Here is a 57,671-nt window from a genome sequence, read left to right on the forward strand (position 1 = left end):
AATTGAAGTCTTCAACAGCGCTAAATACTTGGGAAGCATAACCTTTCTTTTCGCTGATCTTGTTGCCAATTAACGCAACCAAACACAGGTTATGTTCCACCTCAACTTTACATAGCTGCTCTAACTCTTGCTTAGCTTCGCATGGCAGCTCAGGCGCACCACCGGCAGTATCTGTTTGATCCAATGTTAACGAGACACTGATTTCTGAGGTCGTGATTAAATCAACGGATATTTTGTGCTTGGCAAGGATCTCGAATACCTTGGCCAAAAAGCCATAGGCGTGGAACATATTTGCGCTACGTAAAGTGACCATAGTCTGATTGCGCCTTAAGGCCAAGGCTCTAAATAAAGGTTTACTTTGCACTTGGTGGCGAATCCATGTCCCACCTTTCTCGGGCTGCTTAGAAGAACCGACAAAAACAGGAATATCATGGCGTAATGCGGGCACCAAGGTTGAGGGGTGAAGAATTTTCGCGCCGAAGTTCGCCATTTCTGATGCTTCGCTAAAGCTGATTTCTGAGATAGGGGTGGCTTTAGGGGCAATCCTTGGATCTGTGGTATAGATACCTGGAACATCAGTCCAAATTTCCAGCCCGCTCGCTTGTACGGCTTCGGCAATGAGTGAAGCGCTGTAATCACTACCCCCACGGCCAAATGTGGTGGTGTTACCCTCTGCATCGCTGCCAATAAAGCCTTGTGTAACAACAATATGCTTTTTGCATAGCGGTACTAATTTCTCTTGAGCTAATGCGGATATTTCGTCGAGCTGTGCTTCTGCTTTGCCAAAATTATCATCCGTTCTCATGATGTCACGAATATCGAAGCGTACCGCATCATTGCCCCTTTCTTTAACAACTTGAGTGAGTAGATAGGTTGACATAAGCTCACCCGTTGCCACTAGGTGATCGGTGAGCTTTTTGCTCGATTGATACGACGCGGCTTCTGCGGCACTGGCCACACTGGCTAGCAGGGCTTGAATCTGCTTTTCGGTGTCTACAGGGTCCGCTAACTGATCGAGGACGGAATGATGGATATCGGCTAATTGGGCAAGCAGCTGTTCACGGCGTTCAGCGTTTTGCACACCACCGGCTAACTCAACCAGTAAATTGGTCACGCCTGAACAAGCGCTGCTGACAATCAGTTTGGTATTCGGGCTATTTTCAACGATAGCCGCGCAGCGGCTCATGGCTTCAAAGTTTGCGACGCTGGTTCCGCCAAATTTAGCGACGTTAAATCTGCTCACGGTAATTCTCCAAAAAATATCAATTAAACCATTGGTAATGTTTAATGTTGAAGAGATCAGCTGAGCTAAAAAGAAAGGCGTTTTACTTATTAATCGATGCCTTCAGAAGCTCTTCACTGGGTTGGACCAGTGACAGTTAATGGGATTCAGCCCGATTAACCGACAATTTCAACCCATACGCTGAAATCGCCTCGGCACTGCTCCCCATGAGTATCTTGTCTTGGATTTATGGTTCCACAAAATACCTGCCTGGGCAGTGCTCCTCTCCTGCATTAAGCTCGGATATTGAACGTGTTTCGCGTAGACTTGTCAATCAATATTTGTTAACCAAACATGCCTTTTCGGTTGTTTGTGTTTAAAAAGTACACTAGTGTAATTACTCTCACAATTGAATATAGGACGGCTATATGACGATTCAAAGCTTCATCCCACCACGACGAATTCTAATGGGGCCTGGACCATCGGATATTTCTCCTGAAGTATTACAAGCATTAAGCAGACCTACGGTAGGCCATCTTGATCCCTTGTTCATCTCGATGATGGACGAGCTAAAACATCTGCTTAAGTACGCATTCCAAACGGAAAACGAGTTTACCATTGCTGTTTCTGCGCCTGGTAGTGCCGGTATGGAAGCTTGTTTTGTCAATCTTGTGGAGCCAGGAGATAAAGTCATAGTGTGCCGAAATGGCGTGTTCAGTGAGAGAATGCGTGAAAACGTGCTTCGAACTGGCGGTGAAGCTGTGATGGTGGATGATGAATGGGGAGCGCCTGTATCGATTGATAAGGTCGAACAAGCGTTAAAAGAGAACCCCGATTGTAAAATCTTGGCTTTTGTTCATGCTGAAACCTCGACAGGGGCGTTATCCGATGCGAAAGCATTAGGAAAATTGGCACAGCAATATGATGTACTCACCATTGTTGATACTGTCACATCATTAGCAGGGGTTGAGCTAAGGGTAGATGATTGGCATCTGGATGCGGTCTATTCTGGCAGCCAGAAGTGCTTATCTTGCGTACCTGGTCTGTCCCCGCTGACATTCTCAGCTAAAGCCATAGAAAAAATTCGCTCTCGCCAAGCGCCAATACAAAGTTGGTTTTTAGATCAAAGTCTGGTGCTTGGTTATTGGAGTGGTGAAGGTAAGCGTAGTTACCATCATACTGCACCCGTTAATAGCTTATATGCTCTGCATGAAGCGTTAGTTCATTTACAAAATGAAGGGATTGAAAACGCTTGGGCACGGCATAGAGCTATGCATGAAAAGCTTAAATTCGGTTTGGAGAAGCTGGGTTTTGAGTTTGTCGTTGAAGAATCGAGTCGATTACCTCAGCTTAATGCGGTGTACTTCCCAGCGGGTATTGATGAAGCAAAAATCAGATCGCATTTGCTGCAAACCTACAATCTAGAAGTAGGTGCAGGGCTAGGTGCCTTAACAGGAAAAGCCTGGAGAATTGGCTTGATGGGCTATGGCGCAAGACAAGAAAATGTCTCGTTATGTTTGAAAGCGCTGGAAGAAACGCTGACTAACTAACTTCGATAGATTCACTTTGCTTGGCCCTCATTTTTTACCTGAGGGCCATGTTGCTTGACAGGAATCACACCCGCTGAGGGCGGTAGATATTTCACCTTAGTAAAATCTTGCTTAGGGAAAAGATACTCAGCTTCTGTTTGAATTTCCTTTGCCTTTCTGTCTTCGCCCAGTCCTTGGTAGGCAATGATCAAATTGATATAAAATGCGGCGCGAGGCTTTCTCTTGATGACCTTTAATGACCAGTCGATGTATGGCTGAATGAATTTGGCATCTTTACTGACTAGGCCAATTTTTAGATAGGTACTGTAAATATCCCAATCCAACCTGTCTTTCCATACTACGGGGTTAGTGACCTCACTGAGTATTTCTGGGTTCGGTGGCACGGTGTGCTCAAATTTGGTCAATACGTAGTTACTGTGCAGCGCACTGGCCATATAAAAGGCGGTCACTATCGGTAGCATTAAACTGGCAATTCGCAGTAGTGCTTTACTGATTTCGCTAAAAGGTAGAGTTTGGTAAATCGCAGTGCGCTGATCGACCCAAAAAAGCAGAATAACAAATATAATCCAATGGATGGAGGAATGATAAAAGGGATACTCTAATTGAGTGTGCAAAACGATAGGTACAAACAGCGCGAAGACGGCTAATCGAGTGCCTTTCTTACCATGATAAATACGTATTAATATCATGCTGGCGGCCAGCAATATGCCTAAGATAGGAACGAGTCCACCTTCGACTGCCCAGTAGAGCAATTCGTTATGAGGGTGACTGAGTGATGGAGTTCCGGGTGGGTAGTTGGGGTTGAGCTGGTGCTGGCGAGCAGTATACAGCAGATATGATGGTTCAAACTTACCATACCCATAGCCCGTAAAGGGTTTCTCGACAAACATGTCGATGGTTTGGGCGTAAATATCAAATCTCGGGCTATCTAATTTTGCTTTTTCCAGGACATTTTTTTCTCCAACCCCACCACTGAAACTTATCGCCAGTAACATGCCCAACAAAATCCCAACGATAATCGAGCTACCCCAGCCTGCGAAGCGTTTCACTGACGAATGGTAGTAAAGGTATGGCAGCAATATAAATATGGAGATTGCTGCACCAAGCCAGCCAGTACGCGAAGCGAGCACAATTAAAAGTGGTACAGTGAGCGCTGGCGTGACATACAGCAGGGTCACGGTACTGATTTTAGTCTGATATTTAAACGGTTGTCTTGCTAGCAAGTAGCCTGATAGTGCAAGTCCTGTGGCGAGAAAACTCGCCATGACGTTGGGCTGTTGGAATATGCCATAGGGGCGATTAACGACAGTGTCGTAGCCAAAATAGTTACCAGGTTGAAGAAACAAATATTGAAAGTAGCCGAACAAGGATTCGATCGCTACGGCGATAACAATGAACCACAATATCCTTTGTTTTTGCTTGTTACTAAAATGAAACTGCTGCAGAAGCACAAAGAACAACATCCCAGCCCATAACCCAGTCAGCCTAGTAATCGACTCATCAATGTTCGAATCAGGATAAAGCTCGGGAATCGTCAGTAAAATACAGCTGATAATTAATCCAATGGTGAGGCGCGAATAACGCAGCTGATGATTGGTCGCTAGCTGATAAAGGCCAATGGCGAATGTAACACTCAGTCCTATCCAGGTCGCAGGGTTAAAAGACAGAGCCAGACCTGAGCCGCCAGGGTTTTGGGTAAAGAAGTGCATGGCAATAATAAACACGAAACCTATCGAAAATAGGAAGCTTCGATTGAGAGGAACCACAGGTGCTTCTATTTCCAGTTTGGTACCTGTGGTGTGCAATATTGCCATAGAGTCGCGTCCCTGAGCCGTTCATTTAGGGCCAATTGGCCCTAATGAAATATCCACTGATAAGTGATTGGTTTTTATCAAGTATACTTAATCTGACTGCGATGGGCACAGATTTAATGTGTGTAGCGCCTCACTCTAACATAGGTTTTAAGAACCGAGCGGTATGTGAGCCTTTGACATTCATAACTGCTTCGGGAGTGCCTTGGGCAATGATTTCTCCTCCTCCTTGTCCGCCTTCAGGGCCTAAATCGACAATCCAGTCGGCCGTTTTTATGACATCCAAGTTATGCTCAATGACCACCACAGTATTGCCATGATCGCGTAAGCGATGTAACACAGTGAGCAGCTGTTGGATGTCGTGAAAGTGTAGGCCTGTTGTTGGTTCATCAAGGATATACAGGGTTTTGCCTGTATCTCGCTTAGATAATTCACGCGCGAGCTTAACCCTTTGTGCTTCACCGCCAGATAAGGTTGTTGCTGCCTGACCAAGTCGAATATAGGAGAGGCCAACATCCATTAATGTTTGCAGTTTTCGCGCAATAACAGGCACGGGATCAAAGAACTTGCGTGCATCTTCCACCGTCATCTGCAAAACTTCATCAATGGATTTTCCTTTGTATTTGACTTCAAGGGTTTCACGATTGTATCGCTTGCCCTTACAAGAGTCGCAAGCGACATAGACATCGGGTAGGAAATGCATTTCTACCTTAATGACACCATCACCCTGGCAGGCTTCGCAGCGGCCGCCACGCACGTTAAAGCTGAACCGGCCGGGCTTATAGCCTCGAGAGCGAGACTCCTGCGTGCCAGCAAATAGCTCACGTATGGGGGTGAAAATACCCGTGTAGGTGGCTGGGTTAGAGCGAGGTGTTCGACCAATTGGGCTTTGATCAATGTCGATCACTTTGTCGAAGTGTTCAAGGCCTTTAATCTGCTGGTAAGGAGAAGGGGTTTCTGTGGTTGCACCATTGAGCTGAGTGTGAGCTATTTTATAAAAGGTGTCGTTAATTAAGGTGGATTTGCCAGAGCCAGATACCCCAGTAACACAAGTAAATAGGCCAACGGGCAGTGTTAAACTGACGTTTTTCAAATTATTGCCACTGGCACCAACAAGCTCGACAACCTTTTTCTTATCGATTGGCGTTCGTTGCTTAGGGATTGATATTTCTTTCTCGCCACCTAAGTAGTGACCAGTGAGAGAGTCGGGGGTTGCAATAATATCGTCTACCTTGCCTTGGGCGATGACTTCGCCGCCGTGGACCCCGGCACCAGGGCCAATATCGATGACATGATCGGCCGCTCTTATGGCGTCTTCATCATGTTCCACAACCAGAACGGTATTACCGAGATCGCGCAGATGAATCAGAGTTTGTAGCAGGCGCTCATTATCGCGCTGATGTAAGCCGATAGAAGGCTCATCAAGTACGTACATTACGCCGACAAGCCCAGCGCCAATTTGGCTGGCCAGTCGAATCCGCTGTGCTTCGCCACCCGATAAGGTTTCTGCGCTGCGTGATAGATTTAAATAATTAAGGCCAACATTGACTAAAAAGTGCAGGCGATCATTGATTTCCTTCATGACCTTTTCTGCAATTTGGGCGCGCTGACCTTGTAGAGTTAAGTCCTTGAAAAAGGCTAGCGCTTCAGCAATGCTTAGTTCGACTATATCAGGTAGGGTCGTGTCTTGAATGAAGACATTTCTTGCCTCCAGTCTAAGTCTAGAGCCGTTACAGCTTGAACAGGTTTTGGTTGAGATGTATTTCACTAAATCTTCTCTAACGGAGTTTGATTCAGTGTCTCGGTAGCGCCTTTCTAGGGTATTAAGTATGCCTTCAAAGGGGTGTTTTTTCAGTCTCACATCACCACGGTCATTGACGTATTTAAATTCAACATCGGTACGACCTGAGCCAGTTAATAACACCTGCTGGATTTTTTTTGGCAGCTTTTTAAAGGGTGCATTGATATCAAAGCCATAATGCTCGGCAAGCGACTTGAGCATCTGGAAATAATAGTAATTTTTCTTGTCCCAGCCTCGAATAGCGCCATCAGCCAAACTTAAACTTTCATCTTGTATGACTCGTTCCGGGTCAAAATATTGCTGAACACCTAGGCCATCACATGTAGAACATGCCCCTGCTGGGTTGTTGAAAGAAAATAGTCTTGGCTCGAGCTCTTGCATGCTATAGCCGCAATGTGAGCAAGCAAAGTTGGCAGAAAATACAATTTCTTCGCCGTCGCCATCCATTGGGCTGACAACCGCGATGCCCCCAGAAAGCTCTAATGCGGTTTCGAAAGACTCAGCTAATCTTTGTTGCAAGTCAGAACGAATTTTAAATCGGTCAACCACTACTTCGATGGTGTGCTTTTTATGTAGCTCTAGAGTAGGAGGATCAGATAAATCGCAAATCTCACCATCAATTCTTGCGCGAATGAATCCCTGCGCTGAAAGGTTTTCAAGGGTTTTTACGTGTTCGCCTTTGCGCTCTTTTACGATTGGCGCTAGCAGCATCATCTTGGCTCCCTCAGGGCAAGATAGAACACTATCGACCATTTGAGTAATGGTTTGGGCGGCAAGAGGGGTATGGTGATCTGGGCACCTAGGCTCACCGACACGAGCATAAAGCAAACGCAGGTAATCGTATATCTCTGTAATAGTGCCCACTGTCGATCTTGGGTTATGTGAGGTAGATTTCTGCTCAATGGAAATGGCTGGAGAGAGCCCTTCAATATGATCGACATCGGGCTTTTCCATTAAAGATAGAAACTGTCTTGCATAGGCAGATAGCGACTCGACATAGCGTCTTTGGCCCTCGGCATACAAGGTGTCAAAGGCAAGGGAGGATTTTCCTGAACCAGAAAGTCCTGTAATAACAATAAGTTTGTCTCTTGGGATGGTGAGACTGATGTTTTTGAGGTTGTGAGTTCGAGCCCCTCTAACTTCAATTTTGTCCATGTTGACTGCTCTATGTAATACCGAGTTAATCAAGTATTACATAGAGTGAACAGTGTGCCAATTAAATTTGCTGTATAAATAAACAGTATTTTGTTGCCGGGTGTAATGGCGAACGTTAGCTCTCTTTCTGAGTTGATTGCTTGCCGAGCTCTGATGCCACTTTGTCTTTAAGGTACAAATTTTCGTAGCAAAAGTTAGTGGCCTCGATATAGCCTTCCACGCTACCGCAATCAAACCTCTGCCCTTTAAATTTATAAGCAAGAACACATCCCGCTTTGGCTTGTTTAAGCAGAGCGTCGGTGATTTGAATTTCACCACCTTTTCCTGGCTCAGTTTGTTCAATTAGCTCGAAGATATCGGGGGTTAGGATGTATCGGCCAATAATAGCCAAGTTGCTTGGGGCTGTGCCTGGCTCTGGTTTTTCTACCATATCGTCAACGCGGTATAAGCCATCTTTGATCATTTCTCCTTCAACGATGCCATATTTATGCGTTTCGTTGTCTGGAACTTCTTGGACGGCTACAATTGAGCAGCGAAATTGTTTGTATAGTGCCACCATTTGTGCCAATACGCCTTGCTGTTTATTGACGCATAAATCGTCAGCGAGTACTACAGCAAATGGTTCATCACCGACCAGCTCACGGCCAGTCAAGATAGCATGACCTAAGCCTTTCATTTCGCGTTGGCGGATATAGGTAAAGTTAGCGGTTTCGATAATTTTACGTATGTCGACTAACAACTCTTCTTTATTGGTGCCAAGAATTTGGTGTTCCAATTCATAGTTCATATCGAAATGATCCATGATGGAGTGTTTGCCTCGTCCAGTGACGATACACATGCCATCAATACCAGCTTGGATTGCCTCTTCGACGCCGTACTCAATCAAGGGTTTGTTGACAACAGGCATCATCTCTTTAGGCATAGATTTGGTTGCAGGCAAAAACCGAGTTCCGTAGCCAGCTGCAGGGAAAAGGCACTTCTTAATCATTATCAGTCTACTAATTGGGTTGCAAATTTTCAGCGTACCATAACATGTTTGCTTCCTTGCGTCATAATTCCATGTTGTGCTTATTTCTATTGCTAGAAGCCTATTGACTGACTAAGTTTCGGTTCGCCCAAGCAATCGCTTGAACTCGGTTCTTTACCGCCAGTTTTTTAAAAATCTGATACAAGTGAGATTTGACGGTAAATTCACTGATATAGTGAGCTTCGGCGATTTTTGAGTTCGATGCACCGGTTTGTAGGCTTTTAAGAATTTGGACCTCTCGGCTGGTAAGTTCAACACTAATACTGGTGGGAAAATGGCTGACTATATGTCGATAGTAGTGCAGCAATTGGCACATAACATAGTGAGGTAAGCAGTTTTTACCATTGACGATTTGCTTGAAATCCTCAGCAATATCTTTGGTGTTATCGTCTCGATAGTAGAGCCCTTTTAGATTGCCCATTGTGATGATTTCCTCAGTTTCTAAGCGTTTATCAACGTTGAAAATGATGGTTTCAAATCGATTGGAAGCGATTGGTAAGCGAATTATTTTTGTCATTATCTCTTGGCAATGTCGATAATCGATCAATAAAATTTTGTGTGGGTGTAGGGGAGAAGCGACAAGCAAGTCTTCAACTTCTATTTTTGGTATGGTTCTACGATAAGCTTTTTCTAGTTTATCTAAATATGAGCATTGTGAGGTGTTGTCTAAACATAGTGCGTAGATAGTTCTTGAATAATCAATTTTTTTCATAGCAATCCCAGCCAATACAATCATAAACAAAGTTAATAGTCTGGTGGATTTATTCCATTGGGGCGAGTTGGAAAACAAGAAAATGCGTCTAGTTTCTTAGGCTTAAGAAAACGTCAAATCAATCAATGGTGCAGATTAACGATCTGCTTCTAAGATTTGTTATTGAGGTCTGCACAATGGCCTATTTTTGCGATATCTAAGACGAAACGATCAAGATTTGTCGTTGTCGCAAAGCATGCTATCCTATTATGTTGTTTAACAGCCTTTAGAAATTTAGACGGAGCAAAACATGGCAAGCCGTGGAGTAAATAAAGTAATCTTGGTGGGTAACCTAGGCAATGACCCAGAAATTCGATACATGCCAAATGGTGGCGCTGTGGCAAACATCACTATCGCAACGTCTGAATCATGGCGTGACAAAGCAACAGGTGAACAGCGTGAGAAGACAGAGTGGCACCGTGTTGCATTGTTTGGCAAGCTTGCTGAAGTCGCAGGTGAATACCTACGTAAAGGCTCTCAAGTATACATCGAAGGACAGCTACAAACACGTAAGTGGCAGGACCAAAATGGTCAAGATCGCTATACAACGGAAGTGGTCGTGCAAGGATTTAATGGCGTGATGCAAATGTTGGGTGGCCGAGCACAAGGTGGCGCACCAGCAGGCCAACCTATGGGGCAAGCACAAGGTGGTTGGGGTCAGCCACAACAACCAGCACCCGCTATGCAAGCGCAGCAACCTTCTGCGCCGACGCAACAAGCACCTAAGCCAACTCAGCCTCAATACAATGAGCCACCAATGGACTTTGATGACGACATCCCATTCTAATGATTCCATTTATAAGAGCCGCAGGATTGCGGCTTTTTAGTTCTTAGAAAGGAAAGTGAGTCGGCTATAGACAAACACACCATTAACAAAGACAATATTGACTTGTTTGTGAAATAGCAAAGCAAAACTATTACCTCAATGACATTTCAGGAAACGGAATTCTATAGTTTATGAGGCGTACTCCTACCTTAAAACTCAGTGCTCGCTTGGTTGCGTTCGTGACCATCATAGTTGTCAGCGCCATGTTTATTATATTCATCGGCGGCTCTTTGTCGTTTAAACGTATCGGCCAGGAGTATCAGAACCACTACCTTTACGGTATTGTTGAGGTGGTAGATAAAGAACTACAACAGCCTAACTCGGTCAAGTCCTTTCGCACTTGGATGCCTAAACTGCTCCATGCTGCTGATGTTGTAGACATGAGTTTGTCTAACAATCAAGGTGTGGTGTACCAATTCGTCAACAAGTCTTCTCATACCAACCCAGCTTTTTTATACGAAAAATCTTATCAACTGACGCTCAATCCTAGCTATAAAATGTCGTTTAAGGCGATACCACCTTACTTAGGTTATGGCTATTCAATTGGGGCATTGTCTTCAATTACTATCGCCGTCGCTTTAGTACTGTTCTGCCTGGTTCGTGGGGTTCGGTGGTTAAAATCTCAGCTTTATGGTTGTGAGTTGTTAGAGGAGCGAGGACGAATGATTCTCGCCGGACGAGTGGAAGAATACGCCAAAGGGGATTTTCGTGAATGGCCGTTTACCGCCAGTGAAGCACTAGATACTCTGATTGAAGAGTTGCAAGATGCGCGGCAAGAGCGAAGCCGCTTTGATACCTTCATACGCAGTCAAACCTTTCTCGATCAACTGACTGGCACTGCCAATAGAGTCCTGTTTGACAGCAAATTGGAATCTGCGCTTTCTGAAGGAGGGGCTCATGGCGGCGTGATGCTTGTTAGAGTGGAAGATATTGAGCAAGTAAGAGAGGAAAACAGTAAACGCACCGCCGATGAATTTATTGTCGAAATAGGAGAAAGGATTTCAAATATTGTCCAGCGGTATCCTGATATTATTTTGTCACGCTATTACTCCTCTGATTTTGCTATATTTGCCCCGCAACTCACCTCTAAAGACATCTCTTACATAGTACAAAGCTGCTTAAAACAATTACAAAGTATTTCTCCGCCCAGTCCATTAGATAAGGACAATTGGATACACATTGGTATGACCATGTATCAAGAGGGGGAACATCAAGCTGCCATCATGGACGAAGTGGAGTCGGCGTTAAGAAATGCCCAAGTTCAGCAAATTAACACATGGAATAGGTACGACAAACCTGCTCGATTTGATCACGAGCGAGGTAATGTTCGTTGGCGCAGTTTGTTTGATCAATCTATCGCTCCCAATGAGCTGTACTTATTTGAGCAAGCGTGTTTTATGCATAATGCTCAACATGAAATGATGGCGATACATAATGAACTGTTTGTCAGAATTAATGATCCAGAAAGAGGGGTGTTAAAAGCGTCAAAATATAATGCCGCATTAGAAGCGGTGGGGTATGAAAGCCGTCTAGATAAAGCTGCGCTACATATTATCTTTCAGTACATCAAAGCATCATATTCTCCTTTAAAGCTTTATTCTATCAACATGCACGTCACTCCTTTTGCAGATAAGAGCCACTTCAAGTGGTTTAGGGATGAATTATTGCAACTGCCCTCGATGTATCGAAAACGACTGACGTTTGAATTTGCCGAAGCGAGACTGGTTGAACACTTGGACTATATGAGACCTGTGATCAAAATGCTGTCTGGGTTTGGCTTCCGAGTTTGTGTGGATCAAGCGGGACGCTCTGTGGTCAGCACACACTATTTGAAAGATCTGAATATTGATTACTTGAAATTGCATCGAAGTTTGGTAAAACAAATTGATCAACGGCACGAAAATCGCCTGTTTGTGCGGAGTTTAGTGGGCGCGTGTGCAAGTATAGAGACCAAGGTTATTGCCGTTGGTGTTGACTCTAAGCAAGAACGAAATACGTTAAAAGAGTTGGGTGTAAATGGCATGCAAGGACGCTATTTACAACCAGAGAAACAAGTATACCCAACTGAAAAAAAACTAAAAACTCAGCCAATACCATCTATGGTTAAAATAGGGCGAAGAAATCGCTGGCGAAAAAAGTAAGAGCGAGTATCAATGGAATTGACATCACTCATCGATAAATTTAAGCCAAAACGTTCCGGGCAATCGCGGGTTTATGCCGTTGTCCAGCCTCATGCCATTTACTTTTCTTCAGACGATTCCTCACTCGATATTCCAGACAAACTCTCTATTGGCCAAGGTGAGTGGACTCAACTTTTACAAGACGTATTAGCGAAATTACCCCAAAGCGCTGAATTAGATGTTGTCTTGCATCCCGGTTTATATCAAGACTTTCAAATTGATAAGCCCAACTTACCCAAAGAAGAATGGAACAGCGCGTTACCTTTCTTGTTGAAAGATTTAACTAGTGAGCGCGTATCAGATTTAGTTGCAGACGCATTTGAGTTGCCCAATACCAACAAGCTTCAAGTCTATGTGGTTTCAAAGTCTTTAGTCCTCAATTTGAATCAAATAGCGTTGAGCCAAGGCCATGTACTAGACCGAGTACTGATAGAAGATGATATCTGGGGCCTTCTGGCTGGTGAGCTTAATCATTTTCTGCTGTTACAAAGAAGTGAACAGGGCAGTTATCAATTACGCGCTTACGTTAACAATCGATGCGTGTTTCATCGTACGCTTCGTGGTGTTATCGCCCCTGTATCAGGTCCGGAAAGTGGCGATTTAGCTCTTGATGGAGCGGCATTAGAATTGCAACGCTCCATTGACTACTTGTCCTCTCAGTTAAAAGGGGCCTCGCTACACCATCTAAAAATATCTTGCGATGGGGAAGACAATCTTGCGTTAGCGGATTCTCTTGCTGACAGAGTCAGCGTTAAAGTGTCTTCCCTTGATGATGACAATACAGAAAGTGGTGTGTTGGTTGTTTCTCAAGCTAATTTGCTTAGAGCAAACTACATCAATCTGTATCCACAGCATTTAAAACCTAAAAAGGAGTATCTGACCTTAGGTTATATGGTGGCGAGCTGGTGCGTTGTTGCTGCGGTGTTGCTATTAGTTAGCGGTTTTTTCCATTATCAAGCTTCTCAACTTGAGCAATCTCTGGCGAGTCATCAAGCAAAAGCGGCGACACTGTCAAGTCAGCTCTCTCGTTTGCAAGTGCAACTGCAAAAACACCAACCTGCAGCAGAGAAAGTTGCTGCGGTGGCTCGACTCAAAAATGAAATCCAATCTAAAAAGGATTCATTAAAAGCGGTGGGTGAATATGATGAGTCACAACAGCTAGGCTATTCGGGAGTGATGAAATCGTTAGCTGAAATTGGCCGCAACGATATTTCACTAAACTCCATCACGATGAATGCCAATTCTCTAGATATCGTCGGGCTGGCTCGAAACGCGCAAGCCATTCCAAGTTGGATAAATCAGTTTAAAACAGAGCTTAACTTAGTTGGGCGGACGTTTGAAAAGCTGAAAATTAGCCGTAATGAGCAGCAGCTCATTACATTTGAGCTCAAGTCTAAACAGGGAACAAACTGATGGCTCAATTTTGGCAGCAGTTATCTGAAAAATTTGCTCAAATGACGACTCGCGAAAAGCTCATGGTGAGTTTTTGTGGGCTGGTTGGCGTTTCCCTACTGTTATTTTCAATAGTTTTAGAACCTGCCATAGAATTAGAACAAGCTGCCGATAAGAAAGTAGTTGTAGCTGAAAAGAACATTAAAAGCTTAAAAAAAGATATTAAGTTGGCCAAAGCCAAGTTAAAAGGAGATCCAAATCAAGAAATTAATGCCCAGTTGCAGCAACTTTTAAAACAAAGTCAGCAACTTTCGCAGCAGCTCTCTAAAATTATAGAGAATTTGATTTCGCCGTCGCAAATGTCCCAGCTACTAGAGAAAGTGCTTAGAGGGACAAAAGGGGTACATTTAGTCTCGATGGAATCGTTAACCGCAGAGCCTATTGGTAAGGATAGTAATGGCGGTCAATACACTGGGTATTATTTACATCCAATTCGGCTAGAAGTAACGGGAAACTATTTTTCTATTCTCAGTTACCTAGAAGCATTGGAAGCGCTACCCGTCAAATATTATTGGCGAAGCTTTCAGTATTCGGTAGAAAGCTATCCAAAGGCGAGGCTTGTGATACAAGTGTATACCTTGGGGACAAGGCAGGAGTTTATCGGTGGCTAAATGGACGTTGGGCTTAGTGTTTCTCAGTTTATCAGCGACCGTATGGGGAGCAAAAGATCCCACAGCTCCATTGGGTTGGACAGCACCTAAGCCGTCAGGAAAGCAGGCTCAGCAGAAAGCAAAACAGTTACCAAAGCTACAAGGGATTTTGTGTCAAGAAAGAGGGAAATGTTACGCAACGTTAAATAATACTATTGTTAGGGCCAATGATGTCATTGGACAGTATCGAGTCAAAAATATTGGTCAAGACTCTGTGACATTAGTGAGCCAAGGAAAGCAGTGGAAACTTAAGTTGTTTCCTTTAAATATAAAGGATTAGGGTAATCGCTTGAATGTATAGATACCTAATAATATTGGTAAGTTCTATATCATTGATTGGGTGTACCATGGGATTAGGCCATCGAGATCCCGTGGAGGCGAAGCGTAGTTTAAATCAAGCCCTAGCGAACGATAAAAACCTCAAGTTAGATAAACTGCCCCCTTCTGTCGAGGCTGATCTAATGCCGGATCTAAACCCCAATGCCTCGCTCGCCTCCGATACTATTAAGCGTTACAACATTAAGGCTGATGGTATTGATGCGAAAGCGTTTTTCACCAGTCTTGTTAAAGGCACGCCCTACAGTATCGCCATTCAACCTGATGTAACTGGCAGCATCACGGTAAACCTTACCGATGTCACGCTCGATGAGGTCTTTTCCGTAGTGCGTGATATTTACGGGTTTGACATTGAAAAATCTGGCAATGTTATTCAAGTGTTTCCTGCGGGCCTACGCACGGTGAGTATTCCGGTCGATTACATTCAGTTTAAACGCAGTGGCCGCTCGCTCACCTCCATTACCACCAGTACCATGACCACCAGTGACTCGAGCAGTTCTTCATCTTCAACGTCCGATTCTTCAAGTAGTACCTCGACTACGTCATCTAATGGTGGGACGGAAATTGAGACCGTGAGCGAAAGTGATTTTTGGCCGCAGCTAAAAACGGCGATTGAAAATTTAATTGGTGTAGGTAAAGGGCAGAGTGTGGTGATTGTGCCGCAAGCCAGTTTGGTGACGGTGAGAGCCTTTCCTGATGCCATCCGTCAGGTGAGAAATTTCCTAGGCGTGTCACAGCAAAGAATGCACCGCCAAGTCATTTTAGAAACCAAGATTATTGAGGTCACACTAAGTGATGGTTATCAGCAAGGTATCAACTGGTCAAACTTATCGCTAGGCGATGGAAAAGTGGTGATACAGCGTGTAGGTGCCTCAACGTTACCTGGCCTAGATGATATTGGAGATCTGCTTAATGGCCAAACGAATATTACTGTGTCTGATGGCACCTTTTCCGGTGTGTTGAGCTTTATGCAAACCCAGGGGGATGTCAATGTCCTATCCAGCCCTAGAGTGACGGCGGCGAATAACCAAAAAGCTGTGATTAAAGTAGGTACGGATGAATATTATGTCACCGATGTATCCAGTGTTGTCCTTAACGGCACCAGTACAGAAACCACCTTTGATGTTGAGTTAACTCCGTTTTTCTCTGGAATCTCTCTTGATGTAACCCCACAAATTGACCAGCAGGGCAACGTGATTTTACATGTCCATCCGGCGGTTATTGATGTGCAAGATCAAACCAAACAAATCACCTATGGTTCAAATACCCTCACATTGCCGCTGGCACAGAGCTCAGTTCGGGAGTCAGATTCCGTCATACGTGCTCAAGATGGTGATGTGGTGGTCATTGGTGGATTGATGAAATCCAGTGTGAAAAACCAAGTGTCTAAAGTGCCATTTTTGGGCGATCTTCCCGCGATAGGACATCTATTTAGAAACGTATCCGAAAGTACAGAAAAAACCGAACTTGTTATTCTTCTTAAGCCAACCGTTGTAGGTGTGAATACCTGGAAGAAAGAACTTGAACGTTCACAAGGGCTTTTGAATGACTGGTTCCCAGAAGCGAAGTAACGATTATGTATCTTAGTCATTTTGGATTTACCCAATACCCGTTTCATCTTACGCCCAATACTGAACTGTTTGTTGGGTTAGCGCCTCACTATGAAGCAATCCAAACCGTTAATGCTGCACTAGGTATGGGAGAAGGCATCATTAAGGTCACCGGTGAAGTGGGCACGGGCAAAACCATGGTGTGCCGAATGCTGGTAAGAAGTTTGGAAAAATCAGTTCAACTGGTGTATTTACCTAACTCGGCGTTGACGGGGGCAGAACTTAGACAGGCGGTTGCCACTGAGCTGTCCATTGAAGTCACGAATCCTGCGACCATCGTTGATGATATTCAAAGAAAGCTTATTGATGTGACCAGCAAAGGTAAAAAAGTCGTGGTCATTGTTGATGAAGCTCAGGCGTTAGAAGATGAAGCCATGGAAGTGCTAAGGCTGTTTGGTAATTTAGAAACCGAGCATGAAAAACTGCTTAGTATTGTGTTGCTAGGTCAGCCTGAGCTAGATCACCGATTGGAGCAACACCACCTACGCCAGTTGAGGCAAAGAATTACCTTTTCAGCGAAATTACGCCCTTTGTCTTTGGAAGAAACGGTGGCTTATATTGAGAGCCGATTAAATAAATCTTCTGCCTCTGACAAGCTTTTTAGCCTCAATCAGAAAAAAGCGGTGTGGCGATCGAGTCATGGCATTCCTCGACTTATCAACCAAATTTGCCACAAAACCTTAGTGCTTGCTTTTAGTAGTGGCGAGAGAAAAGTCACTAACTTGCATCTTTATTCTGCGATTCACGACACTTTTGATAGTCGCAAGCCGAAATTCAAATCTCCTCTCTTATGGGGCTGGAGTAGTGGATGAGCAAAATTAATGATGCGCTTTCAAAAATCACAGAAACTGAAACGACAGCCGCCAGTGAAATCAAAAAGGTTGAAGTTAAACCAATCAAACAGTTGATTCTGTGGCCTTGGGCTGTCGGTGGCCTAGTTCTCACATTAGCTGTTGGTAGTTGGGCTGTGATGTCGGCTGGGGATGAAGTCGACAGCCATCAACCTATCAGCAAGACAAACATAAAGGCCGTTCAGGTAGCGGCGAGTCACAGCGCAACTAATATTACTCCAGCTACTCAAAAATCAAATAATGAAAAACAAAGTCCCATTGATGTTGCAAAACCAGTATTGTCTCCAACGGTAAAAGCGACAGAGGATGCCACTCAAGTATACAGCGTAAAACCCGTTAAACCGAAAACCCAGCCATCGAGCGTAAAGCCACGAGTCGCGGCCAAAGCCTCAAGCACCTCTCCTGTTAAACCAACCCAAGATATCGCTACTACGGAAATACCTCGACAGCAGGTTTCTGAGCAAGTGTCATCGGTCGCTAAGCCGAAGAGCCCACCGCCTCGTTCTACTATCACTAGGCCGGAACAAGGCTTTGTAATTGAAAAAGTGGAGCTTACCCCAAGGCAGATCGCTGACAAAGAGATAGAAGAGGCGCAGAAAGCCCTCGATGAGAACAATATCAAAGGTGCAGTCAAAGCTTATTCTTCCGCGTTGAGGCATGTGCCGCGAGATGAAGTTGTCAGGCAAAAATTGGCGGCGCTCTACTACGGTAGGGGAGATGCGAGAAAAGCGTCGGAAATACTGCAGCAGGGAATGCAACTCAATCCTAATGGAGAAACCTTACGTATTGCCCTCGCGAAGCTATTGATTAAAGAAGACCGAGCGGAGGCGGCGCTTGCGCCTTTAGTGTATTTACCTAGCGAACCGTCAACGCCTTACCTATCTTTGCGAGCCGCATTGGCACAAAAAAATAACCAAGACAGGATTGCTCTAGAGAGTTATCAATTGCTGGTCGGCCAAGACAGCAGTAATGGCCGTTGGTGGTTAGGGCTTGCGATACAACAAGAGCGTGACTCAGATGTAAAAGGCGCGGCGCAATCATACCAGAATGCATTGGCGAAAGTGGGTGTATCCAAGCGTTCACAACAATTTATTCGCGATAGACTGGAGCTTCTTAACTCGCTCGAAGGAGGCCCACATGCAAATTAAGCTGCGTAAACGATTGGGTGATTTGCTGGTCGAAGAAGGCATTATAACCGAGCAACAAGTAGAAGACGCTTTGGTCAGCCAGAAGCAAACTGGTCGCAAACTGGGTGACACACTTATCGAGTTGGGATTTTTAACTGAGCATCAAATGCTCACCTTCTTATCTCAACAACTGGCGCTTCCCCTTATTGATCTTAACCGTGCTCAAGTTGATATCGATGCTGTTCAGATACTACCGGAGGTGCACGCTCGTCGTTTAAGAGCTTTGGTGTTTGGCCAATCTGGTGACACTTTGCGTGTCGCCATGAGTGATCCGGCGGATTTGTTTGCACAAGAGTCGTTACTTAGCCAGTTGTCGAAATACGCACTTGAGTTTGTTATCGCACCTGAAAATCAGTTAGTTGAAGCGTTTGACCGCTACTATCGTCGTACTAAAGAAATCGCTTCATTTGCTGAGCAGTTGCAAGCTGAGCACAGCACCAATGAGGCCTTTGATCTTGATACTGGAGAAGACGACAGTGAAGAAGTCACCGTCGTTAAGTTGATTAATTCGTTGTTTGAAGATGCCGTGCAGGTGGGGGCGTCAGATATTCATATTGAGCCTGATGCGAATGTGTTGCGGCTAAGACAAAGAGTCGATGGTATTTTGCATGAAACCTTACTTAATGAGGTGAATATCTCTTCTGCATTAGTGCTGCGGTTAAAGCTGATGGCGAACTTGGATATTTCAGAAAAACGCTTACCGCAGGATGGGCGTTTTAATATTCGCTCCAAAGGGCAGTCGGTAGATATTCGTATGTCGACCATGCCAGTCCAGCATGGCGAGTCTGTGGTCATGAGGTTACTGAATCAATCCACCGGTGTACGTAAATTGGAAGACTCGGGAATCCCAGCGGATTTGTTAGAGCGTCTAAGGAGACAGCTCAAAAGGCCGCATGGGATGATATTGGTGACAGGCCCAACAGGCTCAGGTAAAACCACCACCTTATATGGCGCGTTAATGGAGCTTAACGAGGCGGCGAAAAAAATCATCACAGTTGAGGACCCGGTCGAATATCGCTTGTCTCGCATTAATCAAGTGCAGGTCAATCCCAAAATTGATCTCACCTTTTCAACCGTATTGCGCACCTTTTTACGTCAAGACCCCGACATCATTCTTGTTGGTGAGATGCGCGATCATGAAACCGTTGAAATTGGCTTAAGAGCAGCACTGACGGGCCACTTGGTATTAAGTACGTTGCACACCAATGATGCCGTGGATAGCGCCTTGCGTTTGATTGATATGGGAGCGCCTGGCTATTTAGTTGCAAGCGCAGTGCGTGCCGTGGTTGCACAAAGGCTTGTGCGCAAAGTGTGCCCGGATTGCAAAGTGGATGATGCGATTGATGAAGCGAGAAAACAATGGTTGAGTACGCGCTTTCCCAACCAAGCCTCCAGCTCATTTGTCAGAGGGAAAGGCTGCCAAAACTGCAACTTGACCGGTTATCGAGGAAGAATTGGTGTCTTTGAAATGCTTGAGCTTGACCATGACATGATGGACGCATTACGCGATAACAATGCGGTTGCGTTTGCGGAATCAGCACGGAAGTCGCAGCAGTATAAACCTTTGCTCGCTTCCGCAATGGAGCTAGCACTCGATGGTATTGTGAGTTTGGATGAAGTGATGCACTTAGGTGAGGGTGACTCTTCAGGGTCTGTGCAGGCAATCATGATGTAGTTAGGTGGAAAAGATGCCCATTTATCGTTATCAAGGAAGAAAACTGGATGGCAGTAAAGCGGCAGGCAATGTTGAAGCTGCTACTCAAGAGCTGGCAGCAGAAGCCTTGATGAATAAGGGCGTAATTCCTCTTCAAATAACACAAGGCAAGCAAAATACTGAAAGTGGCTTTGACTGGAAGGCCGCTTTTATGCCTTCTGTTCCCTTAGAAGTACTGGTTATTTTCTGCCGCCAACTCTATAGCTTAACCAAAGCAGGTATTCCATTACTGCGTTCGATGAAAGGTTTGACGCAAAATTGTGCTAATAAAATGCTCAAAGAGGCGCTGGAGGATGTCAGCAATGAACTGTCTAGTGGTCGAAGTTTGTCGGGGGCGATGCAAATGCATCCTAGAGTGTTCAGTGCCTTGTTCACCTCGATGATTCATGTGGGTGAGAATACGGGCCGCTTGGATGAAGCTCTGCATCAGTTAGCCAGTTATTATGAACAGGAAGTGGAGACCCGTAAGCGGATTAAGACAGCAATGCGCTACCCGACTTTTGTTATCAGTTTTATCGTGGTCGCCATGTTTGTTTTAAACATTAAAGTGATACCTCAGTTTTCCACAATGTTTAATCGCTTTGGTGTGGATTTGCCGCTTCCCACGCAAATTCTTATTGGCATGTCGAACTTTTTTGTCAACAACTGGGTATTGATGATCGTTGTCATGATATCTCTATTCGTCGCATTTAAGTTATGGGTGAATACCGCTCGTGGTCGAGAAAAGTGGGATCACATACGGCTGAGGATGCCGATTGTTGGTGGGATTGTGAATAGAGCTCAGTTATCACGCTTTTCTCGCACGTTTGCATTGATGCTAAGGGCTGGCGTGCCACTTAACCAATCGCTGGCACTATCGGCCGAAGCGCTGGGCAATAAGTTTCTCGAATCTCGATTATTGGAAATGAAGTCAGCCATTGAAGCCGGTACCACTATATCCTCAGCAGCCATTAATAGTCAGGTGTTTACCTCGTTGGTGATTCAAATGATTTCAGTGGGTGAAGAAACGGGCCGAATTGACGAGTTATTGCTAGAAGCTTCCGATTTTTACGACAGGGAAGTGGATTACGACTTGAAAACACTAACGGCGAGAATTGAACCAATCCTATTGGTTATCGTTGCAGGTATGGTTCTGATATTGGCACTGGGCATCTTTTTGCCAATGTGGGGAATGTTGGATGTCATCAAAGGATGATTACATATACTCGACGCGGCATTTTAAACTCGCCCTGTGGTTGTTTATTGTCATGATATTGATAGCGAGCTTTTTTAGCTATTGGCAAAGTATTGATTCACAGATAAATGCCACCTCAGTGGTGATCGCAAAGAAGCTAATTATTGATAGAGCGAGCTTTTATCGCCAAGAATGGTTGTTAAAAAGCAAACCTACCAGCATTTTAGTCAATGGAGAAGTACTTCACTTTAGTCAGCATGGTTGGCTTTTGCCCATATCAGATGATGGTTCATCAAATTGCATGATATGGATTGAATTACTATCCCCTGAATCCGTCAGCGAAAAGGGTAGTGCTGTTAAGCTATCGGAAAGCGATTTTGATGACCAATACTTTTGTCAGTACCAAAGCTTGAATAACGAGAGCGTCACTATCCAGTTACGAGGCGAGAGCTTTGAAGTCTTTTAATTGGTTAGGCGAGATAACAATGTGATGGATAGGCGTGTTCATTAGAACTAAAGGATTTTCGCTCATTGAGCTGATTATTGTGATTGTGATTATTGGTGTGCTGGCCGTCGCCGCACTGCCAAGATTGCTCGATACCGTCAGCGCTGCGAAAAAGTCTGCTATCGAGGCGGTGGCAGGAGGCTTTGCTACAGGAGTGACCTCAGCACGGGCGCAATGGGAAGCCCAAGCCAGGCCATCTATAACCATCAATGGCGAGAAGTACAATACCGTCAACTATGATGGTGTGGACTTCTGGTTGACGCGAGCCAAATCAGCTAACGGCAACAGTACAGGATTCCAAGATGGTTATCCGATTGCTGTGAATAGCGATAATATTAGCTATCCTAACAGTCTTACTGACCAAATTTGCATCCAGTTGATGGAAAATCTGCTACATAATGCGCCGAGCGTGGCTCAAGTGTCTGAGTTGGGAGAAGAAGTTAAGTTTAGCGCTCAAGCAAGTGATTCTGACAATTCCTGCACGTATACACAAAGAGAAGGTAATACGAATCACAAATTTGTTTACCAAATTAGTACAGGCAAGGTAAATGTGACTATAAATTAGTTAGGGTAAAAGATTTTTTAGTCAATACTTTATTGCTTTAGATTTTGCTTGTTCAACATGGAGGTTTATTAATGAACAAACAAAGTGGCTTTACACTAATAGAATTAGTGGTTGTGATTGTCATACTCGGTATCTTGGCCGTAACGGCTGCTCCGCGTTTTTTGAATCTGCAAGGTGATGCGCGGCAAGCCTCACTTCAGGGGCTTAAAGGTGCAATCGATGGTGCCGCTGGCATTGTTTACGGCAAGGCCGCGATAGAAGGGCTTGAAACCAGTGCGTCGGCGACAACGTCAGATAGTATTGCGGTAGTGTATGGTTATCCTAGTACAGCAGGGATTGAGAGCGCAGTTGTTGGCTTATCAACCGACTGGACATCTCAAGTGTCGGGCAGCACAAGCCGACTGATAACATTTGAAGACAGCTCTCTTACTACGGCAGCCGCGATAGCAGCTACAGGTTGTTATGTGACCTACAATCAAGCTGCAAGTGCGAGCTCAGCCTATACGGCAACAGTCACTAGCACTAGCTGCTAATGTTTAACTACGACTATAGGCGCAAGGTTGCGCTTTTAGTCGTTTAAACTTAGGCTGCCGTAGCTTCGCCGTACAGTGAAGGAGTGCTTGTGGTGTGAATGGACGCTATAGACTTTGCTCTAAAGGCTTCACTCTAGTAGAGCTGCTCGTGGTGGTTCTGTTAATAGCGATTGTGTCCGTTTATGCTGCCAGCCGATATTTTGGTGTATCTCATTTTTCTGCTTTTGCTGCCCAAGCTCAGGCGATTTCAATCATTCGCCAAGTGCAAGTTAACCGCATGCAATCTAATGTCGGTTCTAGTTCCTCTAATAATAATTTTATCTTAGCCATATCAAGTAACTGCATAGGTTCGGTAACGGGCTGTGCAACCTCTGATCGCTCAACTCGTAGTGATGTATTAAGCTTTGATTCTGTAAGCGTTTCTTCAACACCTAGCCTTAGCCAAGTGACATTTGATTTATTGGGGAACCCGGAAGGTTCGGCAAGCCCTGGGGTCACCATCGCCTTTTCTGACGACAACAGTAGTGCTTCTGTCTGTATCAATTCGCAAGGATTTGTTTCTAGGGGGGCCTGCTGATGATCTACAAAAGTGGCTTTACTCTTATCGAAAGTATCATTGTCATGGTTATCATCGCGATTGCGATGATAAGTCTCACCACGCTTCTATTCCCACAAATTAGCCGCTCGGCTGATCCAAATTACCAAGTCAGGGCATCCGCACTTGGGCAAAGTTTAATGTCGCAAATATTAGCTCGTGGGTTCGATCAAGAAAGTGATTTTGACGGTGATGTGATTCGCTGCTCTTCCACTGATGTTGGGGCACCAAATTGCTCTGGCAGTACCGGTTCGTCATTAACACTGGGTAGTGATACAGGCGAAGTCGCGCCAAATTACAACGATGTCGATGATTACATAGGTTGTTGGGAGCCAGGAGGTGCGGGCAGCTGCAACGACTTGGACCTAATTGTGCAAAGCAGTTCCAGTACTTATAAAAACTTTAATGTCGTAATAACCGTGGCTTATGACAACACAAACTTTACCGATTGGAGCATGAAGTTAATCACGCTCACCATCACAGCTAGCAATCAAACACCGATAACGTTTCGAGCTTTTCGAGGGAATTACTAATGAACGCGAAAGGCTTCACGCTGATTGAAATGATCCTAACTATAATTGTAGGAGGAATTCTGGTTCTTGGGTTAGCAGGGTTTGTTGAGATTGGTATGAAGGGATATAAGGATTCAATTGAGCGTCAGCGACTGCAAACACAGGCGAAATTTGTGTTGGAAAAAATGTCGCGCGAAATCCGTCATAGTGTGCCAAACATCGTTAGCAATACCGCTGTCTCTAGTGCGGACTCTTGTGTGTCTTTCTATCCGATAGATTATGCAGGCTTTTACGCCACTGTCGGTGACGATATCCAGTTTTTGGTTGGTAGTAGTGGTGCGTCGTCAAGCGATATTATCGATGCCAGTCGTTCGTTAATAATTAACCCAACCACTTATGCTGATACCGCCAATGCATTTAGCCTAACTAGCCCAACTGTGTCGCTATCAGGCTCTACCTACATCATCTCTGGAGGCGTTTCATCATTAAGCAGCAACTCGGTGGCGGATAGGCAATATATATACAGTTCACAAGTGTCGTACTGTGTGTACAACAGCAGTGGTCAAGTGACACGAAATGGCATACAAGTGGCCGAAAATGTTGTGTCCGGGGCGTTTGAATACCTTCCAGCCAATATGCAAAGAGGTGGACTGGTGCATATCGATCTCACCTTCTCTCAAGATGGCGAGTCGACTAACTACCAACAAGACGTGCAGGTGCTCAATGTTCCCTAATCAAAAGGCCTATTCCATTAGTAAGCAACAAGGCAACCTTTACATTATTGCTGTGTTTGTCTTAGTCGTGATGGGCTTTTTGGGGGCCAATTTAGCGCGCATCGAATATTCGAATCGAGATGCCATTACTCGTGATGTGTTGGGGACCCAAGCTTGGCTATTGGCCCATTCGGCGAATGAGTATGTGTTGACTCAGCTGTACCCAATCGATGCTTCGGCTGCGGTAGCGGCAAATTGTGATCCTATTGCAGCGGCGATTACCACGGGTGCTAACACCATGCGCAGCTCCTATTTTAATAATTGTGCAAGCGTAACGGTTGCTTGTACGTCGATCGGTACACTGGATAGTGTGAACTACTATAAAGTGGAGTCGAGTGCGATATGTGGCTCTGGCATCAATGAAGTAGAAAGGACGCAAGAAGTATGGGTAAGGGAGTAGCTATGATAAGCCGATTAATAATAGCGTTGCTATTTTTGCTCGCTAGTCAAAAACTCATAGCTGCGGCTATATATCCCCTAGCTGACGGCGTGTGTGTCGCTACCGCCGCTCAAACTTGGGAAAACAGCAACGCCCAAGTTTGGTTAAGTACCCAAGATGCTATTCTTGGTGTCTCGGATAGAAAAATAGGCTTTCATCAAACGTCCAATGAGGAAAATGTAAATAAATCTTGTGGCAGTGCAAAATGCATTTTCATGCAAAGCCTTCGTTTGGAAGATGAACCTGATTTTTCTATCAGTGGTGTAACCTTTGACAATGTGTATAACAAACAAGAATTGAGCGGTAGTCAAACCCTAACTTTGTCTAATGGTACGTTTCGAATAAAGGAAATATTAAAGCTAGATGATAATTCCACACTAAGAATTGTCGGTGCAGTCACCCTATATGTAGAAAAGATGGAAGTGCTATCTAGTGCTACTATAGATGTCGACTCAGACAACCCAGATGACTTTATCATTGTCTCGCGTAATGGCTCTGATAATGATTCGGAAGTGATTTTAAAGGGAGACAGTGCTTTTGTTGGTCATTGGTTTGTTGAAGACTACATTGAGTTATCAGAAGACGTGCAAATTACGGGCACCATTACGACGAAAGACTTAATCATAAAAGATAACGCGACTTTGATTTCAGATGTACCGGAAAGCTGCTCTTCAACTCCGACAGATTTTTCTAGCTTAAACTTATGCGATTATATTCCAGAACCTGCTCAAGCTTGGAAAACGGGCAGTTCTCTCAATATGAATAACTCCAGCAGTAGCATTACAGGTTGGTCACAAAGCTATCTGGATTCGAACTTATCGGGTAGCGATCTAACTGTGGCTTTTGATAGTGTGTCTTATCATGCAGGCCTTGCAGGAGCGTGCGGCAGCACCTACAAGTGTGTTTCAGGTGGGACAGAAGTTAGCACGCCTCCTTCGCTTGCACCAGGTTTCACCAGCACAACGAGCTTAAGCATTGATCAATGGAATTACACCTCAACTTGTGTCAGCCCAAATTGCTCCTACAGCGTCAGTGGTAATGTGATCACGCTAAATATATTGCAATCTCTACAAAGTTTAACCGTGAATGCCTATGGCTCGGAAGATTTCATTGTCAATTTTACCGATCTGGGCGAAGCCAATGGTTACGGCACAAAAATTCAGACTTACTCTTCTGGAGGCGATGTAGAAAGCAAATTTGCTGCAAACGGGAATTATACCTTTGGCACCATGAGCTTTAATGGAGGAACGATCAGCGTTAAACAAAATGTGCAGATTTTCGTTGTGACTTCTTTCACCCAGTCTAATGCGGTGACGCTTAATGATGTCGACAGTACAAAAGATTTGATTATGTATGGCCCAGATGCCACGTTTAGCTTTAGCACCAATACCGGAGATTTTGGTGCGCAGATCCTAGCTGATACTCTTACCTTGAATAACCAAATTAATATTGTTGGTGCAGTGACGGCGAACACTTTTACCACATCGGTGGCCAATACCAATATTGATGGACAAGGGGCGTGTCTAAATCCGGCAAATAGTTCTTTTGGTTTAACCATCTCTCCCAGCATTGATATTGCTTTGTCATGTGAGTCACAGACGATTACTTTGCAGGTGGTGGATAGTGGTGGCTCCAATACTGGCTCTTATACGGGTAATATTCATGCCAGCGTCACAGCAGGCTCGCTATCGGTCACTACAGGGACGTTTGTATCGGGTAACAGTTATAAACCGGATTCTAATGGTACGCTTGTGCTATCACTTGATGGTGAAGGCACGGGTGATATTACCTTAACCTCTTATTTAGAAGACGATCAAGCCAACACCACACTGACGGGCAGTTATAAATTTGTCCCTTATCGATTTGATATCTCGACCAACCCAACCTCTGTGATTGCTGGCAAACCAGCGCAAGTCACGGTCACGCCATTAGAATGCCAGTCGGTTGGAGGCTCGGAAACGGCGGTCACTTCGAACGATTACGTTGGCAATACCACCCTGACAACCACTGCGACGAGCTATAGCCAGCCTTCAAGCCCGACTAACAGCGCGGTTATCAATATCAAAGATGATGCTTCTTCGAGTTATACCGAGGTCTCTAATGATGTCACTCTGAACTTTGCCCTTAACAGTGGTTCAGTGGAAGCACAAATGGACGTGTTGTATTCAGAGGCGGGTGTGGTGACTTACACCTTGAGCAATACCGAGTGTGTGTCTTTATCTGGTGGTGGACAAGACTGCAAAACCTATACGGGCTCACATCAAATTAATGCACGACCTTGGACCTTCGCGATATGCAGCAATGACACCATTAGTGGTACAGCCAGCTCAGGAAGTGGATATAAATCGGCAGGAAGTACTTTTGCTGTGATGGTGAAACCTATCGTCTGGGTATCTAATGGCAGTGAATCTGCAGATATAGACACCACTAGCTTGTGCAGCACAACGGTGACGCAAAACTTTTTCGATTCGGGCGCACCGTCGGCGACGGTTTCTTTGACCCATGATATTGATACCCCAAGTGGCGGCAATGCTGGAACATTATCTGGCACAACATCCATGCTAAACACCAATAAATCGAGCAGTGGCGATTATTATGATTTTTCTGGACTAAGCTGGAATGAAGTGGGTAGTATCAAGCTGCAGGCAGATACGGCGGCGAATTATTTAAGCATGAATGTGAATCGTGGCTATCGAGGGGTTGGGCGTTTTTACCCGGCGTATTTTAAAGTCAACGATACCACATGGACCTACCCTGGCTCACAAACGTTTATCTACATGGGCCAGCCTTTTGATGGCATGCAATTCCAAGTGGAAGCGCTGAACTCCAGTGAAGGTGCGGTGCAAAATTATGTCAATTTTGATAGCTCTCTTCGAGCCGGATTTGACTTGATTGAAGATCCCACCCGTTTTGTTTCTCCTGCATTTTCAGCGGGCAGTTGGGCGCTAGTGAGCAGCACACGCTCAATTGGTACGTTTACCAATACCGTGGGTAGCGATTGTACTGACAGTATTTGCTGGAATAAAAAGTCAGATTATTCAGCTGATGGACCGTATAACTCAAGCGAAAATATCGCGACCACTAACATAGAGATCACCAGTCAAAGTGGTAATACTGACCCAGTTGCTTACACATCAGATGGTGAGGATTTGACGGTTCAACCTGATATTCGATTTGGTCGCATCAACCTTAGTGATGTTGGGGGTGTTCAAGGGGATACGTTGACGGTACCTCTTGCTGCCGAGTATTGGAATGGCAGCAACTTTATTACCAACACTGACGATAGTAGCACCAGTTTTAACGCCAGTAATTTTTGTCAGGAGAACATTTGGTCTAGTCAAACGAACAATGGCAGTTTAACCGGGAGTGGTACAGTGTCGTCGGGAGAATCTCGGTCGATCAAGGCTTCCCAAACGGTGTCCGATCGCGAACAAATCAAATTCTGGTTAACATTATCCAGTGCCAGAATGACATCCAGTTGTGGTGGCACAACCAACAATCTCTCTTGGCTCCAGTATGATTGGGTGAGCTCATCCAGTGGCGAAGAAGACCCCTATTCTATCATCACGTTCGGTATTCACCGTGGAAATGACAAAGTATTGTTTCGGGGTGAGCCTGGTTTAACAAGTCCGTAAATGCGTCAAAATATTTGTCCTAAGTAAGGAATTTGTTAGAAATTACGTGTTTCACTCTATCTTTGTGCTTGTTTGCCTTGCTGATATGGCAAGGCATTGGTACATTTAGTGCAAATTTTTATCTTCTAATTTTCTAGCAGGACGAACGAAGAATATGTTTAAAAAACTTCGTGGCATGTTTTCAAATGACCTATCAATCGATCTAGGTACAGCCAATACACTGATATACGTACGAGGACAAGGAATCGTTTTAGATGAGCCTTCTGTGGTCGCTATCCGTCAAGACCGCTCAAGGCCTGGGAAAAGTGTAGCGGCGGTAGGTCACGCAGCTAAGCAAATGCTGGGACGTACTCCGGGTAATATTTCTGCGATACGTCCGATGAAAGACGGCGTTATTGCTGATTTCTATGTCACGGAAAAGATGTTACAGCACTTTATTAAGCAAGTTCATGACAACAGTGTGCTAAAGCCTAGCCCACGAGTACTTGTTTGTGTTCCTTGTGGCTCTACGCAAGTCGAGCGTCGAGCGATTCGAGAATCTGCGTTAGGCGCAGGTGCCCGAGATGTATACCTCATTGATGAGCCAATGGCAGCAGCAATTGGTGCAGGTCTGAGAGTATCAGAGCCAACGGGTTCTATGGTAGTTGACATCGGTGGCGGTACAACTGAAGTGGCGGTCATTTCGTTAAACGGTGTAGTTTATTCGTCTTCTGTTCGTATTGGTGGTGACCGTTTTGATGAAGCCATCATCAACTATGTACGCCGTAATTATGGTAGTTTGATCGGTGAAGCAACGGCTGAGAAAATTAAGCACGAGATTGGCTCCGCATATCCAGGTGACGAAGTACAAGAGATAGAAGTTCGTGGTCGGAACTTAGCAGAGGGTGTACCGCGCAGCTTTAGTCTAAACTCCAACGAAATTCTAGAAGCGCTACAAGAGCCACTTACGGGGATTGTTTCTGCGGTCATGGTGGCACTAGAGCAATGCCCACCAGAGCTTGCGTCAGATATCTCAGAAAATGGCATGGTGCTAACTGGTGGCGGTGCGCTACTAAAAGATCTTGATCGCCTGCTAACCGAAGAGACGGGCATTCCTGTTGTGGTTGCTGAAGACCCACTGACTTGTGTCGCTCTGGGTGGTGGTAAGGCACTTGAAATGATTGACATGCACGGTGGTGATCTGTTTAGCGAAGAATAACGCTTTTGCACAAAAAGACTGGCTAGCGATCTTTTTGTGCTATCTACCTAGACCATTATTTAGCAAAATTTAGGATCTCAATTTAATGAAGCCGATTTTTGGCAGAGGCCCTTCACTTCAACTGCGCCTATTTTTAGCAATAGTCATATCAGCCAGCCTAATGCTGGCTGATAGTCGTTTAGGTGCGTTTGTTAGTGTTCGATATTACCTCAACAGTTTAGTGGCTCCAATCCAATATGCGGCCGATTTGCCGAGAACGATGTTCGATGGCTTCTACGATAGATTTAACTCACGCCAGAAGTTACTCGATACCAATAAAAAGCTTCGCAACGAAGTATTGCTGCTAAAAAGCAATCTTTTATTGCTAGATCAATACCGTGAAGAAAATAAGCGTTTAAGAAAACTGCTTGGCTCTCCGTATGTGAGAGATGAGCGGAAAATGATCGCAGAAGTGATGGCGGTAGATACCACACCATATCGCCACCAGATAGTGATCGACAAAGGCAGAGATGATGGCGTGTATGTCGGTCAGCCGGTGATTAACGACAAAGGCATTGTTGGTCAAGTTACTTACGTTTCTGCACAAAATAGCCGTGTGTTGTTGCTGACTGATAGTAATAGCGCAATTCCGGTACAAGTCATCCGCAATGATATTCGCGTAATTGCCTCCGGAACCGGACAAGTAGATCAGATCAACCTTGAGCACATACCTACGAGCACAGATATACGTGTGGGCGATCTTTTAGTGACAAGTGGTTTAGGCGGTGTGTATCCAGAAGGGTATCCTGTCGCGACCGTTACATCAGTCAACAGAGATACTAAACGAGAGTTTGCCGACATCACGGCAAAACCGGTTGTGGATTTTGAGCGCTTAAGATATTTGCTGCTTGTATGGCCGAATAAAGAAAGGCAAGAGAGAGTATTGAATGCTCATCCAGCGCCACAGACACAGGCGGTGAAAGATGGCCAATAATGTTTTAAAAAGTAAATTAGTCATTTGGTGCTCGTTTCTTATCGCATTGATATTGCAAACTATCCCTTGGCCAGGCGTACTAGAAATTTTAAGACCGTCGTGGCTGCTATTGGTTACCTGCTATTGGGTTTTGGCACTGCCACACCGAGTAAACGTCGGCACCGCTTTGATTGTTGGCCTATTGTGGGACTTATTGCTTGGCTCTACTCTTGGCATTCGTGGCATGATGATGTCGATTGTCATTTATTTGGTCGCACTGAATTTCTTGGTACTGCGCAATATGGCGCTGTGGCAACAAGCCGTAGTGATCGCACTTTTGTCCATGCTATTGGATATATTGATATTTTGCGGTGAATATCTGATCAGAGATGTGACTTTTAATCCATTATTATTATGGAGTGCACTGATCAACTGTATACTTTGGCCGTGGTTGTTCTTGCTCATGAGACGCGTTCGACGACATTGGCATGTGAAGTAGTTCATGAATAACAATCTAGTATTAGCCTCAGGCTCCCCAAGACGAAAAGAGTTACTCGAGCAGCTCGGGTATTCGTTTTCTATAATAAAAACCGAGGTCGAAGAGCAACAACAAGTACAGGAATCACCAGAACAATACGTTCAACGTTTATCCAGCGATAAGGCGCTAGCTGGATTGAATATTGAGCCAGGGGCTGTTGTTATTGGCTCAGATACTATTGTTGTGGTCGATCACAACGTACTCGAGAAACCCATAGATTTTTCCGATGCTAGACAAATGCTCGTACAACTGTCTGGTCGAAGTCATCAGGTTATGACGGCAGTGACTGTTATGTCTGAGCAAAAAAGTCGCTCTATCATTGTTACGACTGATGTGTGGTTTAAATCTCTGTCAGAAAAAGAAATAGAACAATATTGGCGAACAGGGGAACCATGCGATAAAGCTGGCAGTTACGGAATTCAAGGATTAGGTGGCCGATTTGTCACTCGCATTGAAGGCAGCTACTACGCTGTAGTTGGATTGCCGTTATATGAAACTGACCAGCTCTTGCAAGAATTCTTATAATTTTTAAAGAGGTGCTCTTATGAGTGCAGAGTTGCTGTTAAATGTTACTCCGAGTGAAACTCGCGTTGCGATGATTGAATCGGGCAGTCTTCAAGAAATTCATATTGAACGGGAAGCGCGTCGCGGTATCGTTGGCAATATTTATAAAGGTAAAGTCAGTCGTGTCCTACCTGGAATGCAGGCCGCATTTGTTGATATTGGTCTGGATAAAGCGGCTTTTTTGCATGCTTCCGACATTGTTCCACATACTGAATGTGTCGCCGAAAATGAAAAACAGCAGTTTCAGGTACGCGACATTTCTGAGCTAGTGCGTCAAGGGCAAGATATTGTTGTTCAAGTAGTGAAAGACCCACTTGGGACTAAAGGTGCCCGGCTGACAACCGATATTACCCTTCCTTCTCGTTATCTCGTCTTTATGCCTGGTGCCAGCCATGTTGGAGTTTCACAAAGAATAGAAAGTGAGCAAGAGCGAGAGCGCTTAAAAGCGGTGGTGGCTGGATATTGTGATGAGCTAGGCGGGTTTATTATTCGAACGGCTGCAGAAGGGGCCGATGAAAAAGAGCTATCTCAAGATGCGGCGTTTTTAAAGCGGCTTTGGTCTAAAATTTTAGATCGTCGCAGCAAGTACAAGACTCGCACAACACTGTACGGAGAGCTTGGTTTAGCACAGCGCATTCTGCGTGATTTTGTCGGTACCGAGTTGGATAAAATTTTAGTCGACTCGCGTGTAGAGTATGACAACTTGCAAGAGTTCACCTCAGAGTATGTGCCTGAACTGACAGACAAGTTGGAACTGTTTGAAGGTGATAAGCCTATCTTTGACATGTACGAAACCGAGAACGAAATTCAACGATCTCTCGATCGTAAGGTCACACTCAAGTCGGGCGGATATTTGATCATCGACCAAACTGAGGCCATGACGACCATAGACATCAATACTGGCGCGTTTGTTGGTAGAAGAAATCTAGAAGAAACCATATTTAATACTAATATTGAAGCCACGCAGGCTATCGCACGCCAACTGAGGCTGAGAAACCTTGGTGGCATCATTATCATTGATTTTATTGACATGTCTGCAGAAGATCACAGAAGGCGCGTGCTGGCTTCTTTAGAGGTGGCGTTAGAAAAAGACCGAGTAAAAACGAACATCAATGGCTTTACTCAGCTTGGACTGGTTGAAATGACACGCAAGCGGACCCGAGAAAGTATTGAACATGTGTTGTGTTCGAGTTGTCCAACCTGTGAAGGACGCGGCAGTGTTAAAACGGTCGAGACCGTTTGCTTTGAAGTTTTGCGTGAAATTACCCGAGTCAATCGTGCCTATGATGCTGATAAATTCGTTGTTTACGCTTCCCCAGCTGTTGCAGAATCCCTGCAAGGCGACGAGTCTCATGCCTTGGCAGAACTGGAAGTCTTTATTGGTAAGGAAGTGAAGGTACAAGCAGAACCTTTATATATTCAGGAACAATTTGATGTCGTTATGATGTAGAGGATGGTCGGTGAAAGGCACTTTGCAGCGCCTATGGCGCTTTTCTCTTTGGTCAGTAGCGAGCCTACTGACAATTTTTGCTATTTTGGTAACAAGTTTTCGTGTTTTACTGCCTCACTTAAGCCATTTTCAAAATGACATTACCCGCTGGGTTAATGATGCCACTGGACTCGAGTTTCAGGCGACTAGTATCAGTGGCTATTGGAATAACCTTCATCCGTATATTTCTCTTACTGGTTTTACCGCTAGGCTGCCTGATGGAAGTAAGGTAAAACTGTCCGCTGAAGACATTGATATTGAGTTCAACCTAGTTCAATCTCTGCTCAAAGCTCAGCCTATTGTGGCCGATCTTAAAGTGAATGGGATGGATCTCGATATTCGAAGTGTAAAATTACACAGTTCCTCTTCGGTAAAGCCTGCCCACGAGAGTGAGGGGCAAAGCTTTATTCGCACCCTTGATCATCTACTATTACGTCAACTTGATGGATTTACTTTAAAAAATTCAACAATTTACTATCAATCAATGGATGGTGGCACTCGGGAGTTGAACATTAACTCTCTCAAATGGGCTAACCATGGCAGTAAGCACCGATTCCAAGGTTTAGTGAGTGTTGCCAGCACACAAATAAATTCTCTTCATGTTAATGCTAACTTTGTTGATCATGGCTCCTTGAGTAATGTTTCAGGTGAATTTTATGTCGCCGCTAACAATATTCAAGTGGCTCCTTGGCTGAGTGAACACCTGAAATTAGAAACGGGGATCGAGCAAGGGCAAGCGAGTTTTAAGAGTTGGTTAACGCTAACAGAAAGTAAACCAGTGCAAGCTTTGGTTGAATTAGGGCCGTCTCACTTAGTGTGGAAAAACTCCACAACCCATCGTCTCGATATTCAGTCTGGGGTGTTTAACTTATTTCCTCAGGAAAAGGGTTGGAAAGCGGTTGGGCAATCTTTTGCTATCAAAACCGATGACAAAAAATGGCCCAAATTAGAAATGGCCTTAGACTGGCAGCCTAATTCTTGGCATTTGAATGTCTCTCAGCTGGATATTTCAACCATTTCGCCATTGATTAAGTTGTTGCCGGGTACTGAGTCAACGGACAAACTGTTAACTAAAGTTAGCCCTGGTGGTGTGTTAAGTGATATTCGAGTCCAGATGGGGAAGAATCTGGACTCTCTTAAGTATTCCGCTGAGTTGACTAATGGCAGTATGAAGCAGTGGTATCTGTTGCCCGAAGTTAACCATTTAGAAGCAGCCATTGCAGGAGATGCACAAAAAGCAGTCGTTAACGCTGATTTGCAAAATGATGAGCTGCCTTATGGCGATGTATTTCAAGCTCCACTTGATATCAAAAATGGTCATGTGCGTATTGTCTGGCAACGAGAGCACAATGGTTGGGCACTTTGGTCAAATGATGTTGACGTTTCCACTCCCTACCTAGATGCATTAGGTGAGTTTCGCTTAGATGTACCAAACAATCAAAGTCCATTGCTATCATTTTATTCTGAAGCGAGCTTAAATAATGCAGGCGAAACGTGGCGTTACCTCCCGACTTTGGCGTTGGGGCACGGGCTTACCGATTATCTTTCTAAGGCGATTCAAGCTGGGAAGGTCGATAATGCCCAGCTACTTTGGTATGGCAGGCTAGCTGATTTCCCCTATTCGAAGCACGATGGAATATTCCAAGCATCTGTAAAATTAAAGGATGCCAAATTTGGTTTCGATACTAAATGGCCGGCAATAACCGATTTAAATTTGAACTTGTTGTTCCAAAATGACTCGATGTATTTCGACTCCAATCAAGCGAGTTTAAAAGGAGTGAAAGCCGTTTCTTTGCAAGGCAGCATCCCAGAGTTTGCCGCAGATGGCCGTTTAAAGATTAAAGCTAAGGTCGTTGGGCAGGGCAATGCCGTACGAGATTACATGACCGCCACTCCTTTGGTGGACTCAGTAGGCGCTGCACTCACTACGATTCAAATTAATGGTCAAGTCAAATCAGACTTCCAGCTCGATATTCCGCTTAATGGTGATAAAGCACATGTTTGGGGCTATGCAGACCTGCATGATAATCAGGTGCATGTGCAAACCCCTGCCATGGATTTGCACTCTGTCACCGGGCGTATCAACTTTGATAATGATGTGGTTAACTCTAAGAAGCTAACGGCTACATTGCTTGACCAACCCATATCACTCAACTTTGATGGTGAAAACGGCAGCAAAGCGTATGATGTGAAAATACATCTTGATGGTAACTGGAAAGTCAAACCATTAGCTCCCTATGTTGGGCAGCGCTGGACAAGCCGACTATCAGGTAATGCCCCTTGGGATGCGCAAGTGGATATACAACTTAAGGATACCGGCTTCACCTACCAAATTAATGGCCTAGCTGACTTGAAAACCGTAACGAGCGAGTATCCGTATCCTCTGACTAAGGCATCGGGCGTTAATGGCAGAGCTAAGTTGGAAGTGTCGGGCAACCAAGAGTCAATCAGTGCTCGGCTCGCCATCCCAAACCTGAAATATCAAACAGAAATTGATATCCGCAAAGACGTGCCAATACTAAAATCGAACTATGTTGTAGTCGGTAAAGGTAATTATAAGGTCAGCCCAGTGGTCGGTAACAGTGTAGTGGTGAGAACGGATAAATTTGACCTCGATAAGTGGTTAGATATTCTGTTTCCAAGTGATAGCAAAACAACGGCCAAGAAAAATGCAGCGAATAAAAGCAGTGAGATTGAGATACCCACACCACAAAAAATCACCCTAGATGTAAAGAATCTCAAATTCGCCACGCTAGATTGGCATGATGTAAAATTCACTGCCAAGAAAAAAGTACTCAGTTGGTACATGCAGCTCAATAGTTTGGAAGCGAAAGGAGAGGCCAATTATATCGATCCCTATGATCTGACTGTCTCTCTTGATCGCCTACAAATTTATGTGCCTAGCCTAGAAACCAGTGAAAATAAAAACAATAGAACGCTATTTGAAACCGCTCATGAAAAAAACCAGCCTCTGATTTCTAGCTTTGATCGCTCGTTTCATAAGCTTGTGCCTAACATTACATTAGCAATCAAGGACTTTTGGTTCCAAGGCTATCGAGTAGGGCAAGTTCACCTTGACTTGCAGCGTCAGGGTGACAAGCTAGAATGGAAGAATCTGACACTTAAGAGTGGTGCCAATCAGGTGAACGCCAGTGGATATTGGTTGCTCACTGGTGATAAGAGCCAGACACACTTTAATATCGCAGTAAAAGGAGAGAACAATAGCGACGTGATGGAACGCTTTGGTATCACTTCAGGCATTCAGCAAGCGCCATTTAATATTTCTTCCAGCGTCACATGGGATGGAGCACCTTGGTCGATGAGAGTGAATACGTTAAATGGTACAGTAAACACCAAACTTGGCAAAGGCGTGATACCCAATGTTAGCGGCGCTGCAAATTTGTTAGGCTTGTTTAGCTTAGACTCAATCATACGTAAGATGCAGCTAGATTTTACTGGTGTATTTGATAAAGGGATGGCTTTTGATTCCATTACCGGAACCGGGAATATCAAGGATGGGGTTTTTGTCACCAACGATATCAAGATGGATGCCGTTGCTGGTGTGATGAAGATTAAGGGGCTGGCTAACTTAAACACTGAGACGGTGGATGCAGAAGTGAACTTCACGCCAGATATCACCTCAGGAATTCCAGTGTTAAGTGCATTTGCAGTGACACCTGTTACAGCATTGTATGTGCTGGCCGTGACTACAGTAATTTCGCCGGTTATTGAGGTCTTTACCCAGGTTAATTATTCTGTCAAAGGGCCATTGAACAACCCCAAGGTCAAGGAAATATCCCGTAGTAAAGGTGAGTTTAAGTTACCAGAAAAGCTATTGGATGAAGTGAAATAAAAAGGTGTCGCATGAATGGTATCGGTATTATTCAAATGACTTCGGGGCCATGTTTAAAGACAAATTTGGCCTACATTGCAGATCAAGTTGAGGTTTTGGCAAATCAAGGTGCGCAGTTGATTGTTACACCTGAAAATGCCTTGATGTTTGCTAGTCGTGCAGACTACCATGCTGCCGCTGAAATGCTCAATGATGGCGACACACAATCGAGCTTGGCTAAGCTGGCAAAAACGCATTCTGTTTGGTTAGTCATCGGTAGTTTTCCAATCCTGCATGAGTCGGGGGTATATACCACACAATTGGTTTTTGACAACCACGGTACTTTGGCCTGCCATTATAATAAGCTGCACATGTTTGATGTTGATGTTGCTGATCAACATCAACGCTATAGGGAGTCGGATACGTTTACCCCGGGCGGAGAAATCAAGCTTAGTGACTCTCCAATAGGTTCCTTAGGGTTAACAATCTGTTATGATCTACGTTTTCCACACCTCTATGCTGAGCTGGCAAATATGGGAGCTCAAGTTATATTGGTGCCTGCTGCGTTTACAGAAGTCACGGGTAAAGCGCATTGGGAGATTTTACTTCGCGCTCGAGCGATTGAGACTCAGTGTTGGGTCGTGGCGGCGAATCAAGTTGGCCAGCACCCTGGAGGGCGAAGTACTTGGGGGCACTCAATGGTGATTAATCCATGGGGCGAAGTCGTTGCTCAGCTGGAAAGTAAACCGGATAGCGTGGTTGTTGAGCTAGATATAAATCTTGTAAAGCAAGTAAGAGATAAAATGCCAATCCGACACCATACTCGGTTTGGGCAACAACTTATTGAAAATTAAGAGCAGACTATGATTATAAATAGCATTGAAGATGCGTTACTCAAGCCCGCAGGTTTGACGGAAAAAGATATCGCAGACACGTTGGAAAGCATTGCGACACGGCATATTGATTATGCGGATATTTACTTTCAATCCAGTTGGCATGAATCTTTGGTGCTTGAAGATAGTATCATTAAAGATGGTTCTTTTAATATCGATCGTGGTGTTGGAGTAAGGGCGGTCGCGGGAGAAAAAACCGGCTTTGCTTATTCTGATCAAATTCAGTTAGATGGCCTGAAACAAAGTGCAGTTGCAGCTCGCGGTATCGCGAGAAAAGGGCAAAATGCCAGTGTCAAAGCGTTGCAACGCCATGCTACACCTGATTACTATCAATCGATTAATCCTTTATCTTGCTGGGAAAAAGAGCAAAAAACAGAGCTTCTTAAACAGCTAGATGCTTATATCCGTACAAAAGAGCCTTTGGTGCAAGAAGTCTCAGTCAGTTTAAGCGCTGTCCATGAACAAATGTTGGTGGCGGCTACCGATGGTACTTTTGCTGGAGATGTTCGTCCTCTTGTCCGTTTGTCTATTAGTGTTCTGTTGCAAAAAGGCGATAGAAGAGAGCGAGGCAGCGCGGGGGGCGGTGGCCGATTTAGTTACGACTATTTCTTATCGGATGAAAACGGCAATAAAGTGGCTTACCAGTTTGCCGATGAAGCAATTCGTCAAGCTCAGGTTAATTTAGAGGCGGTGGCTGCGCCAGCAGGTAGTATGCCAGTGATCCTAGGTTCAGGTTGGCCTGGAGTGTTATTGCATGAAGCGGTTGGTCATGGATTAGAAAGTGATTTTAACCGTAAGGAATCTTCCGTATTCACGGGTAAAATTGGTCAAAGTGTTACCTCGGATTTGTGTACCATCGTTGATGATGGCACTTTAAAAGATCTGCGTGGATCTTTAAACGTGGATGATGAAGGCGTAGCAGGTCAATATAACGTACTGGTTGAAAAAGGGGTTCTGAAAGGCTACATGCAAGATAAGCTCAATGCTCGCTTAATGGGAGTAGAGCCGACGGGGAACGGCCGAAGAGAATCTTATGCACATCTGCCAATGCCTCGAATGACGAACACTTATATGTTGCCTGGCGAACACACCCCTGAAGAAATCATATCAACGGTGAAAAAAGGTCTGTATGCGCCTAACTTTGGCGGAGGACAGGTGGACATTACTTCTGGAAAATTTGTTTTTTCTACCTCAGAAGCGTATTTGATAGAAGATGGTAAGATCACGCAACCAGTCAAGGGTGCAACCCTAATTGGCTCAGGTATTGAAGCGATGCAGCAAGTCTCTATGGTTGGCAATGATCTCAGCATAGATCGTGGAGTAGGTGTATGTGGCAAAGCTGGGCAAAGTGTTCCTGTTGGTGTAGGTCAGCCAACGCTTAAACTCGATTCAATCACTGTTGGTGGTACAGATTAACTTTATCTCTTTCCATACCTATCTATACCCATAAAAAAAATGGTGGCTTTCGAGCCACCATTTTCAATCTTAATTGTATTAGATACTGTCTCTTTCCAGTGGGCAACTCATACACCTTGCACCACCTCGGCCTCGACCAAGCTCATTACCAGGAATAGTTAAAACAGTGATGCCTGCCTTGTCATATTTTTCGTTGGTATAGACATTGCGTTCATATCCAATAACCACGCCAGGTTTTACTGTCAGCACATTGTTGGCATCGTTCCACTGCTCACGCTCAGCTTCGTAATTGTCCCCGCCAGTGGTGATAATTTTGAGGCTATCTAGAGAAAGTGCATCCTCAATGGCGTGGATGTAGCTCGGTAGCTTTTCAACGTTCATGTCACCATTGTTGCCTTTCGGGGTTAAGCGCCAAGTATCTAAATCTTTTCGCATAATCTCCGGGTAGACAGAAAACGTGTCGACATCCATATGAGTCATTACCGTATCTAGATGCATACAAGAGCGATGTTTTGGCAGATCAACGGCAATCACCTGTTTCGCTTGACCATGCTTAAACAAGCTCGCGGCAAGATTTTCGACTCCTTGAGGTTTGGTGCGCTCAGAAATACCGATAAGTACCGCATCTTTACCTATGACTAACACGTCACCGCCTTCGATATTGGCGTTATCATAATGCAAATCGTCATCACCAAAATATTTGATAAAGCCTTGGTTGGCAAACACAGGGTGCCAACGATAAATGGCTCGTAGGTGGTTGGTTTCTCTTTGTCGAGCTGGCTTTCTCATCGGGTTAAGCGATACACCACCATATACCCAGCACGAGGTATCACGAGTAAACAAGTGATTCGGCAAAGGTTCAATAACAAAATCAATTGGGCGATGCATTTTAGGCAGCATTGAGGAGGAATGGATAGGTAGTTCCGAATAGGCCAAGCCACCGAGTAATACCGTGGCTAAATGCTCGTTGTCCATTTCCGAGAGGTAGTTACGCAGATCTTTGGCAAAAGTTGGACCGTATCTAAAGTCGGATATTTGTGTATTTAACAGCCACTGTCTTGCTTCTGGAATTTCCAATGTTTCGACAAATAAATCATGCAAAAGCAGTACTTCGACGCCTTGCTGAGTTAAGGTATTAGCAAAAGCGTCATGCTCTTTACCTGCTGCTTCCACTGCTAACACGTCATCGAACAATAATTCATGACAATTAGAAGGAGTGAGATGGGTGAGTGCTCTCTCAGGACGGTTCAATAACACTCGCCTTAATTGTCCTACTTCAGAGCCTACATACAACTTACTCATATTACTTCCTTACTTTTTAACCTATCCATAATATATGACAAGATTGCGTAAAATATGCAAGTTACCACAATCATAGTAAATGCTAACACTTGGTTGTATTTTAGTTTTTTGTGTTAACTTTTAGTGTAAACAGTTTGTTTTTTAGCGAATTAGTCTATATGGCTGCGATGTGTTTATTGCTTGGTTATTCGGCAATCTAGAGTTGGTGAAGGTGATTGAGATTGCTTTTTAGGTGGGTTTATATGCACTTTGTGTTTGATATTAAGGCAGAATGTGTTTGTTTATGCGATCTTTAACTTTACGTTTTATAGGCAATATAGAGATAGTTATGCTTATTTTGCTCAGGTTTGCTCTAAAAATACCTCTTTATAATATTCTAAATATTCACAGCTGATTTGCTATTACCAGATTTAGTCGCAATTAGCGTCCAATCGGCACTATTTGTAAGATGTAGCGTTAAATTGTACGACATATTGAGATAGTAATGGCAATTCAGCGGCATCCATGACATATTGCGTGCCTTATCATACCTGAAGTACAACTGACCCAGCATATAGTGGGAATAATTTGGAGAAATGTTATGTCTCAAGAAGACTATCTATCTGTAGATGAGTTGATTGAAATTCAAAAAGAAGACACCAGAGACATTATTCAAGCGCTATTGGAAGATGGTAGCGATCCCGATGCTGTCTATGACATTGAGCACCATCTGTTCTCAGAGAACTTTGACACATTAGAAAAAGCCGTGATTGACGCTTTTAAGATGGGTTTTGAAGTGTTGGAAGCAGAAGAGACTGAGGATGAAGACGGCAATAAGTTGTTCTGTGTTGATGCAACAATGCAATCATCTTTAGACGAGGCTGTGATAGGAGAGCAGGTGAAAAAGCTGGTCGAATTGGCTGAGAAACATGACATCATTTATGACGGTTGGGGAACCTACTATGAAGGTGATGATGCTGTTTATGACGACGAAGACGATTTTGAAGACGAGTAACCGTTAGAGTTTGTAAACCTCTACATCAGCAGCAATCGGAGATTGCTGCCATTGAATGGAATCCGTTGTTCTATGCAGATAATTCTCAATGCACCTTGGCAGCTGTCGTCTTTAACGGACATATCATTGCCACAATCCACATGTGCTCTGCCCACCTCACTCTCAGACGTGTTACCAAGCGCATTGAGCGAAAATCAGATAGCGTGCCAAGAATGGTATTTATCCCATGAATTTGTATTGGAGAAGCACCAGTTAGATTACTCTGGCATAGACTTACTTATAACAGGCATTGAGCAATATGCAGAAATACGCGTTAATGGATTGGCCGTTCTGGATTGTGATGGTTCAAGTGACATCTATCGCAGAGACATTCGTTCACTGCTTAATGTTGGCAGAAATCTGCTTGAAATGCTTTTTCTCGACCCCGAAGAATGTGGCTTTGCTGACCAATGCCTGCCCACAAACACGATAGATAAAACTCAATCTGTAAGAATTGGGAAAGCACCATTACTTCAGTTTATTCAAAATGTTAGGATGGGGATGGTCTCAACTGAGCAAGTTTGGCATCATGGCGGTGGTTGCGAGCTTATTGTACGTGTAGGTTACCAAACCTTAAAACCTGGCCTAGTTTCGGCGTCGATTAAATTCGATGGCGTCACCTATCAAATCCCGATAGATGTTCGAGATAATCAGATAAAAGCCATTTTTCAAATAGAGGCACCTATATTGGGTCCATCTGGTCCAGAAGGTCACTATCAACTCTTAGTTGAGCTCGATGGACAACAAACAGTATCAGAAATCGTTCTCAATGATGCGTTCAGTGTCGATGAACATATTTGCTCTTAAGTTGCTCCCTTGCTCTAAGAAAAGCCTATAAACCACAATTGCTTGTGACTATTTTTCGTAAATGACGCGATGGACTATTTAATTAATCCCACCTCACGATAATACTTTTTAGCCCCCGGGTGCAGCGGTATAGAGATACCAGAAGTGATCATGTCTTCCTTTTTAATATTGGCTAAAGCAGGGTGCATGGTGATAAAGGTATCAAAGTTTTCAAAAACGGCTTTGGTGACGATGTAGGCGACCTCATTGGATGTGTTGGTACTAGTCACTAGGGTGGCGAGCACACCAAAGCTTTGAACCTCTGGCTGAATGTCTGAATACATACCCGCAGGTATCATACTGTAGGCATAGTAAGGCTTGCCTGCGACAATTTTGTCTATTTGTGGGCCGGTAACGGGCACAAGCTTAGCCCCGCAAGCCGTGGTGGCTTCTTTTATTGGACCATTTGGGTGGCCAACGACATAGACAAAGGCATCAATCTTGTTATCACATAAGGCTTGCGAACGCTTCGCTCCAGTGAGCTTGCTTGGTTGCTGAAAGCTTTCACCAGTCCACCCCATTGCTTGCATCACGACACCCATAGTGGCCCGGTCTCCTGAGCCTGGGTTACCGATATCCACTCGAGTGCCTTTAATGTCTTTAAGTGATTGTATATTGGCGTCGGGCTGGGCAATCAGGTTGAAGGGTTCAGTATGTAAAGAAAACAGAGCGCGTAGTTTTTTGTATGGGCCTTGCTTACTGAACTTGTTCGTCCCGTTGTATCCGTGGTATTGCCAGTCGGATTGAACAATACCAAAATCGAGCTCTTTCTCACGTATTGCGTTCACATTGAATATAGACCCGCCCGTTGATTCTACCGAGCATCTAGTGTGGTGCTGCTTTCTTCCTTCATTAACGAGTTTGCAAATCGCACCACCTGCTGGGTAATAAACACCTGTGACAGAGCCGGTACCTATGGTGATGAACTGCTGTGCATACACAGGAGCAGTACTCAACATTAAGGTAAGCAAAGATACAATCATTAAAACGGTTGTCTTCATGATATTACTTTGGTGATAAAGTGACTGAGTAATAGGTAAAGTGTATACAAACTGGCTAAATAAGCGGGGAAGTTATTATCGTGTTACTTCATAAGGAAATAACTACTAGGAATAAGGGACGAAGAGACAGCGTGTAAAACGAACACGCTGCTTTCGAGTTGTTGCGATATTTTTCAGTTGATTAGCCGGAATACTCGAACAATTCACACACTGATTCAAACACTTGCTCAGTAGTCACTGACATGGTTGGTGTGATAAATATAGTGTCATCACCGGCAACTACGCCCAATATGCCTTCAGATTTGCCAAGAGAATCTAATAGTCTGGCAATCAACTGTGCAGCGCCTGGTCCGGTATGGATAACAATCAGAGCACTATTTCTATCAATGCCTAACACTAATTCTTTTAGCGAGCTTGATGCAGTTGGCACACCGAGTTCGGCAGGTAAACAATAGACCATTTCCATTTTGGCATTGCGTGTTCTCACTGCGCCAAACTTGGTGAGCATGCGAGAGACTTTGGACTGGTTGATATTATCGAAACCTTCTTGCTTAAGGGCATCAACAATATCGCTTTGAGAACCGAATCGCTCCTCTTTTAGTAGGGCTTTAAAAGCGCGAACTAAGCTTTCTTGTTTTTCTGAATTGCGCATGGTTTTGTTTCTTTCGTTATTGATGTATCGTTACTGTGAATATTTTCGCATACCTATCTTAATATAGCTATCTTGACAAAAACTGATGCGTATTCTGGGGCTCAAAAATCATAAATAGGTTGCGATTCATGCAGTTTTATCGTCAAGGTGAGTGCAAATATATTGTACAAAGGTTCTGCGTTGCGTGACATCGCAAAGCTGATTTTTATTGTTTGTAATCAATAAATGATTGCTATAGTTTTTAAGCCCATATTTTCCGATAATAATTACTCTCTCATCCCAAGGAGAACACAATGAAAGTAGCCGTTGTTGGTGCCGCTGGTGGCATCGGTCAAGCCTTAGCTCTTTTACTCAAAAACCACTTACCTGCTGGTTCTGATCTGGCTCTATATGATATTGCTCCAGTAACGCCGGGTGTAGCAGCAGATCTTAGCCATATCCCAACTCCGGTATCGATCAAAGGCTATGCTGGTGAAGATCCAACGCCAGCATTGGAAGGCGCGGATATCGTATTGATTTCTGCAGGTGTTGCTCGTAAACCAGGTATGGATCGTGCGGATCTATTCAACGTTAATGCTGGCATCGTTAAATCTCTCGCTGAGAAAATTGCAGTCGTATGCCCGAAAGCGTGTATTGGCATTATCACTAACCCAGTGAATACCACAGTGCCTATCGCTGCAGAAGTACTGAAAAAAGCCGGTGTTTACGATAAAAACAAACTATTTGGTGTGACCACGCTTGACGTGATTCGCTCTGAAACGTTTGTTGCTGAGCTTAAGGGCAAAAACCCAGTTGACGTGAAGGTTCCTGTTATCGGTGGTCATTCCGGTGTAACTATCCTTCCTCTATTGTCTCAAGTGGAAGGCGTGAGCTTCTCTGACGATGAAATTGAAGCATTGACCAAGCGTATTCAAAATGCAGGGACAGAAGTGGTTGAAGCCAAAGCGGGCGGTGGTAGTGCAACTCTATCTATGGGCCAAGCTGCTTGTCGTTTCGGTCTATCTCTGGTTAAAGCCTTACAAGGCGAAACAAATGTTGTTGAGTGCGCTTATGTCGAAGGCGCTGGCGAGCATGCTCCATTCTTTGCTCAACCGATTAAACTGGGTAAGAATGGCGTAGAAGAAATCCTAAGCTATGGTCCACTCAGTGCTTACGAGAAGTCTGCGCTAGATAACATGCTAGAAACGCTAAACGGCGATATCAAGATTGGTGTAGAATTCGTTAAGTAATGAGTTAGCGAAAGAAATATCAGTTTGAGATGTAAAAATAGCTGACTTCAAAGTCAGCTATTTTTTTGAGGCAATATACCAATAAAGCTTATTTGCTTCGATGCACCGCAAGGTGGGCAAGCGAGATAAGAGCTTGTTTGTATTCGCTGTCAGGCAATACGTCAAGCTGCTCGATTGCTTTGTCAGCTTCTTGAACGGCTTTCTCTTGTGTGTATTGGAGTGATCCCGTCTCTGCCATGATTGAAAGGATTCGATCTAATTGATCCATCCCATTGGCTTTTTCGATAGCCTGTTTAATAAGTTCAGCATCTTCTCCTGAGCTGTTGTGCATCGCATAGAGAAGCGGGAGAGTCGGTTTGCCTTCTGCTAAATCATCACCGACATTTTTTCCCATTTCATCACCATCCGACGTATAGTCCATAACGTCGTCAATGAGTTGAAATGCCGTGCCTAAGTATTTGCCGTAATTCTTCAGTGCCGTTTCTATTTCCTCTGGCGCGTCGCATAGGATGGCACCAATTTGCGTTGCGGCTTCAAATAGGCGTGCGGTTTTGGAGTAAATGACGTGCATGTAATCTTGTTCGGTCACGGATGGATCATTGCAATTGATCAATTGCTGAACTTCACCTTCAGCGATGACGTTTACAGCATCACTCATCAGCTCTAAGATCTTCAATGATCCGAGTTTGGTCATCATTTGGAAAGAGCGGGTATAGATAAAATCACCGACGAGTACGCTGGCAGCGTTGCCAAAAGCCGCATTGGCTGTGGCTTTACCACGTCTCATATCAGACTCATCTACTACGTCATCGTGTAGTAAAGTTGCGGTATGAATAAACTCAATAAATGCCGCTGCTGTGGTATGATACTCGCCTTGGTAGCCTAGAGCCTTAGCTGAAAGCACAGCGAGCAACGGACGTAAGCGCTTTCCACCACCGCTTACAATATATAACCCTAGCTGATTGATGAGGGCGACATCAGAGTTAAGTTGGCTTTGAATGGTTTGGTTAACTTTTGCCATGTCATTGGCAGTCAGTGTTTGGATAGCATTAAAATCCATCGTAATTCCAGCTGAGTTTCGGGGCGGCTTTACAGCCTGTTTATCTTTCTTAAGGTTAAATTTTGTTTGTATTTCAAGCATCTTAATTGTGAATACAGGCGATGAAGTTTGGCATTCTAACTTAATCATTTGTTATCAACAGCAAAAGGCCTAAAACAGAACATTTTCACAAAATTTGCTGTGAACTTGTTGTCATAAGCGTGATCGCTCAATCTGCTTAGGCTGCGAATAATACACTAATTCGAGTGTTTTGATACATGATAAATCGGTATCTACTGGGCAAATTTCCTCGCTGATTATCAATCAACCAATTTTTTTCATTTATGGCTTGTCAACAGGATTACCTTTCTGTAAAATCTGCGCCCTATTGATGATTAGTTTAGCGCACACCCAATAGCTCATTTTGTAAGCAAAGGCTGTGCGGAAAAAGCGGAGTAAAATATGTACGCTGTTTTCCAATCTGGTGGTAAACAACACCGTGTAAGCGAAGGTCAAACTCTTCGTTTAGAGAAATTAGACGTTGAAACTGGCGCAACAGTTGAATTTGACAAGGTTTTACTTGTTGCTAACGGTGAAGAGGTCACTGTTGGTGCCCCTCTAGTTGCAGGCGGCAAAGTAACTGCTGAAGTTGTACAACACGGTCGTGGCGATAAAGTTAAAATCGTTAAGTTCCGTCGTCGTAAGCACTCTCGTAAGCAGCAAGGCCACCGTCAGTGGTTCACCGAAGTGAAAATCACTGGCATCAACGCTTAATAATTTAGGAGAGTTTAACAATGGCACACAAAAAAGCTGGCGGTTCTACTCGTAACGGCCGCGATTCAGAAAGTAAACGTCTTGGTGTTAAGCGTTTCGGTGGTGAATCTGTACTAGCTGGTAACATTATTGTTCGTCAGCGTGGTACTAAGTTCCATGCAGGTACTAACGTTGGTATCGGTAAAGACCACACTTTATTTGCTCTATCTGATGGTAAAGTGAAGTTCGAAGTTAAAGGTCCTAAAAACCGTAAATTCGTTAGCATCGAAGCTGAGTAATAACAGACTTTAAGCTGATTTCAAAAGCCCTGCCAATTGGCGGGGTTTTTTATTTATAAGAACGTTAAAACTAGTGGGTGAAGCTATCTGCTAGAATTTATATTGCCTGTAGAGGTGGTATTGCAACGCGACAATTGCGGGGTGAAAAATGAAGTTCGTTGATGAAGCGACAATCAAAGTTGAAGCAGGCGATGGCGGTAACGGTATTGTCAGTTTCTGGCGCGAGAAATTCGTAACAAAAGGTGGGCCAGACGGCGGTGATGGTGGTGACGGCGGTGACATTTATATCGAAGCTGACGAAAACCTAAATACGCTGATTGATTATCGTTTCCAGCGCTTCTATGCCGCGGAGAGAGGCGATAATGGCCGTGGTGGTAACTGTACTGGTAAGCGCGGTAAAGACAAGGTATTACGCGTACCGGTCGGCACTCGTGCTGTCGATATCCACACCAATGAGATCGTAGGTGAGGTGACCACACATGGCAAAAAGCTCATGGTTGCAAAAGGCGGCTGGCACGGGTTGGGTAATACTCGCTTTAAATCTTCTGTCAATCGTGCGCCACGACAAAAAACCATGGGTACCAAGGGTGAAGTTCGTGAGCTTCGCTTAGAGCTGCTTCTTTTAGCAGATGTCGGTATGCTTGGTTTGCCGAATGCAGGTAAGTCGACCTTTATCCGCTCCGTTTCTGCTGCAAAACCTAAGGTGGCAGATTACCCGTTTACTACTCTGATCCCAAGCCTAGGCGTGGTTAGTGTAGTGGCAGAGAAAAGCTTCGTAGTGGCTGATATCCCTGGGCTTATTGAAGGTGCTGCAGAGGGTGCAGGGCTAGGTATTCGATTCTTAAAGCATTTAGAGCGCTGCCGCGTGCTGCTGCACATGATTGATCTTCTTCCGATTGATCAATCTGATCCGGTGCAAAATGCGTTGACTATTATCGATGAGCTTGAACAATACAGCGAAAAGTTGGCAGATAAGCCTCGTTGGTTAGTATTCAACAAAATCGATCTTCTGCCAGAAGAAGAAGCACAAGAGAAAATCGATCAGATCATCGATGCGCTCGGTTGGCAAGGGGAATACTTCAAAATTTCCGCTGTGAATAAAAAGGGTACAAAAGAGCTTTGTTATAAACTGGCTGATTTTATGGAAAGCTTACCGAGAGAGGAAGCTTCAGATAACGAAGAAGAGTCTGTGGATTTCATGTGGGATGATTACCACAATGAAGTCATGAACAGCGACGACGTTATTACCGAAGATGACGATGACTGGGATGACGAAGATGATGACGGCCATGTTATCTACGTCCGTGATTAACCTCGCTTAACTTAACGGTGAGGCTAGCCAGATAGCCAGTTAAAATGGAGCCGCGTGTTAATCGACGCGGCTTTTTTGTATCTTTTATACGCCCCAATCATATAGAATCTGCTCATGCAATAGCTTTAGCTAGTGTCCGTCTACCCTCGTCAGAGTAAAAGGAAACCATCATGATCATCAGCTTAATTGCCGCAATGGCCAATAATAGAGTAATTGGCAAGGACAATCAGATGCCTTGGCACCTGCCAGCAGACTTTGCTTGGTTTAAACGCTGTACAATGGGTAAGCCCATCGTCATGGGAAGAAAGACGTTCGACTCAATAGGAAAGCCACTTCCTGGCAGAATGAATATCGTCATCAGTCGCAACCTTGACCTGCATATTGAAGGCGTAAAAGTGGTCGCTTCAATTGATGATGCGATTGAATTGGCCAAAATTGACTCGGAAGAAGTGATGATCATCGGCGGCGGCTCAATTTATGATGCTTGCCTTGTCAAGGCAGATAAACTGTATTTGACTTTTATCGATGCAAATATAGAGGGCGATACCTGCTTTCCTGACTGGGGCAGTAGCTGGAAAACCAGTTTCAGCGAGCAGTACCAAGCTGACGAAAGAAATGTCTATGATATGAGCTTTAACGTGTTGGAAAGAGTATAACGGCCAGGATGTTAGAATTTCTCATAAGCTTAATGATGCTATACAGATAGTATGGCCTAGATGGGGTTTGTTATGCTCTTTTGAGTAAAGTAAACCCTATCTTCCCAACGAATCATGGTTAATTCTCCTCCCCAAACACAACCAGTATCTAAGCCAATAAAACGCTTGCTCCGGTAACCTTGCAAAGCCGCCCAGTGACCAAATATGATGGACTTAGAAATCTCTATCCTGTCTGGATATTGAAACCAAGGGACAAGGTGGGCATTTTGTATCTCGCTTGGTGGCTTTTTTTGCAGCATGTCTAGCCTGCCTTGCGTATCGACAAAGCGCATGCGAGTGAAAGCATTGATAATATAACGATAGCGCTCAAGGCCAGACAGGTCATTTGACCAAGTCTCTGGCGTATCGCCGTACATGTTCTCGATAAGCCATTGCCATTGTGCTCCTTGTAATAGCGTTTCTATCTCGTGTGCAGCAGAGCGGGCTGTAATGAGATCCCACTGAGGTGAAATACCAGCATGGCACAAGACAAATTCATCATGCTCTATGAATAGTGGTTGTTTTCTGAGCCAGCTAAGCAGTTTATCTTTATCTTTAGCGGAGAAAATAGCTGTGGTGTTGTCTTTAGCTTTTACATCAAAGCGTCCAATAGAAACTGCCAATAAGTGTAGGTCGTGATTACCTAGTACAACTTTCGCAGCTTTACCTAAATCCTTTATAAAGCGCAGGGTTTCAAGAGATTTTGGGCCACGCGCAACGAGATCACCTGCGACTAATAATTGATCGTGTTTCTTGTCAAAGGAAACTTGCTTTAACAGTAATAGCAGCTCGTCTAAGCACCCTTGAATATCGCCCACAATATATGTCGACATGATGATCCCCGAATCGCTAGTTCAAAACATTGGGTACAGCCAATCTAAATGGCTCTATTTCGGTAACGAACTCTTGTCCTTTTTCGTCGAGCAGAATGTACTGTCCCTGCATAACGCCAACGGGAGTCTCAATGGCCGTGCCGCTACTGTAGGTGTACTCATCATTCCCTTCAATGAAAGGCTGCTGACCAACCACACCATCGCCTTCGACGGACATTTGTTTTCCATTGGCATCGGTAATTAACCATCGCCTGCTCATGAGCTGGACGGTTTGCAGGCTTAAGTTTTTGATAGTAATGATATACGCGAAAATAAATCGCTTGTTGTCGGGGTCTGATTGTTCTTTGATGTACTTAGTATGAACTTGAACTTTTATACAGGGTTGACTTACTTCCATGTTAACTCCTAACTCAGTTCTTTATTATTATGTATAGCGCTGATCATGTAGAAACACGACCAGCTTATTGACTAATGGTTTTCATCTAACCAGTTTGCCATAGCAACAAACTGTTCTAAAGTCAGATTTTCAGGGCGCATACTTGGATTGATACCTAAGTGCTCTAGGGTTTCGGTATCTAACAAGCTTTTGTAGCAGTTACGTACCGTTTTTCGTCTTTGATTGAACCCTTCTCGACAAACTCGATCTAACCAATTTAAGTTGTTCGCCGGGTGTGGCAAGGTCTCGTAAGGCACCAAACGAACCACAGCAGATTCAACTTTAGGCGGTGGTACAAATGCGCTTGGTGGCACTTCGAGCACAGGTACCACTTTGCAATAGTACTGTGCCATAACGGTTAATCGGCCATAAGCCTTACTGCCCGGCCCGGCTGCTAATCGATTCACCACTTCTTTTTGTAGCATAAAGTGCATGTCTTGAATATCTTTATGAAATTCAAATAAGTGGAACATCAAAGGAGTTGAGATGTTATATGGCAGATTACCAAAAATTCGTAGCTTGTTATTTGGCCGCACTAGCTGTGTGAAGTCGAAACGCATGGCATCGCCTTCATGGATGGTAAGCTTAGAGGCCAGATCTGGATGATTTCTTAATCGCTCAGCCAAATCTCGGTCTAATTCGATGACGGTAAATTTGTCCACTTCTTTGCCAACGGGCTCAGTAATGGCTCCAAGACCTGGACCAATCTCGACTAAGTTTTGCCCAGGCCTTGGGTTGATGGCTGAAACAATCCCATCAATTATGTATGGATCGTTTAAGAAGTTTTGCCCAAATCGCTTACGGGCTTTGTGCCCTAAGTGGACATCATTTTTCATAATTTTCTCTAATTCACTTGGTTATTGACCAGCTCGACTGCCTGCTCAAGGGCGGTGATAAAACTGCCCGAGTCGGCGATGCCCTTGCCCGCGAGATCGAGCGCGGTACCATGGTCAACAGAAGTCCTAATAAATGGTAGCCCTAGCGTGATATTGACAGAGCGACCAAAACCTTTGTATTTGAGCACAGGCAGAACTTGGTCATGATACATGCCTAAGATAACATCTGCTTTCTCTAAATATTGTTGGCTAAATATAGTATCGGCAGGCAATGGGCCGACGAGTTCATAGCCATATTTGTCACGCATAGCGTCAATTGCTGGCGTGATGGTATCAATTTCCTCATGCCCTAAATAGCCATTTTCGCCTGCGTGCGGATTAAGCCCGCAAATATATATGCATGGCTTGTCGATGGCAAATTTCTCTTGCATGTCTTTATGCAGTATCTGCACTATGCTTGTCAGCCTGTCGCGTGTCACGGCACTAGAAACCTCAGCAAGAGGAATGTGCGTTGTGGCAAGTGCTACACGTAGCCCTTGGGTTGCCAACATCATTACTACTAAAGGTGTATCGGACTTTTCGGCAAAAAACTCAGTATGACCACTAAACGCTACTCCAGCTTGATTGATAATGCCTTTATGTACTGGGCCAGTGACAATGGCGTCAAACTCTCCTTGCATACAAGCGTTCGCGGCTCGCTCTAGCGTTTGCAAAACATAAGTACTGTTCTGCTCATTGAGTGTTCCGGGCACGGTGTTCTCAGCCAGTGGGATATGATCGATAATAAGTGAACCTGCACGTTGGGGTTTAGGCTCCAAATCAGGCTGATAATCTATTAGTTCAACCTGAATCTGCAACAGCTTTGCTCGCTCTGCGAGCAACTGTTTGTCGGCGCAAACGGTGATCTGGTGTGGCCAATCTTGTTTGGACAATGCCAGCACCAAATCTGGCCCTATGCCAGCAGGCTCACCAGCCGTTACCATGATTCTTTTAACTGTCATCGCTATTGTTGCCTTTTAGAATGTCAACATAGGCGCCAGCACGCATTTCTTGCAGCCATGCCCCTGCTTCTTCATTGAACTTGCGATTAAATAGAATTTGATAAGCTCGATTTTTCATTGCCGCATCGGTTCTATCTACTTTTTTACGGCCAAGGACTTCTACAATGTGCCAACCATTTACTGTCTTAAATGGCTTGCTGATTTTACCCACGGGTAACGTTTCAACTTGGTGTTTAAATTCTGGCACAAATGAGTCAGGTGTCTGGTAACCTAGGTTACCACCTTGCGCGGCGGAGCCTGGATCTTGACTGTATTGCTTAGCAAGTTCGGCAAATGTTGCTTTGCCTTGTTTAATTTCTTTAATAAAGCCGTTTAGCTCTTTTTGCGCTCCAGCGTCACTTAGGATAATGCTTGGTTTAATAAGAATATGGCGAGCATCAACTTCGGTTACCGCGATGGTTTTAAGCCCCTTCACATCTTCAATTTTCAGAATGTGATAACTGGAACCTACTAAAAATGGCCCAATGATACTGCCTTTCTTTTGCATTTTTATCTGATCGGCAAAGACGGTAGGCATTTCTTCTTTACTCATCCATCCCCATTGGCCACCACTTAGCGCCTTTGGCCCTTTCGAGTAGCTATAGGCCATAGTACTAAAGTTTGCGCCAGATTTTAGCTTCTTGACCAATTCTTCGGCTTGGCTTTCAACTTGTTGTTTGTCCTGTTCGGTGAAATTAAGCTGAATATGGGCAAATTTGTATTCCACATTTGCGTTGGTTTGATTCGCTAAAATCTTTGCTAAATTATTTACTTCTGCAGGGAGAATATTGATGCGCTGACGAACCAATGCATTTCGAGCTTCACGTTCGGCAATTTCATGGCGAATTTCGTTTCTAAAGGTGGGGTAGCTAATACCTGCATTTTGTACGGTAGTAATGAGCTGTTTCAAAGTGAGTTTTTTGCTTTTAGCAATGTCTTCCATTGCCGCATCCAATTGCTTGTCATTAATTTGGATGCCCAGTCTCTTTGCTTCTTGCTGCTGAATTTTATCTAAGATGAGCTTGTCAATGACTTGCTTTTTTAACAATTTATCGCTTGGCAAGGTCTGATCGCTTTCTTTTGCATTAAGTTTCAGCATTTTCATTGCGGTATCGACATCACTTTGTAGAATCACGCCTTTGTTGACGATGACCACCACTTTATTCAGCTCCACAGGTTGAGCATTGGCCACACTCATCGTGAAGGGTGCTAGTAGGCACGAGAGTATAATTGTCCACTTTTTCATAGGGTTTCCTATAGAACAACCCGCTAAATAGAATACTTAGCGGGATTACAAAATTAGTTATTTAAGAAAAAAGGGTTGGTGTAGCTTAAGGACTGGCTCGTACCATCGACGAGTCCTGTTGCACTGGAGGAAGAGCCCACGCTAGTACCAAAACCAATAATACCGAAAGTAAAACCGAAGTTATTTTCATAGTTTGGAGTCAGATTATTGGCATAATATGTGGACACATCAGTTGTTTCGGTGCCATTGTTGTTCCAGTTTTTCAGGCGATTACTATAAGTAAAAGCAATATACCAACAGTCTGATGTGTATTTTAGTCCCGCAGACCATTCAATATTATTGTCCGTGGTTAAATCATAAAAATATTGGCCTAAAGCAGACCACTTTTTAGATAGCTGGTAGCTGCCTAGCAACCCTGCTTGTGATATGCCATCAACGGTTATGGTGTCTGCGACTGAACTTGTGTAATTTACTGTATTTTTAATATAGTCCTTATTAACATAGCGATAATTGGTTTGAAGGAAACCACCATCAAATCGATATTCTAAATAAGTGCTACCAGTTTGCACGGTACTAATGTCAGAGTCGTATTGTATGCTGGCGTTATAGAGCCAATCATCACCATAGTTAAAGTCCCCTTGCAATGCCCAAGCAGAGAAACTGGATTTATCAGAGGAAGTGGAGTCAATTCTTAGCCCTTTGTTTAAGTAAAGAATTTGACCAAAGGCGATATTAGCACGCTCCTTATAGTCGTCATCAAAGAACCTAGAAGTGGCGCCATAGGTGACTTGATTGGCTCCTTGGTATCTATCATATCCGCTATACTTACGGGTTCGAAACAAACCGTAGTAGTCTGTTTCCAATTGGGTCGAATCATAAGTGCCGATATCATTTTGATTGACATCTGGGATATAGACATATTTGATTTCTGGCTCGAGGGTTTGTGTATATTCATCTAAGAATTTTGTGTTACTTTCCAATACCATTTTCGCATCACTGCTAAAGACTGGAAGGACTCGAGTAGCTGTCGGTGTTAAACCGTAGTTTGGGTTGGCTTTACCACCTAAAGTTGGCGAAGTGTTATTCACCCCGTTTAGATCTTGAGAGTAATAGGTCATGGGTAGCTGAAGCTGTGTTGTCCATGTTCCCCATGTATTGCTAAACGGAAGGGTGATGCCAGGCTCGATATGTAAGCGAGTGGCAGAAGGCTCTCCTGCTTGCTGTGTAGTAAAGTTTGACAGTTGGCTCGTTAAGTTAAAATCAAGGTGGTTGACCGCTTGAGGCTGATAGTAATTATATGTCAGCTGAGGCAGGACCTTGTAAGGTTGACTGTTTTCATTAAGGATCTGAAAACTCCTAACGAGTACTGACGCATCCCAGTTGTTTGAGCGATAAGTGGCTTCGCCTTGTTGCATCAATTGCCCATCAGACTGGGTACCAATGCTGGAACTTAAGTCAGAAAAATAAGTGATATCGCTGACTTTGGAATAATCAATATTAAACTTCCAGTGCTGGTCATAGATACCACTATGAGTATACTGGAAGGCCCAGCGAGCGCCCTTAGTTGGATATTTTTTATCATCCGGTAAATATTCAGTGTTTATAGTGCCAGAGCCGTAATCAGTTAAATATCGAAATTTATTATCTAGTTGAGTACCACGCTCTTGCATGTATTTGACGTTGGTCGTTAAGTCATAGTTTGGCGCTAAGTTCCAGTAAATAGGCACATCCGTGGTAAACCCATCGGTAGAACCATAGGAAACCGAAGGGTACAAAAAGCCAGTTTTACGCGTTTTGCCAATAGGCACCACAAGGTAGGGTAGATAAAACACGGGTACATTTTGAATTTCAAACCTAGGATTGTAAAAGGTCGCCTGCTCGTCATTTTGATTGATGTCTATGCTTGAAGCTTTAAGGCGCCATGCATCATTACCTGCTGGGCAAGAAGTAATGGTGCCGTCATCAATTTGATATAAGGCTTTGCCAGTATTGGAAACATAAACCGCGGTGCCACGCCCAGGTTGGCACAAAAAATTGTATTTAGTATTGGATAGCGTAAAGTGATTGTTGCTTAAGTCATCGGTAGCTTTATCTGAGACCGCTTTTATCTGCCCATCACTAAAATTGACATTCCCTTTAGCCACGACGACCTGTTCTTTTTTATGGTAGGTCACATTGTCGGCGGTAATCCGCTTATGACCTTGTGTGACGACAACATTACCAGTATATGTCGCTTTGTCGTTATTGGTGGCCTGTAGGTTGTCGGCGTTGACGTTCACAGGTAAATCTTTGGCATTTTTAGGTGCAGGTACATTGACCAAGCATTGATCAATAGGGTCTAATACTTGACATTGCCCGAATGGAGGCATGTCTTGTACACCTTTGTCTAGCGAGGCTTCAGCGTGAACTTCTGACACGAAAAAAGCGGTAGTAATAGAAGCGGCTAGCAGAGTGCGAGAAAAACGTGGCATCGAGTTTTACTATCCTGTTGAACTAGATTAATTTGGTGACTGTTCGACCAAAATTAAGAGAAAACGGTGCTTATGATAAAGGAAATTATAGCTTCCGGCACTATCAGACAACGTTGCAATTGAAAAATTCATAGATTGAGAGCACATAATGCGTATTTTTGGCAAAATTCTGGGTATCTTTTTTGGTTTTTTATTCGGGGGTGTCTTTGGTGCCATACTCGGTGTATTAATTGGTCACCAGTTTGATAAAGCTCGCCGATTTAATCAAGGGGGATTTGCAAATAATCCTTTTGGCTCTGGACCAAGTCAGGCCGAAAGACAAGCTGAGTTTTTTAGGTCGGCTTTCGCTGTGATGGGGCATTTAGCGAAATCGAAAGGTCAGGTCACCCAGTCAGAAATTCAGCTTGCTTCCGCCATGATGGACCGAATGAACCTGCATGGCGAACAGCGCAGAGCGGCGCAAGAAGCGTTTAGAGAAGGAAAAGAGCAGGATTTTCCTCTTGATAGTGTATTAGAGCGAGTGAGAACCTCAACGGGCGGGCGTCATGACCTTATGCAATTCTTTTTAGAGTTGCAGATATCCGCTGCTTTTGCTGATGGTAGTATGCACCCCAGTGAACGTGAAGTCTTACATCGAGTGGCAAGCGGCTTAGGCTTTACTTCAGGGCAGCTAGAGCGTCGAATTCGTATGTTTGAAGCAGCATTTCGTTTCCAACAAAGTGGAGGATTTGGTGGTCAACAAGGCGGTTATGGGCATTCAAATGCTGGCTGGCAACAAGCGTCAGAAAAGGATCAACTGTCCGCTGCCTATGAAGTATTAGGGATAAAACCGGATGCAAGTAGCCAAGATGTTAAGCGCGCATACCGAAAGCTGATGAACGAGCATCATCCAGACAAATTGATGGCCAAAGG

Annotated in this window: 50 protein-coding genes and 1 riboswitch (2 of these 51 running past the window's edge); of the genes, 35 read left to right on the forward strand and 15 right to left on the reverse strand. The window is 44.3% G+C overall.

Annotation, left to right across the window (positions count from 1 at the left end):
• On the reverse strand, positions 1 to 1,243 hold the 5' portion of the coding sequence (lysC, locus tag M9194_RS03575) for a lysine-sensitive aspartokinase 3 (protein WP_250611033.1). The gene continues 110 nt to the left of window position 1, outside the view; 1,243 of the gene's 1,353 nt are visible here — the first part of the coding sequence; its start codon is at positions 1,241 to 1,243; its stop codon lies beyond the left edge, outside the window.
• A gap of 98 nt (positions 1,244 to 1,341) precedes the next feature.
• Positions 1,342 to 1,518, reverse strand: a riboswitch (Lysine riboswitch).
• Positions 1,519 to 1,650: 132 nt separating this feature from the next.
• Between lysC and M9194_RS03580 the strand changes: the two genes are divergently transcribed.
• Entirely contained in the window at positions 1,651 to 2,772 is a 1,122-nt protein-coding gene (locus tag M9194_RS03580) for a pyridoxal-phosphate-dependent aminotransferase family protein (protein WP_250611034.1), read from the forward strand.
• 11 nt (positions 2,773 to 2,783) lie between these two features.
• Here the strand turns inward: M9194_RS03580 and M9194_RS03585 are convergent, their stop codons facing one another.
• The 4 genes from M9194_RS03585 to M9194_RS03600 form a co-directional block, all read right to left on the reverse strand.
• Positions 2,784 to 4,586 carry a PglL family O-oligosaccharyltransferase gene (locus M9194_RS03585; protein WP_250611035.1) on the reverse strand — a complete coding sequence of 601 codons (1,803 nt, stop codon included), beginning with the start codon at positions 4,584 to 4,586 and terminating at the stop codon, positions 2,784 to 2,786.
• Between the two features lie 130 nt (positions 4,587 to 4,716).
• Positions 4,717 to 7,539, reverse strand: coding sequence for an excinuclease ABC subunit UvrA (gene uvrA, locus M9194_RS03590; protein ID WP_250611036.1), 2,823 nt, complete (start codon positions 7,537 to 7,539; stop codon positions 4,717 to 4,719).
• Positions 7,540 to 7,654: 115 nt separating this feature from the next.
• Positions 7,655 to 8,527 carry a UTP--glucose-1-phosphate uridylyltransferase GalU gene (galU, locus tag M9194_RS03595; protein WP_250611037.1) on the reverse strand — a complete coding sequence of 291 codons (873 nt, stop codon included), beginning with the start codon at positions 8,525 to 8,527 and terminating at the stop codon, positions 7,655 to 7,657.
• 100 nt (positions 8,528 to 8,627) lie between these two features.
• Positions 8,628 to 9,278, reverse strand: coding sequence for a LuxR C-terminal-related transcriptional regulator (locus M9194_RS03600; protein ID WP_250611038.1), 651 nt, complete (start codon positions 9,276 to 9,278; stop codon positions 8,628 to 8,630).
• A gap of 289 nt (positions 9,279 to 9,567) precedes the next feature.
• Between M9194_RS03600 and M9194_RS03605 the strand changes: the two genes are divergently transcribed.
• From M9194_RS03605 to tldD, 26 genes are all read left to right on the forward strand, one after another.
• Positions 9,568 to 10,104 (forward strand): single-stranded DNA-binding protein, encoded by a 537-nt coding sequence (locus M9194_RS03605; RefSeq protein ID WP_250611039.1) that lies wholly within the window; start codon positions 9,568 to 9,570, stop codon positions 10,102 to 10,104.
• A gap of 170 nt (positions 10,105 to 10,274) precedes the next feature.
• Complete coding sequence (csrD, locus tag M9194_RS03610) at positions 10,275 to 12,284, forward strand: RNase E specificity factor CsrD (RefSeq protein ID WP_250611041.1); 2,010 nt, start codon at positions 10,275 to 10,277, stop codon at positions 12,282 to 12,284.
• 12 nt (positions 12,285 to 12,296) lie between these two features.
• Positions 12,297 to 13,736 carry an MSHA biogenesis protein MshI gene (locus tag M9194_RS03615; protein WP_250611043.1) on the forward strand — a complete coding sequence of 480 codons (1,440 nt, stop codon included), beginning with the start codon at positions 12,297 to 12,299 and terminating at the stop codon, positions 13,734 to 13,736.
• A complete protein-coding gene (locus tag M9194_RS03620; RefSeq protein ID WP_250611045.1) occupies positions 13,736 to 14,386 on the forward strand; it encodes a type II secretion system protein GspM in 651 nt (216 codons plus the stop codon). The genes M9194_RS03615 and M9194_RS03620 overlap by 1 nt, the downstream gene beginning before the upstream one ends.
• Positions 14,379 to 14,705, forward strand: a complete 327-nt coding sequence (locus M9194_RS03625; protein ID WP_250611047.1) for an MSHA biogenesis protein MshK — start codon at positions 14,379 to 14,381, stop codon at positions 14,703 to 14,705. The genes M9194_RS03620 and M9194_RS03625 overlap by 8 nt, the downstream gene beginning before the upstream one ends.
• A gap of 13 nt (positions 14,706 to 14,718) precedes the next feature.
• On the forward strand, positions 14,719 to 16,332 hold the full coding sequence (gene mshL / locus M9194_RS03630) for a pilus (MSHA type) biogenesis protein MshL (protein ID WP_250611049.1): 1,614 nt from the start codon (positions 14,719 to 14,721) through the stop codon (positions 16,330 to 16,332).
• A 5-nt stretch (positions 16,333 to 16,337) separates the two neighbouring features.
• Positions 16,338 to 17,183 (forward strand): ExeA family protein, encoded by an 846-nt coding sequence (locus tag M9194_RS03635; RefSeq protein WP_250611050.1) that lies wholly within the window; start codon positions 16,338 to 16,340, stop codon positions 17,181 to 17,183.
• Positions 17,180 to 18,370, forward strand: coding sequence for a tetratricopeptide repeat protein (locus M9194_RS03640; protein ID WP_250611051.1), 1,191 nt, complete (start codon positions 17,180 to 17,182; stop codon positions 18,368 to 18,370). Before M9194_RS03635 ends, M9194_RS03640 begins: the two co-directional genes overlap by 4 nt.
• Entirely contained in the window at positions 18,360 to 20,084 is a 1,725-nt protein-coding gene (gene mshE / locus M9194_RS03645; RefSeq protein WP_250611052.1) for an MSHA fimbrial ATPase MshE, read from the forward strand. Before M9194_RS03640 ends, mshE begins: the two co-directional genes overlap by 11 nt.
• Positions 20,085 to 20,097: 13 nt before the next feature.
• Positions 20,098 to 21,318, forward strand: a complete 1,221-nt coding sequence (locus tag M9194_RS03650) for a type II secretion system F family protein (RefSeq protein WP_250611053.1) — start codon at positions 20,098 to 20,100, stop codon at positions 21,316 to 21,318.
• Positions 21,302 to 21,763: a hypothetical protein gene (locus M9194_RS03655; RefSeq protein WP_250611054.1), complete on the forward strand. Its 462-nt coding sequence runs from the start codon at positions 21,302 to 21,304 to the stop codon at positions 21,761 to 21,763. Before M9194_RS03650 ends, M9194_RS03655 begins: the two co-directional genes overlap by 17 nt.
• Positions 21,764 to 21,797: 34 nt before the next feature.
• Entirely contained in the window at positions 21,798 to 22,367 is a 570-nt protein-coding gene (locus M9194_RS03660; protein ID WP_250611055.1) for a prepilin-type N-terminal cleavage/methylation domain-containing protein, read from the forward strand.
• Positions 22,368 to 22,438: 71 nt separating this feature from the next.
• On the forward strand, positions 22,439 to 22,900 hold the full coding sequence (locus M9194_RS03665) for a type II secretion system protein (protein ID WP_250611057.1): 462 nt from the start codon (positions 22,439 to 22,441) through the stop codon (positions 22,898 to 22,900).
• A gap of 94 nt (positions 22,901 to 22,994) precedes the next feature.
• On the forward strand, positions 22,995 to 23,477 hold the full coding sequence (locus M9194_RS03670; protein WP_250611058.1) for a prepilin-type N-terminal cleavage/methylation domain-containing protein: 483 nt from the start codon (positions 22,995 to 22,997) through the stop codon (positions 23,475 to 23,477).
• The gene (locus M9194_RS03675; RefSeq protein WP_250611059.1) at positions 23,477 to 24,028 is read left to right on the forward strand and encodes a prepilin-type N-terminal cleavage/methylation domain-containing protein; all 552 of its coding nucleotides are present in this window, start codon (positions 23,477 to 23,479) and stop codon (positions 24,026 to 24,028) included. Before M9194_RS03670 ends, M9194_RS03675 begins: the two co-directional genes overlap by 1 nt.
• Entirely contained in the window at positions 24,028 to 24,741 is a 714-nt protein-coding gene (locus tag M9194_RS03680) for a PilW family protein (protein WP_250611060.1), read from the forward strand. Before M9194_RS03675 ends, M9194_RS03680 begins: the two co-directional genes overlap by 1 nt.
• Positions 24,731 to 25,180 (forward strand): MSHA biogenesis protein MshP, encoded by a 450-nt coding sequence (locus M9194_RS03685; protein ID WP_250611061.1) that lies wholly within the window; start codon positions 24,731 to 24,733, stop codon positions 25,178 to 25,180. Before M9194_RS03680 ends, M9194_RS03685 begins: the two co-directional genes overlap by 11 nt.
• Positions 25,165 to 28,854, forward strand: coding sequence for a DUF6701 domain-containing protein (locus M9194_RS03690; RefSeq protein WP_250611062.1), 3,690 nt, complete (start codon positions 25,165 to 25,167; stop codon positions 28,852 to 28,854). Before M9194_RS03685 ends, M9194_RS03690 begins: the two co-directional genes overlap by 16 nt.
• Before the next feature lie 154 nt (positions 28,855 to 29,008).
• Positions 29,009 to 30,052: a rod shape-determining protein gene (locus M9194_RS03695; RefSeq protein ID WP_250611064.1), complete on the forward strand. Its 1,044-nt coding sequence runs from the start codon at positions 29,009 to 29,011 to the stop codon at positions 30,050 to 30,052.
• An 85-nt stretch (positions 30,053 to 30,137) separates the two neighbouring features.
• Positions 30,138 to 31,025, forward strand: a complete 888-nt coding sequence (gene mreC / locus M9194_RS03700; protein ID WP_250611066.1) for a rod shape-determining protein MreC — start codon at positions 30,138 to 30,140, stop codon at positions 31,023 to 31,025.
• Positions 31,015 to 31,503, forward strand: coding sequence for a rod shape-determining protein MreD (gene mreD / locus M9194_RS03705; protein ID WP_250611068.1), 489 nt, complete (start codon positions 31,015 to 31,017; stop codon positions 31,501 to 31,503). Before mreC ends, mreD begins: the two co-directional genes overlap by 11 nt.
• A gap of 3 nt (positions 31,504 to 31,506) precedes the next feature.
• Entirely contained in the window at positions 31,507 to 32,067 is a 561-nt protein-coding gene (locus M9194_RS03710; RefSeq protein WP_250611069.1) for a Maf family protein, read from the forward strand.
• A 19-nt stretch (positions 32,068 to 32,086) separates the two neighbouring features.
• A complete protein-coding gene (gene rng, locus M9194_RS03715; RefSeq protein ID WP_250611070.1) occupies positions 32,087 to 33,556 on the forward strand; it encodes a ribonuclease G in 1,470 nt (489 codons plus the stop codon).
• A 10-nt stretch (positions 33,557 to 33,566) separates the two neighbouring features.
• The gene (locus tag M9194_RS03720) at positions 33,567 to 37,448 is read left to right on the forward strand and encodes a YhdP family protein (RefSeq protein WP_250611071.1); all 3,882 of its coding nucleotides are present in this window, start codon (positions 33,567 to 33,569) and stop codon (positions 37,446 to 37,448) included.
• Between the two features lie 11 nt (positions 37,449 to 37,459).
• Positions 37,460 to 38,281 carry a carbon-nitrogen hydrolase family protein gene (locus tag M9194_RS03725; protein ID WP_250611072.1) on the forward strand — a complete coding sequence of 274 codons (822 nt, stop codon included), beginning with the start codon at positions 37,460 to 37,462 and terminating at the stop codon, positions 38,279 to 38,281.
• A gap of 9 nt (positions 38,282 to 38,290) precedes the next feature.
• Positions 38,291 to 39,736, forward strand: coding sequence for a metalloprotease TldD (tldD, locus tag M9194_RS03730; protein WP_250611073.1), 1,446 nt, complete (start codon positions 38,291 to 38,293; stop codon positions 39,734 to 39,736).
• Positions 39,737 to 39,814: 78 nt separating this feature from the next.
• Here tldD and arcA read toward each other — a convergent pair whose 3' ends face one another.
• Positions 39,815 to 41,038 carry an arginine deiminase gene (arcA, locus tag M9194_RS03735; protein ID WP_250611074.1) on the reverse strand — a complete coding sequence of 408 codons (1,224 nt, stop codon included), beginning with the start codon at positions 41,036 to 41,038 and terminating at the stop codon, positions 39,815 to 39,817.
• Positions 41,039 to 41,618: 580 nt separating this feature from the next.
• Here arcA and rraB point away from each other — a divergent pair.
• Together rraB and M9194_RS03745 are read left to right on the forward strand one after the other, a co-directional pair.
• Positions 41,619 to 42,032, forward strand: coding sequence for a ribonuclease E inhibitor RraB (rraB, locus tag M9194_RS03740; protein WP_250611076.1), 414 nt, complete (start codon positions 41,619 to 41,621; stop codon positions 42,030 to 42,032).
• A 72-nt stretch (positions 42,033 to 42,104) separates the two neighbouring features.
• Positions 42,105 to 42,878, forward strand: coding sequence for a glycosyl hydrolase 2 galactose-binding domain-containing protein (locus M9194_RS03745; RefSeq protein WP_250611077.1), 774 nt, complete (start codon positions 42,105 to 42,107; stop codon positions 42,876 to 42,878).
• Positions 42,879 to 42,952: 74 nt separating this feature from the next.
• On the opposite strand, the gene M9194_RS03750 is transcribed toward M9194_RS03745, so the two are convergent.
• Complete coding sequence (locus tag M9194_RS03750) at positions 42,953 to 43,918, reverse strand: TAXI family TRAP transporter solute-binding subunit (protein ID WP_284676490.1); 966 nt, start codon at positions 43,916 to 43,918, stop codon at positions 42,953 to 42,955.
• A gap of 181 nt (positions 43,919 to 44,099) precedes the next feature.
• Positions 44,100 to 44,570, reverse strand: a complete 471-nt coding sequence (gene argR, locus M9194_RS03755; protein ID WP_250611078.1) for a transcriptional regulator ArgR — start codon at positions 44,568 to 44,570, stop codon at positions 44,100 to 44,102.
• A 293-nt stretch (positions 44,571 to 44,863) separates the two neighbouring features.
• On the opposite strand from argR, the gene mdh reads away from it, so the two are divergent.
• A complete protein-coding gene (gene mdh / locus M9194_RS03760; protein ID WP_250611079.1) occupies positions 44,864 to 45,799 on the forward strand; it encodes a malate dehydrogenase in 936 nt (311 codons plus the stop codon).
• Between the two features lie 88 nt (positions 45,800 to 45,887).
• On the opposite strand, the gene ispB is transcribed toward mdh, so the two are convergent.
• The gene (gene ispB / locus M9194_RS03765) at positions 45,888 to 46,859 is read right to left on the reverse strand and encodes an octaprenyl diphosphate synthase (RefSeq protein ID WP_250611080.1); all 972 of its coding nucleotides are present in this window, start codon (positions 46,857 to 46,859) and stop codon (positions 45,888 to 45,890) included.
• A gap of 441 nt (positions 46,860 to 47,300) precedes the next feature.
• Here ispB and rplU point away from each other — a divergent pair, with 441 nt between their 5' ends.
• From rplU to folA, 4 genes are all read left to right on the forward strand, one after another.
• Positions 47,301 to 47,612 carry a 50S ribosomal protein L21 gene (gene rplU, locus M9194_RS03770; RefSeq protein ID WP_250611082.1) on the forward strand — a complete coding sequence of 104 codons (312 nt, stop codon included), beginning with the start codon at positions 47,301 to 47,303 and terminating at the stop codon, positions 47,610 to 47,612.
• 20 nt (positions 47,613 to 47,632) lie between these two features.
• Positions 47,633 to 47,890, forward strand: coding sequence for a 50S ribosomal protein L27 (rpmA, locus tag M9194_RS03775; RefSeq protein ID WP_014205843.1), 258 nt, complete (start codon positions 47,633 to 47,635; stop codon positions 47,888 to 47,890).
• 148 nt (positions 47,891 to 48,038) lie between these two features.
• A complete protein-coding gene (gene cgtA / locus M9194_RS03780; protein WP_250611083.1) occupies positions 48,039 to 49,202 on the forward strand; it encodes an Obg family GTPase CgtA in 1,164 nt (387 codons plus the stop codon).
• Between the two features lie 170 nt (positions 49,203 to 49,372).
• Positions 49,373 to 49,858 (forward strand): type 3 dihydrofolate reductase, encoded by a 486-nt coding sequence (gene folA / locus M9194_RS03785; protein ID WP_250611084.1) that lies wholly within the window; start codon positions 49,373 to 49,375, stop codon positions 49,856 to 49,858.
• Between the two features lie 56 nt (positions 49,859 to 49,914).
• On the opposite strand, the gene M9194_RS03790 is transcribed toward folA, so the two are convergent.
• The 6 genes from M9194_RS03790 to lptD all read right to left on the reverse strand — a co-directional run bounded on the left by M9194_RS03790 (position 49,915) and on the right by lptD (position 56,759).
• On the reverse strand, positions 49,915 to 50,730 hold the full coding sequence (locus tag M9194_RS03790) for a symmetrical bis(5'-nucleosyl)-tetraphosphatase (RefSeq protein WP_250611085.1): 816 nt from the start codon (positions 50,728 to 50,730) through the stop codon (positions 49,915 to 49,917).
• Positions 50,731 to 50,746: 16 nt separating this feature from the next.
• Positions 50,747 to 51,127: a Co2+/Mg2+ efflux protein ApaG gene (gene apaG, locus M9194_RS03795; protein WP_250611086.1), complete on the reverse strand. Its 381-nt coding sequence runs from the start codon at positions 51,125 to 51,127 to the stop codon at positions 50,747 to 50,749.
• Positions 51,128 to 51,198: 71 nt separating this feature from the next.
• Complete coding sequence (rsmA, locus tag M9194_RS03800; RefSeq protein WP_250611087.1) at positions 51,199 to 52,002, reverse strand: 16S rRNA (adenine(1518)-N(6)/adenine(1519)-N(6))-dimethyltransferase RsmA; 804 nt, start codon at positions 52,000 to 52,002, stop codon at positions 51,199 to 51,201.
• A gap of 8 nt (positions 52,003 to 52,010) precedes the next feature.
• Entirely contained in the window at positions 52,011 to 53,003 is a 993-nt protein-coding gene (gene pdxA / locus M9194_RS03805) for a 4-hydroxythreonine-4-phosphate dehydrogenase PdxA (protein WP_250611088.1), read from the reverse strand.
• Positions 52,993 to 54,288 (reverse strand): peptidylprolyl isomerase SurA, encoded by a 1,296-nt coding sequence (gene surA / locus M9194_RS03810; RefSeq protein WP_250611090.1) that lies wholly within the window; start codon positions 54,286 to 54,288, stop codon positions 52,993 to 52,995. Before surA ends, pdxA begins: the two co-directional genes overlap by 11 nt.
• A 53-nt stretch (positions 54,289 to 54,341) precedes the next feature.
• A complete protein-coding gene (lptD, locus tag M9194_RS03815) occupies positions 54,342 to 56,759 on the reverse strand; it encodes an LPS assembly protein LptD (RefSeq protein ID WP_250611092.1) in 2,418 nt (805 codons plus the stop codon).
• Between the two features lie 148 nt (positions 56,760 to 56,907).
• Here lptD and djlA point away from each other — a divergent pair, with 148 nt between their 5' ends.
• On the forward strand, positions 56,908 to 57,671 hold the 5' portion of the coding sequence (djlA, locus tag M9194_RS03820; protein WP_250611093.1) for a co-chaperone DjlA. Its footprint extends 94 nt past the window's final position; 764 of the gene's 858 nt are visible here — the first part of the coding sequence; it begins with the start codon at positions 56,908 to 56,910; the stop codon falls past the right edge of the window.

Source organism: Vibrio sinus (assembly GCF_023634645.1).
Classification (GTDB): Bacteria; Pseudomonadota; Gammaproteobacteria; order Enterobacterales; family Vibrionaceae; genus Vibrio; species Vibrio sinus.

Coding starts and splice junctions, on each gene's coding strand:
- M9194_RS03580 (WP_250611034.1), top strand. CDS start 1,651: ATGACGATTCAAAGCTTCATCCCACCACGACGAATTCTAATGGGGCCT.
- M9194_RS03585 (WP_250611035.1), bottom strand. CDS start 4,586: ATGGCAATATTGCACACCACAGGTACCAAACTGGAAATAGAAGCACCT.
- uvrA (WP_250611036.1), bottom strand. CDS start 7,539: ATGGACAAAATTGAAGTTAGAGGGGCTCGAACTCACAACCTCAAAAAC.
- galU (WP_250611037.1), bottom strand. CDS start 8,527: ATGATTAAGAAGTGCCTTTTCCCTGCAGCTGGCTACGGAACTCGGTTT.
- M9194_RS03600 (WP_250611038.1), bottom strand. CDS start 9,278: ATGAAAAAAATTGATTATTCAAGAACTATCTACGCACTATGTTTAGAC.
- M9194_RS03605 (WP_250611039.1), top strand. CDS start 9,568: ATGGCAAGCCGTGGAGTAAATAAAGTAATCTTGGTGGGTAACCTAGGC.
- csrD (WP_250611041.1), top strand. CDS start 10,275: ATGAGGCGTACTCCTACCTTAAAACTCAGTGCTCGCTTGGTTGCGTTC.
- M9194_RS03615 (WP_250611043.1), top strand. CDS start 12,297: ATGGAATTGACATCACTCATCGATAAATTTAAGCCAAAACGTTCCGGG.
- M9194_RS03620 (WP_250611045.1), top strand. CDS start 13,736: ATGGCTCAATTTTGGCAGCAGTTATCTGAAAAATTTGCTCAAATGACG.
- mshL (WP_250611049.1), top strand. CDS start 14,719: ATGTATAGATACCTAATAATATTGGTAAGTTCTATATCATTGATTGGG.
- M9194_RS03635 (WP_250611050.1), top strand. CDS start 16,338: ATGTATCTTAGTCATTTTGGATTTACCCAATACCCGTTTCATCTTACG.
- M9194_RS03640 (WP_250611051.1), top strand. CDS start 17,180: ATGAGCAAAATTAATGATGCGCTTTCAAAAATCACAGAAACTGAAACG.
- mshE (WP_250611052.1), top strand. CDS start 18,360: ATGCAAATTAAGCTGCGTAAACGATTGGGTGATTTGCTGGTCGAAGAA.
- M9194_RS03650 (WP_250611053.1), top strand. CDS start 20,098: ATGCCCATTTATCGTTATCAAGGAAGAAAACTGGATGGCAGTAAAGCG.
- M9194_RS03655 (WP_250611054.1), top strand. CDS start 21,302: ATGTCATCAAAGGATGATTACATATACTCGACGCGGCATTTTAAACTC.
- M9194_RS03665 (WP_250611057.1), top strand. CDS start 22,439: ATGAACAAACAAAGTGGCTTTACACTAATAGAATTAGTGGTTGTGATT.
- M9194_RS03675 (WP_250611059.1), top strand. CDS start 23,477: ATGATCTACAAAAGTGGCTTTACTCTTATCGAAAGTATCATTGTCATG.
- M9194_RS03680 (WP_250611060.1), top strand. CDS start 24,028: ATGAACGCGAAAGGCTTCACGCTGATTGAAATGATCCTAACTATAATT.
- M9194_RS03685 (WP_250611061.1), top strand. CDS start 24,731: ATGTTCCCTAATCAAAAGGCCTATTCCATTAGTAAGCAACAAGGCAAC.
- M9194_RS03690 (WP_250611062.1), top strand. CDS start 25,165: ATGGGTAAGGGAGTAGCTATGATAAGCCGATTAATAATAGCGTTGCTA.
- M9194_RS03695 (WP_250611064.1), top strand. CDS start 29,009: ATGTTTAAAAAACTTCGTGGCATGTTTTCAAATGACCTATCAATCGAT.
- mreC (WP_250611066.1), top strand. CDS start 30,138: ATGAAGCCGATTTTTGGCAGAGGCCCTTCACTTCAACTGCGCCTATTT.
- mreD (WP_250611068.1), top strand. CDS start 31,015: ATGGCCAATAATGTTTTAAAAAGTAAATTAGTCATTTGGTGCTCGTTT.
- M9194_RS03710 (WP_250611069.1), top strand. CDS start 31,507: ATGAATAACAATCTAGTATTAGCCTCAGGCTCCCCAAGACGAAAAGAG.
- rng (WP_250611070.1), top strand. CDS start 32,087: ATGAGTGCAGAGTTGCTGTTAAATGTTACTCCGAGTGAAACTCGCGTT.
- M9194_RS03725 (WP_250611072.1), top strand. CDS start 37,460: ATGAATGGTATCGGTATTATTCAAATGACTTCGGGGCCATGTTTAAAG.
- tldD (WP_250611073.1), top strand. CDS start 38,291: ATGATTATAAATAGCATTGAAGATGCGTTACTCAAGCCCGCAGGTTTG.
- arcA (WP_250611074.1), bottom strand. CDS start 41,038: ATGAGTAAGTTGTATGTAGGCTCTGAAGTAGGACAATTAAGGCGAGTG.
- rraB (WP_250611076.1), top strand. CDS start 41,619: ATGTCTCAAGAAGACTATCTATCTGTAGATGAGTTGATTGAAATTCAA.
- M9194_RS03745 (WP_250611077.1), top strand. CDS start 42,105: ATGCAGATAATTCTCAATGCACCTTGGCAGCTGTCGTCTTTAACGGAC.
- M9194_RS03750 (WP_284676490.1), bottom strand. CDS start 43,918: ATGAAGACAACCGTTTTAATGATTGTATCTTTGCTTACCTTAATGTTG.
- argR (WP_250611078.1), bottom strand. CDS start 44,570: ATGCGCAATTCAGAAAAACAAGAAAGCTTAGTTCGCGCTTTTAAAGCC.
- mdh (WP_250611079.1), top strand. CDS start 44,864: ATGAAAGTAGCCGTTGTTGGTGCCGCTGGTGGCATCGGTCAAGCCTTA.
- ispB (WP_250611080.1), bottom strand. CDS start 46,859: ATGGATTTTAATGCTATCCAAACACTGACTGCCAATGACATGGCAAAA.
- rplU (WP_250611082.1), top strand. CDS start 47,301: ATGTACGCTGTTTTCCAATCTGGTGGTAAACAACACCGTGTAAGCGAA.
- rpmA (WP_014205843.1), top strand. CDS start 47,633: ATGGCACACAAAAAAGCTGGCGGTTCTACTCGTAACGGCCGCGATTCA.
- cgtA (WP_250611083.1), top strand. CDS start 48,039: ATGAAGTTCGTTGATGAAGCGACAATCAAAGTTGAAGCAGGCGATGGC.
- folA (WP_250611084.1), top strand. CDS start 49,373: ATGATCATCAGCTTAATTGCCGCAATGGCCAATAATAGAGTAATTGGC.
- M9194_RS03790 (WP_250611085.1), bottom strand. CDS start 50,730: ATGTCGACATATATTGTGGGCGATATTCAAGGGTGCTTAGACGAGCTG.
- apaG (WP_250611086.1), bottom strand. CDS start 51,127: ATGGAAGTAAGTCAACCCTGTATAAAAGTTCAAGTTCATACTAAGTAC.
- rsmA (WP_250611087.1), bottom strand. CDS start 52,002: ATGAAAAATGATGTCCACTTAGGGCACAAAGCCCGTAAGCGATTTGGG.
- pdxA (WP_250611088.1), bottom strand. CDS start 53,003: ATGACAGTTAAAAGAATCATGGTAACGGCTGGTGAGCCTGCTGGCATA.
- surA (WP_250611090.1), bottom strand. CDS start 54,288: ATGAAAAAGTGGACAATTATACTCTCGTGCCTACTAGCACCCTTCACG.
- lptD (WP_250611092.1), bottom strand. CDS start 56,759: ATGCCACGTTTTTCTCGCACTCTGCTAGCCGCTTCTATTACTACCGCT.